This window comes from Haloimpatiens lingqiaonensis (assembly GCF_901447495.1).
In the GTDB taxonomy this organism is placed as follows: Bacteria; Bacillota; Clostridia; order Clostridiales; family Clostridiaceae; genus Haloimpatiens; species Haloimpatiens lingqiaonensis.
The window spans coordinates 1-49,895 of sequence record NZ_CABDWS010000015.1; the positions used below are offsets into that span (position 1 = coordinate 1).

The window sequence follows — 49,895 nt, forward strand, 5'->3', positions numbered from 1 at the left end:
ACTTTGATATAATTATCTTGCATTTGCTTTCTCCTTTATTGGGGATATTATTGTTGTTTGCATTACAATAATAGCAAATGCATTTTTTATTTGTAAAGTTTTTCTACACAAGAAATATTAAATAGCCAAAAATAATTTAAAATCCAATATATAAAAACTGCTTTTAATTTTTCAAGTAGTAAATATTAAAAACTATCCACACTTATAATTTTGTATTAGTTTTTTTATTTACTTACCTTACTAAAAGCAGTTTTTTGTTTAAACTTTTAACTTTTCTGTTACTATTTAGCAACTCATTCTTAACCACTAATTTTGTTTTATTGAATATACTATTAGTATACCGTGAATAACACAGTAATCCTTATAAGAATATATATAAAATTATAAATTTTAACTACTATGATGATTAAATAATTTGTTAAAGTTAATAATCTAAATAGGCTTTTATTTTTACATAGTTATAAATTATTTTTAGCTATTATAATAATTATTTAAATTATAGGGAGGCTCTTCAAATGATTTCAAAATTCAATAAAAAGTCTTTATCTTATTTCATTTTAATAATTTGTTTTACATCATTAATAGCAGTTGTTTCATTATCAAATGCTAAAGCTGCATCTTCTCCTAATTTTAAAAAAACTAATGCAGCCTTAAGAAACACCAATTCACCAAAAGACAACAGTGTTACTTCTAAAGCTAATATACTAACTAAAGACTCTAATAAAACATTAAATGCTGTATCAGTAGAAAACATTAAATCTTATAACACTAAAAAATGTACTTTAAAACCTGAAAGCCAAAACTTAAATAATGAGCAAAAAAAGCTAAATATTTCAAGTGGTAATATTAATACTAATAACAAAAATACTGATAAAAAAATCAGCAAAAATACTAATACTATTTCTGATAAAGAAATTATAAATTTATTATTTAATTCATACAACAGCATGAGGAATTTAGAAAGTTTTTATATACATCACACACCCTTCGAAGAATTTAATAATCGTACTTATATGAAAATGCCTAAAAGCATAACATCTCATGAATCACTAGTTGCTTATTTAAATAAAACCCTTGGCTTAAATAAATACTTCACTAGCGATTATACAGAAAGACTTATAAAATATGTATTTTCAAAACAAGTTAACGACCAATATTACATGTTAGTGGGACAATTTGGACAAATTTTCGATATGAAAAATGCCAAAATAACATCAACAAAATATGAGGGTAATAAGCTATATGTAACTTACCAAGGATACTATGAACCTAATGATTTAAAAACTGAAAAAGCTACTTTAATTTTTAATGGTACAAATTGGTTAGTAGATACTGCCACCTTTTCACCTTGGTAAAATTTATTGCAATTAAAAGGGGATATTGCATTAAGGAATTTACTTACAATATATTGCATAGAAAATTTAAATCTATCACAATATATTCTAGTATTCATTCTTAGGGCAATATCCCCTTTTTCTGTGTCTATTTTAAAAACATAATTTTTTCATTTAATTTTTTATAATAATTTAAAACCAAGCGCTTCTTCTACTTTTGATTTTCCAATTCTATCAATCATATCTCCAAATCTCTCTTTTTTATTTCCGTTTTCCTTATAGAAAAGTATGCTTTTTTCTAGTATAGACATTACTTCATCCTTAGAAAAAATTCCTTGTATAGCCTGTCCTGGTCTAGTTTTTTTACCCCACTTACCACCTAGATATATTTTAAATCCTTCTTTCTCAACTTCTGCAGCACCAAAATAGCATGCATCTGAACACTTTCCGCAATTAACACATTTGTCTCTATCTATTACTGCCTTTTGTCCCTCTTCCTTGTTAATGGCTCCATGAACACACACTTTCTCCATGCCGCAATTATTACAAGCTTTGCATTTATCTTCTTCTATTTTAACTTTTCTCTGTCCTACAATACCAAAGTCATTTAAGTCTGGCTTAATACAGTTATTTGGACAGCCCCCAATACCTATTTTAAATTTATGAGGAAGTGACACATCTCTCCATCCTTCATAAAAAGTATTGTGTATCTCCTCTGCCAAAGCTTGAGTATCCACTAATCCATATACACAAACAGTTCCTTTACAAGCCGTTACTGGTCTTATTTTATCTCCAGTACCCCCACTATACAATCCTAATTCTTTTAATTCATCCTTTACCTTTTCTATATTCTCATACTCTATCCATGGGATTTCCACTGTAAGTCTTGTGGTATAACTTACATATCCTCTTCCGTATTTTTCAGCAATTTCACTAATCCTTTTCATCTCTTTAGCTGTATTACATCCATTCTTTGTTATAACTCTACAAGCAAAATATCCATCCTGTCTTTGAGGTAAAAATCCTTGTCCCTTTAATTTTTTCTTCTCTTCAGCTGTTATATTTCCCATATTCACAATCCCCCTATATTTAATAGTTAGTTTTTAACTTAATAATTTTATACTTGAGGTATTTGCATAATTAATAAATTTAAAATATAACCTCAATATATCGTATTTCGGCAATTGATTTTATACCATATATTCATAAGATTTTATTTTAAAAGGAATTATGCAATTTCCTCACTTAATAATTGAACTTTCGCATATAAACAGAGCTCTTAGCTTCAGATGGAGTTTTTACTCCAACTGAAGGTTAGAGATCGTTATCCAGGGACGTAGCTGCCGTTACCTCCCACTTTGTTAGAAGTGGGAGTGTTACGGCAGGTAAGTCTCTGGATAAATTTCAATATTTATATTAGATTAATAACCACATTGCAAATAAACTTACCTCCACTTATTTACGCTAAAGTGGACACTTATGGGTTAGGTAAAATTCTAACCACAGTTATAGGATACTACTATAGGTGTAATAAATCCAATAAGGATTTATTATGGGGATATAAGCAGCTTTTATAATAGATATAGTGAACTCTTTCACTTACTTACGGTGAAATGAGCATTCTTTTTTAAAACTAATTTAATCATTACAAATTTGTTCTTTGCAAAAATTCATAAAGTCTTTTGAAAACTTAGGTTCTCTATTTCCCTTATATATAAAATTAAATTCCCTTTTCATGCTAAAACCTTTTATGGGTACTCTTATTAATGTGCCCTCTTTTAATTGCTCCTTAACAGCTTCCTTAGATATAACCGTACACCCTAGATTTTCACACACTAAAGACACTGTGGCACTTATATTATGAATTTCCATATGAATATGTTCATCTGTAAGCATGTGCCCAGATTTTATCAAATACTTTTCAAATACTTCTCTAGTTCCAGATCCCTTTTCTCTTAAAATAAGTTTATCCCTTAAAACTTCCTCCACTGTAACTTCCTCTCTATTAGCAAAGACATGCTTTGGCGACACTACTAATATAAGCTCATCATTTTTAAAAGTAGTATATTTAACCTTAGTTTTATCGAAAGGCCCCTCCACAGCTCCCAAGTCTATATCTCCATTTAAAAGCTTATTTACTATGTTTTCCGTATTATCTATGGTCAATATTATATCTATATTGGGGTTTATATCCATGTATGATCTTATTAAATTCGGTATAGTAAATCCCCCTATAGTAAGACTAGCCCCTAGTCTATATTTTTTAATAAAAGATGTACTATTTTCCAAAGAATATTCTATAAATTTACTTAGCCTATCTAATTCTAAAGCATTTTCATAAAGAAATTCCCCTTGAGACGTGAGTTCCAATGTACTCTTTCTCTTCCTAAATAGTTTAACATTATAATATTCTTCCAAAAACTTTATATGCTGTGAAATAGCCGGCTGAGTCATATTTAAAAGAGCCGCAGCCTTGGTAAAATTTTTAGTTTGCGACACTGTTATAAATGTCCTTAACTTAGTATCTATCATGTTATACTACCACCCTTGTTTACAATATTATATATTGATTGCTGAATAAATGTAGACTTGTAATTACAAATTTAAAAATTACTGCTTATGTTTTTAAATCACTATATTTTCTTAACAAAACTACTGCACTTGAAAATAAATGCAGTAGTTTTGTTAAAATATTTATAAGTCAAATTTTATTCCATTATCTCTCAACCAAATTCTTCTCGTTTCGTAGTCTGGCATAACTCCACTTACCATATTCCAAAACTCTTTAGAATGATCCTTATAATACATATGGCACATCTCATGAACAACTATATAGTCTAATATATAGGCTGGTGCCATAGTACATCTCCAGTTAAATAGTAGTTCATCTTTTGATGTGCAACTTGCCCACCTCTTTTTTTGCTCTTTAACTTTAATGCTTTTGGGCTTTTTATTAAAAAAATAGCTATAATATTTTACTCTTTCATTTATCTTTTGTAGAGCCTTTTCTCTATACCAATCCTCTAGTGCTGCTTTAATTTTTTCTTCATCTTTGGTGTATGTTGTTACAATAAATTTTCCTCTAAATAATTTTACATCTATACCTTTACTTCTTTCATTTAAAATCAATTGAAGGGTATAGTTTCTGCCCAAATATAGATAAGACTCTCCATTTACAGCCTCTCTACTTATTTTATTTACATTTATATTTCTCACTTCATATTGCTTTTGAACTATCCATTTAGCTTTGGATTTAACCTTTTTTATTATATCCTCTTCTAAAACTTCCATGGGTGCAACTACATTTACTTCTCCATTAGTTTCTACTTCTATTGCTAATGTTTTTCTGTTGCTAAATTTCACATTAAATTCTATATCTCTTGTCCCAAAGGTAAACTTTAATTTCATTACTTGTCCCTTCTAACTTCTAACTTATTACCTCTTACTTTTTTACTCCTTACTTCTTACTTCAACTTATACCTTATGATTCCAAATCCTTATAATGTATTTTAGCAAGTTTCATCATACTTTCTTTTAATTGTTTTATTTTATTTATTACATCTGCTCCAAACCATTGCCTCAATTTCACCATCTTTGATACTAAAAACATATAAACCTTTTGCTCAATTTGTGAGTATTTAGTTGGGTTTTCTGTCCACCCCATTATATACCATTCTTCTCTCATGTTTTTATCAAATTCCTTTGATATTTCCTTTGCTAATTCTATTGTTTCATTTCCTATATATTCTACCCTATCTTCCTTAACAACATCTGATGTATCTTCATTTCCACCTTCTAAAACTTCTCTCACTGTCTCAAAAAAAGCAAATTCTTTTTTACTTAATTTTAATTCATCTGCTTTACTTTGTTCCCCTTTTTCCATTTCCCTATCTATAAATTCTTTAAGTCTAGCCTTTTTCTCTATCCAATCATTTTTAGTTTCTTCTAGTATCTGCTGAAGTTTTTCAAATAAACTTGTATAAAAAACGGGATTTTCATCTATCTTTAAATTTATAACATTCTTTATAGCATGCTCCATAGAAGATGCTACAGCTTCATCAGAGGCTTGACTCTCTATCTTAGATTCAAAGTCATCCTCAAATAATGTTATTGGTTCTATCCACCCTATTACTCCATTAGAAGTTAAATGCTCTGAAATCAGTGCCTTAACCTTTTCTCCACAGTCTGCAATATCTAACTTCTTCTCAGGGGTGAACCTTACCTTTGCCGCTGCTCTAATATAAGACACCCATTTAACATCATTTTGTATATCGCAAGACACATGCCCTGGCATTAAAGCCTCCACTGCTCCTACAAACTTTTTATAGGCAACTTCAAATTCTACTCTTTTATCCTCTGGTTCAATTACTTTTACTAACGCATCTATATCATTATGATCAACACCTGTGAACATCCTCATAACATTTTCCCTATAGGACAGCATTTCATCATATAGTGAACCCATGGAATCCATCGGCTTACCTAATTCATCTTTATCAAATATGGCTAATGCTTCTTCTAAAAAGTCTAAAACTCCATAGTAATCAACTACATAACCACACTTTTTACCATCTCCACAAGTTCTATTTACTCTAGCAATAGCCTGTAATAAAGAATGTTCCTTTAGTGGTCTATCTAAATACATTACCTGCTCTATAGGTGCATCAAAACCCGTTAAAAGCATATCCTTAACTATTAGAAAACATAGTTTACTTTCAGTAGTTTTCTTTTTAAAACTCTTTAATATATCCTTTTGTTCCTCTTTAGTTGTATGATGCTCCCTTAAATATGGTTCATCATTATTACTTCCAGAGAATATTATTTTACACTCTAATTCTTCTCCTATAATATCCTTCATATGCTTATTTAAAGCATTATAGTATTTAACGCATGCTTCCCTAGACACACATACTATTTGTGCTTTAAAACCATTGGGATATATGTATTCTTTATAATGTTTTAGTATATCCTTAGCAACTTCTTCTATTCTTTCCTCCGCTTCTACAACAGTTCTCTTATTGGCATACTTCTGTTTAATAGCTTCTTTCTCTTCATCAGTTTTATCTTTAAAGGCTTGATCAAATAATTCTTCTAAAGAATCACCTTTAATGTGCAAATCTGGTCTTCTTCACTCATATACTATTTTAACTGTAGCCCCATCCTCAACTGCTTGTTTTATAGAATATTGATCTATATATGAACCGAAAGTTCTTGGGGTAGACTTGTCCTCCTTATCAATTGGAGTCCCTGTAAATCCTATAAATGCAGCATTAGGAAGTGCCGTTCTTAAATTTGCAGCAGTTCCTTTATATTGACTTCTATGCGCTTCGTCTGTCATTACAATAATATTAGCCTTAGTAGATAAAACTTCATATTCCTTTTCAAAATATAATTTTTCATTTTGCACTTTATCCTGAAGCTTACTTTCTTCTTTTTCACTTTGGAACTTCTGAATAGTTGTTGTAACTATTTGAGCATTGGAATTTTTAAGAAGCCTTTTCATTTCTTCAATACTTTCTGCTCTAACTGGTGTTCCATTCGTTATAGTATTAGTAAAAGTTTCAAAAATTTGCTCGTCTAAATCTGTTCTATCCGTAACAATCACTATAGTGGCATCAAAAAGTTTATTATGATTTCTTATTTTTCTGGCTAAAAACACCATGGTAAGAGATTTCCCTGAGCCTTGAGTATGCCAAATAACTCCCCCTTTACTTAAAGGAGTTTTTCCCTCTTCTAATCTCTTTAAAGACTTTTGAACTGCTCTAAACTGTTGGTATCTACATACCTTCTTAACTTTCCTGGAATTTTCCTTGTCCACATCATAAACAATGAAGTTTTGCATTATATCAAGAAGATTTTCCTTCTTAAAAACCCCTTGCAATAATATATTTTGTGGAGTATTTTCAAAATCAAATACATCCTTATTTTCCATAGGATAAGCATCTTTCCACTGTACGTAATGCTTGTACCCTGAACTTATAGTTCCCATGAATGCAGTATATTTATTTAAAATACATGTAATAAAATTAGTATAGAAAAGCCTTTCTGCTCCTTCTACAAAGTTAGCCTCTCTGCCGTTCATATACCTTCTAAGTTGCTGAAATCCATCAAACTTTCCTACATTCTCATTAACCTTAGTTTCTTTAAATGGTGATTTGCACTCTAATACTGCTATAGGCATACCATTTATAAAAATTACAATATCCGGTCTTATAGTCTCTTGCTGTCCTTTAATAACAAACTGCCTTGTTACTAAAAAATCATTATTATCTATTTCTTCAAAATCTATTAACTTAACTGTTTGAGTTTCCTTCTTACCATCAATAACTTGATCCACAGTTAACTGTAAATGAACTATATAATCATAAATCTTTTCATTAATCTCTAAAAGACCTGTACCTAAAGACTCTGCTCTGCTAAATTTACGAACAACCTTTTCAGCATTTTCATCAGAAATCCAAGGATTTAGTTTCTTTAGAGATGTTTTTATTCTTTTACTTAGTATAACTTCGCTTAAAGTATCACGTTCTCCATAATCAGGAGTCAACTTATCCCCTTCTATAAAACCATAACCAAGAACTTCCATTAAGTATTCTATGGCTGGAAGTTCTACTAAGGTTTCTTCGTTGCCTAAACACCCCATATTTTTCACATCCTAAAATTACTATATATAATTTATTTTTTTTCATTATCATAATATTGTTTAAAATATACATTTAAATTACAATATCTATTTAAAGAATTTTTGCCTTGTTTTATAAAACTCCAAGTTTCATCATAATTTCCTTTTACGGAAAACTCACTATTATTTATAAAATCAAGAAATTTTTCTTCTTTCCCATAATAATATTCTACAAAATCATCTGAATATTTATCCTTAAGATTATCATTTAAATTCTGTTCATCATGTAAAACATGCTCTAAGTTGCATGAAAAATAATACATTCTATACTCAGTCTTACTTATACTTGAAGTACTCCATAGTTTGTTTAATATCTTCGATTTTTTATTATTTCTATCAATAGCTTTTGCAGTGTTGCGAGTTAAAATATTATCTGTAGTATATATAAAATTATCCGTGGTATGTTGTTTAATTAATTTATCATCAATATATGCACCATCTGTATCTACTAAATGAACTATTCTTAAAATATCACTTCTTTTAAATCTATTAATATTTAAAAATTTTATAATCTCTGTATTAACTTTCTTTATGCAATTTTGAATGGTCGTATCTGTTCTGGTTGTAATGTCCCCGTGTATAACATGAAACTCTATTCTTTCATTCTTTAATAAACGGGAAAGAATCAATGCAAGAGAATTTTTATCAGATATGCCCTCAACAATAAATAAAACTACCTTTTTACTCTTCATTTACTATTTTCCCCGCTCTCTTAAAAGCGTAGTTTATTTCAAAAGTATTTGTTGACTCATAAATCTGCTCTTTCTGACCACCTAATGAAATTCCTCTTAAATAAAAATCTCTTAAATTATTGTTACTCTTTACATTTTCCAACCTTATATATCTATTTTTAGGATTAGTTGTAGTAAATACAATAGATTCTTTATTTAATTTTTCTAATGCTCTTAGATTATGTGATGTAAAAATAAATTGACCTTTTGCATTTTCTTGTAGTACATTCAATATTTCTCCTAGTAAGTATTCAAAAACACCTGCATCTAATTCATCCACTGCTAAGCAAATTGTTCTATTATTATACATTGCTATTATGGCACTTAAAATTGATATTATCTTCTTGATACCTTCTGATTCATATCTTAAAGGAATTCTTTTTTCTTCTCTAATAGAAACTAGTTCTATACTCATTTTCATGTTTCCATTTTCATCTAATTCGTTTCCATAGTTAACAATATCTATATTTAATCCTGGAACAATTACATTAATAACAATATTTATTTGATTTTTAATCTTAGTAAGTAAGCTATATGTTTTTTCTGATACATTTGATTTTTTAAATAAAGCAAAACAATCTCCTGCAATTACATTTTCTTCATTCTCAAATCTGAAAGTAAATGGAATTAATTGATTCATATTTATTATACCTAGTTGTTCATTATCAATAACAAACAAATTTATTCTTGCAAAGTTATTCAAACTTACTATTATATTACTGTAATTGACATTATTCTTAAAACCACCATCAAATATATTTATGCTCTCATCACTAAATATAAATGATTTCTTTTCTTTTTTAGCTAATGTCTTTGCTACACTTAAATTAACTAAATTATCTTTATTCGAATTTATTAGTTCGTTATATTTATTCATAGGTCTAAATATTGTTTTCATATCATCATTATCTGAATCAATTATTTTAGTTTTTTTAGTTCCTTCATTTAAAGAAGCATAACTTAAAGTTTCCCTACATATTTCAGCAATGCTGTCATCTATATTTTTTCTTATTTCTAAATCATAATATGCTAAAAATCTTTCATCATTATGCTCAATTAAAAATACAAATTTTAATACACATTTATTACTAGTTGCTGATATAAGATTTATTGTATTTTTAGGTAACTTGTCACCTGACATTACAACTTTTAATATGCTTAATGCATTAATCAATGCTGTTTTACCTGAACCATTTTGCCCATATATACCTAGTATATCAGCTGCGTAATTATTATTTTGTATATCTTTTTTTATATTATTATAACTCTTTAACGATATTTTTCCATTTTCAACATTCTTAAAACATACTAATTGTATTTCTTGTAATCTCACAATAGTATTCTTCATATACATCCCTCCTTCATATAAATATATCATTTAAGGTTATATTTTTCAATAATTCGATACATTTTGTACCGATTTTCTTTTATATTTTCCTCATTCATATTATTATTCTTTTTATTGTTTTTTATTCATTAAACTAAATATATTTTCTAAATTACTCTCCCATAACTTATGAAGTTCAACTTCCTTTGAAAAAGACCTTTCTTTTATCTCTTCTAAGCTATTTCCATCTATTTTATATAAAAACATATTACAATCTTCCTTTTCTAAACCTTAACTCTAATTTTTCCTGTTAGAAGTTGCTGCATTAAGGCTTTTTTAAGTTGTTCTAATTTTGCCTTTTTATTTTTGTATTCCTCTATTTGAGTGTCTACTGATGATATGATATTAGCTATCTTATTTTGTTCATCAAGAAATGGTAGTTGTATTTTTAACTCCCCATACTCATTGCTATTGATTCCTGGTTGACCACTTCTAGTAGACATAACTTTAACCCAATCCCAATACCTTTTAGTTTGTAATACATATTTTATATAATTTTCATTTGCTGATTCCTTATTAATTCTAAATCTAATTAAGAAACCTGCATAAACTAACTCACCATCATTAACATTATATACATATGATTTGCCAGTTGTATTTCCTGTTCTTGCAAAAACAATGTCTCCTTGTTTTAAGATAAAGTTTTCATATTCACTTTCTTCAAATCCTCTAATCTCATTATTAAGTAACCTACTGTCTTCTCCTATATCTGTTATTCTTAAATATCTCGGCTTTCCTTGAACATATTCTGTAGCAGAAGCACCTATGCCATATTCTCCTTTGGTTAAACTTAAATTAAGTAAATTTTTTACTTCCCACTCCACAGGAATTTCCCCAATTTCCGTCTTCTTAAACTCTGTATGTCCTATTCCCTTAGTTAAAAGCCTCTGCATTAATCCCTTCTTTAATTCCTTAGTCTTTTCTATAAGTTTATCTGTATCATCTATTTGAGAATCTACAGTAGAAAGAATTTCTGCTATTTTTTGTTGTTCTTTTAGCGATGGAAATGGTACTTTAAAATTATTCAAATTATCAGTTGTTATTTGATTTATAGTTGCTCCAAGATTATTATATATTTGCCTTTTTAACATATATGAATTAAATACTTGGAATAAAAACTTATTATGCTGCCCTCTATATATTGTCATAAATGCCCCAAACGAATTTCCTACAGCACTTTTATCTATTAATGCACATTTACCTATTAAATCCTTACTTCCATTTCTTGAACAAATTAATATATCATTTTCTTTTGTTATAAGTTTTTCTGGAATTTTTTTATTAACATACTTATTATTATTGAATACTAGTCTATTTTCTTTAATATTAGATGATCTTAAAACTAGTACCCCATCTTCATCAACTAAATCATCTGGCGAATAAGTAAGGCCAATTATACTTTCCCCTAACTCTTTTAGTTTTCTAACTTCCCATTCTTCAGGTATCCATCCCAATTCTGTTTTCTTATATCCTTCCTTACAATTGTGCATTGTCAATTGTGCATTGTGAATTGTTTTACCTTCTTTCACATTCTCCACCCTCACTTCTAACTATTTTCATATTCTTTAAATCTATAACTGCTCCTATTTCTTTTAAAAAATCCATTCCTACAATTCCATTAATATCAAATCCATAATCCATACTTCAATTCAAGATTAACCATTTTTTCTTACTCCAATCCATGCTCTTTCTTCTATTGTTAATTCTTCATTACTTGTGTTGTAAACATACAGTTCTCTACTTTTTTCCTTCTTATGTCTTTCTGCATATTCTTTTAAAGCATCATTTCGATTTTCATAAACATTTATTACAGCCATGTCTTCAACTATTCTCATACCATCTTTTGAATATGCCTCTATAGCCTCAAATAATATCCACTTATCTTTATATAACTTTCTTACATCATTCCACTTCACCAAAACCCCTCCTAACTTCTAATTTCTCACTTGTCACTCCTAACTTGTAAACTTGCCAATATCTAAATTCCGTCAAATCCAAGGTCCTCAAGATATCCATTCAATTTCTCTTCATTATCAATAATCTTAAACTTTAATTCTCTTATATCTTGCAGAACTAAATCTATATCAATTTCTTCTTCTTCCTCTGATGTATCTACATATCTGCTTATATTTAAATTATAATCATTTTCCTCTATAGTCTTTAACTCAACCACCTCTGCATATTTTTCTACTACTTCAAAATTATCAAAGGTTTTAATTATCTTTTCTACATCCTCATCTCTTAATTTATTTTTATTTCCGTCCTTAACAAATCCTGCTGATGCATCTATAAACAGAACTTTACCTTTTCTATTTTCAGCCTTATCCTTATTTATTATAAGTAATGCTGCTGGTATTCCAGTGCCGTAGAATATATTTTGTGGTAGTCCTATTACTGCTTCTATTAAATCGTCCTTTAATATAGACGTTCTTATCTTGCCTTCTGCTCCACCTCTGAATAATACTCCATGTGGTACTACTGTACCCATTCTTCCCTTCGAGTTTAAACTTGCTATCATATGCTCAACAAAGGCTAAATCTCCATAGGATTTTGGTGGTATACCATATACAAATCTTCCATAGACGTCTGTTTTTGCTTCATCTATTCCCCAGTTCTTTAAGGAAAATGGAGGGTTTGCAAGTACCACGTCAAAGGTCTTTAATACTCCACCATTAGTGTGCTTTGGTTCTCTTATAGTATCTCCTTTTTTTATATCCGCTCCTGTGGCATCATGAAATAGCATATTCATCTTACATATAGCCCAAGTAGAAAGGTTTATTTCCTGGCCATTTAAAGATACATTCTTAGGATTTCCCTGATGCTGTTCTATGTAATGGGTTGAGTGTATAAGCATACCGCCTGAACCTGTAGTTGGATCATATACCGACTCTCCTTCTTTTGGTTTAACAATCCCAACCAATGTCTTAACTACTTGCTCTGGAGTATAAAATTCTCCACCTTTAGCCCCACCTTGGTCTGCAAACTGCTTAATCAAATACTCATAAGCATTACCTAATATATCTTTATTTTCTAGGTTATCATTTGCTAATGACACTTCATTAAAAAGGAATAAAAGTTGTGATAACTTTTTGTCTGGTACTCTTTCCTTATCATTATAATTAGCCGTAGTAAGAACCCCTACTAATTCTGCATTTTTAGGTTCATCTTCTATTGATTTAAATGCCTTATCAAGCTCTGGCCCTATATTTAATGTTAAATCTTTTAATTTTGACCATCGTGCTCTTTCCGGTACATAAAAGTTTTCATAGATTGATGGATCTTCTATTAATAGATTTACCTCTTCCTCTGGTAGCCCCATTGTGGCAAATTCTTCTCTCTTCTTCTTTTGCTCTATTTCAAATTGGTCATTCATTCTCTTTAAAAATAATAATCCAAATATATAATCCATATATTGTGCAGCATTAAGTTCTCCTCTAAGAATATCAGCTGCATCCCATAGTGTTTTCTCTAATTTTTGCTGTGTAAGTTTCTCCATTTCGTCACCTCTTAACAATATTTTGTAATTTAATTTTAACACTTTATTCTTTTATACTCTAGGTATTTTAGTTACATTAAATTTTTCCACTTTAATTAATCCTGAAAATTTAAAAGGCTCAAACTAAAATTAGCTTGAACCTTTGATATTAAATATTCCATAAACTTCTGGTGCTCCCGACAGGATTTGAACCTGCGGCCTACTGATTACGAATCAGTTGCGCTACCAGCTGCGCTACAGGAGCATTACCAGAATATTTTATCATATTATGATAATTTTTTCAAATTCACCAAGAACTTAATGTAAAAATAAAACTACCTTATTTAAAGAAATTATTTATATATGAACTGAAAAATCACACTTTAAGGGAATAAAAAAATTGTAATTGAGGACTATTGAACTAGCTTTAGAACTTCTTATGTTTGAGGATTTCCCCCCCACAATTTTTTTTACTTTATCAATACGGTTGCCACAATAACCAATACAATCCCTATGGCCTGAGTAACAGAAACCGTTTCTCCTAAAAATAAAAATGCCATAAGAACAGCACTAGGTACTTCTAGGTTTGCTATGATAGAAACCTTAAGGGCACCTATGTATGATATAGCTGCGTATAAAAGTGTAAGAGGTATTACTTCACAAAACACTGCAAGAATTATTATAGAACTTATGCCCTTTACACTTAGAGAACTTAAAATTGAATAGGTCAAAGGCTTATATATCAAAAGTGCCATTAGAGAAAATAAAGTAGAATATGCATTTATGGTAAGTGGCGGTACATTTTCTAGTTTATTTTCGGTAAATATATTCATAAAAGCGTAAAAAACAGCACATAAAATTCCGTACATTATTCCTTTTATGGAGTACTGTATTTCACCACCTAAAAGTTCTAAGGTAAGAATGCATCCAAAGAAAGCTAATGCCACTGCTAAAGACTTCTTTAGTGTAACTTTTTCTTTTTTAAATATTGTTGAATAAAAAAACACCATTACAGGATAAGTGTAAAGTAGTATAGTAACTAGTGGAACTGGAAGATATTCAAAAGCCTTGTAGTAAAATACGGTCATAAATGTATTACCTACTACCCCCATTATGGCTAGATTTATAAGGGTTTTCTTATTAACCTTCACCTGGTTCTTATTTTTAATCATTATTAAAGTAAACATTATTATAATGGCAAATATGTATTGTATGGTTAAAAGACTTACAGATTCCAAACCAGTGCTATAAGCATATTTAATAAATAAGCCAGCACTTCCAAATAGTACTGCAGATATTACTGAGTATATGTACCCTTTTTTTATAAAAATTTTATGATTCTCCCTTCATCCTATTGATTGTAGTAAATAATTATATATTCAGCTTTCGCAGTTATAAACAGAGCTCTAACCTTCAGATGGAGTTTTTACTCCAACTGAAGGTTAGAGCTCGTTATCCAGGGACGTAGCTTCCGTTATCTCCCACTTTGTTAGAAGTGGGAGTGTTACGGCAGGTAGTCATCGGATAAATTTAATTATTGCTCTTGATGTATTATATCTAGCCTTGCAAATTTACTGTATTGTCCAAGCCATCCTAATTTAACAGTACCTGTTGGACCGTTTCTTTGCTTTGCTATTATACATTCTGCCACATTTTTGTCCTCTGTTTCCTTATTGTAGTATTCATCTCTATAAAGAAACATAACTACGTCTGCGTCCTGCTCTATAGACCCAGATTCTCTAAGGTCTGAAAGCATTGGCCTGTGGTCAGCTCTTTGCTCCGGAGCACGTGATAACTGTGATAGTGCTATAACTGGGCACTTCATCTCTTTTGCCAGGGCTTTTATAGATCTAGAAATCTCTGAAACCTCCTGCTGTCTGCTTTCACTTCCACTACTTCCACTCATAAGCTGCAAGTAGTCTATTACAATAAGATCTATTCCATGTTCCAGTTTAAGTCTTCTGCATTTAGATCTCATTTCCATAACTGAAACCCCAGCTGTATCATCTATATATATATTTGCAGCTGCCAAAGGGCCTGATGCCTTAGCTATGTTTTCCCAATCCTTGTCCTCTAAATCTCCCGTTCTAAGTTTCAGCATATCCACATTGGCTTCTGCACATAAAAGCTTATATGCCAGCTGTTCCTTAGACATTTCTAGAGAGAATATAGCTACACTTTTGCCCCCTCTTAATGCTGCGTATTGAGCTATGTTAAGAGCAAAAGTAGTTTTTCCCATGGAAGGTCTTGCAGCTATTAGGATCATATCTCCCCTTTGAAATCCTGAAGTTTTGCCATCTAATTCAGGAAATCCTGTAGGAACCCCTGTTATCTCTCCCTTATTATTAAAAAGTCTTTCTATTTCTAAAAATCCTCTTTCTAATACTGTGTTCATAGGTTCAAAATCACTGGTAGTTCTATTTTCTGCAATGTTAAATATTCTTCTTTCTGCTAAATCTATTACATTTTCTACAGCTCCACTGTTCTTATAGCTCTCTTCTATTATTTCAGTAGAAGACTGTATAAGCTTTCTTAAAATTGATTTATCCTTGACTATTTTTACATGTGAAGTCAAGTTAGCTGTAGTAGGTACGGAGTTACTTATTTCACTTATATAAGATATACCCCCACACTCCTCTAAGTTTCCACTAGCTCTCAGATGTTCTATCAAGGTTATCATATCTACAGGTGTATCCTGTTGAAATAAGTGATATATTGCTCCAAAAAGCACCTTGTGATGGTCCTTATAGAAATCCTCTGCATTTAATGTTTCAGTGGCCTCAGCTATGGCAGCCTTATCTATAAACATGGAACCTATAACTGCCTGTTCCGCTTCTATATTATGAGGTAAACTCCTAAGAGGCATCTCCATATATCATTTCTCCTTAAAACACAATTTTTAATAGTTCTTCTATATTTTCTACAGTTCTAACGTCAATATCAGTAAGTCCTGTTGGCACTTCATTTTCATTATCCTTAGGCACTATAACCTGTTTTATACCTTTTCTTCTTGCACCAAATATCTTTTCAAATATACCACCTACAGGCTTCACATTACCCCTAAGAGATATTTCTCCTGTGATTGCTATATCTTGTCTTATAGGCTTGTTTAAAAGAGCACTTATTATACATACAGTTATAGCTGCTCCTGCTGAAGGTCCGTCAATTTTTCCCCCACCTATGGCATTTACATGTATGTCATAATCTCTTATATCTTTGTCTGTTATTTTTCTTATAACAGAAGCTGCATTAAATACTGAATCCTTAGCCATGGAACCTGCTGTATCATTAAATCTTATAGTTCCTTTTCCCTTTTCTCTAGCTTCAAATACAGCTGCTTCTATTTCTATAACAGAACCAATATATCCAGCTACTCCAAGTCCATTTACATGACCAACCTCGGATCTATTTAAATCCGCAGTTTTTTCATATGGTATAAGCCTTCCTATAGATATTACATCCTCTATATCTTTTATAGTTATAATAACCTTGCCATCTTTATTTTTATTTTCTTTCTTATTGTAAAGCACATATCCATAGGCATCAGAAAGTATATTTACAGCCTTTCTTCCCTCTATAGTGTATCTGCTTATTAAGCTTGCCACTCCGTCTTCTAATTGCACATCTAACTTATTAGCTGCATTGCAAACTATGTCCTCTATATCCTTTGAGTTTAATGGCTCAAAATATACCTCTACACATCTAGATCTTAACGCTGGATTAATTTCTCCAGGTTCCCTAGTGGTAGCCCCTATAAGAACAAAATCCGCTGGAGCTCCGTTTTCAAATAAATACTTTATGTACTTTGGAGTACTTTCATCATCTGGATCATAATAAGCAGATGAAAATTCAACTCTTTTGTCCTCTAAAACCTTTAAAAGTTTATTTTGAAGTATATTATCAAGTTCTCCTATTTCATCTATAAAAAGAACTCCACCATGTGCCTCTGTAACAAGGCCTGGTTTTGGCTCTGGAATTCCTGTTTCAGCTAAATCTCTCTTACTGCCCTGATATATAGGATCATGAACTGAGCCTAAAAGTGGATTAGTTATCTCTCTAGGATCCCATCTTAAAGTAGTTCCGTCCACTTCAATAAACTTAGCTTCTTTGCTAAATGGTGTGTATCTAAGTTTTTTAGCCTCTTCAAGAGCTAATCTTGCAGCAGTAGTTTTACCTACCCCTGGAGGTCCATATAAAATAACATGTTGAGGATAAGGTGATGCTATTTTTGACATTAAAGACTTTATAGCTCTCTCTTGTCCAACTATCTCTGAAAAGCTCTCTGGTCTTAACAAAGTTTGAACACTTTTAGATATATTCTTCTCATCTAATTTCTTTAAATGTTCGTATTTGCTTATGGTTTTTGAGTTTTCTGGGCCTTTTTTCTTCTTGATTATGCTCATTCTCATTTCATCCATAAACTTATCTTGCTTTTCAACTAGAAGTCTCTCTATTTCTTTCTCTATTTGATTTTGCACATATCTCTTGGCTAAAACTTCTGAAATATTATCTTCTGTCTTATCCAAAATCTCTCTAATATTATTGTCATCAGGCACTACATCTATACCTTTTCCATCAGTAACTATTTTGTTTATTGCATATAATCTTTCATATTGATTTTTGCTCTTTATGAACTTATCTAATTTATGCTTTACTATTCTAGCTCTTATAGTACCTTTTTCAAAGGAATTTCTCATGATTTCCTCTAGTACATCTATATGTTCCTTTAGAGATATGCCAAATTTAAATTCCATTACTTCGCTTTTATCAATTTCTTTGTTCAATTCACGTTCCACCTTCATAAAAAGAAGATGTTCCTCCCTTCGGTGTTTACTAGTTTGAAGTCACAACTACCTTTATTTTTGTTGATACCTCAGGGTATACTTTAACTTCTACTTCATATACCCCTTCTTGTTTTATTGTATCTGAAACTATCTTTTTCTTGTCTATGTCTGTATGGTATTGTTTATTCATAACATCAGCTATATCCTTACTTGTAATAGCTCCAAATAATCTTCCGCCTTCACCAGCTTTAGCTACAATCTTAACTTCTTTTCCTTTTAATTCTGCAGCTAATTTTTGAGCCTTTTGAATTTCTTCAGTTTTTTTCTTTCTTTCGGCTTCTTGTCTTAAATTTAATTCCTTAACATTACCGTCAGTAGCTTCCTTTGCTAAATTCTTTGGAAATAAGTAATTTCTTGCATATCCATCAGAAGTATTTACCACATTGCCGCTTTTTCCCAATCCCTTTACATCTTTTAATAAAATAACTTTCATTATTTGTCACTCTCCTTTAAGTATTCACCTATTTCTTCTTTTAATAATTCACAAACCCTATCTATAGTACTATCTTTAATTCTAGCTCCTGCCATAGTGATATGACCACCACCGCCAAGCTTTTCTAGTATTACTTGAACATTTATATCACCTAAGGACCTTCCACTTATAAGTATATCATTATTAATTTCTATGAGCACAAAAGAAGCCTCTATATTAGTTATATTTAATAATTCATCAGCAGCCTGTGCTGCTACTATAGGATCTTTTATATCCTTTGGACATGTAGCTACCGCCACATTGTTTTCAACTTCAGCAGACTTTATAATTTCTGCTCTTTTTAAATACCTATCTAAATCATTAGAAAACACCTTTTTAATATCTATTGTATCTGCTCCAAGCCTTCTTAAGAAAGCCGCTGCCTCAAAGGTCCTAACCCCCGTCTTAAAATAAAAGTTTTTGGTATCAACACAAATACCTGCCAGTAAAGCCTCTGCTTCTTCTACTTTGAGCTTTGGATTATCCACCATGTACTGAAGCATTTCTGTTACCAGTTCCGATGTGGATGAAGCATATACCTCAATGTAACTTAAAATAGTTTTTTCTATATAATTAGGGCCTTTCCTATGATGGTCTACTATAACTCTTTTTTTGCACTTATTAACGATATCCTTGTTCTGTACGTAGTCTATACCATGTACATCTACTAATACTAAAAGAGTATTATCTTCTATTAATTTTTTAGCACTTTCAGAACTTATAAATGTATCTTCATAATCCTTAAGCTCCTTAACCCTATTGTATATTATTTTGATGCCATTGTTAACATCATCAATAACAATATTGCATTTCTTTTTAAGCATTCTACAAGCGGCATTTATTCCTATGCCAGCACCTAGTACATCCATATCTGGGTTCACATGTCCCATTATAATAATATTGCTACTTTCATTTATAAGCTCTACTAAAGCATGGGCTATAACTCTTGCACGTACCTTGGTTCTCTTTTCAAACTCTTGGGTTTTTCCACCGTAAAAATTAAGCCTATCTCTATTTTTAACTACTACCTGATCGCCACCTCTTCCTAGAGCTAATTCCTTAGCAGCAGCGGCATATTTATGATTTTCAAGGGGAGTATCTCCATTAATGCCAACCCCTATGCTTAAAGTTGCTGATAATTTGTTTCCTATATCCAAATCCCTCACATGATCTAGTATATCAAATTTCTTATCCATTTCCATATGGATATATTTATCCTCTACAGCTAAAACATATTTGTTTTGGGATTTCTTTTCTATCATGGCATTTAAGTTTTGTGCATAGCTATTTATACTTCTCTCTATTTCTGCCACCAAAAGAGGTCTTTTATCTTCCTCTGTAGTCTTAACTACTTCATCTAAATTATCCACCTCTATTAACATTATAGAAACTTTATTTTCTTCTATATCTTTTAATAATTCATATTTTTCTGTTGTATCTATAAAATATAGCAGAACAACTTTATCCGGATTTTCACTTTCTTCATTTATAGCCACTATATTAGCACTAATATCATAAAACTTTTCCTGTATAGGTACAAATGTAATTTTCTCTGTTCCATTTAAAAATTTCAAAATATCTATTTCTTTAGATATATTTTTAATATCCTCTCCTAATATTTTTCTCTCTTTTAATATGTCATGAAATTTTTGATTATACCACAGTATACTTCCCTTTCCACTAGCTATTATAAGGGGATAGGGCATTTTCACTAAATTATTTTGACTTGCTATATCTAATTTAGAAGAAAACTTTTCAATTTCACTCCACTCATCTTTTTTAACCTTGCTGCTTCTTTGATTTAAAATAGTTATAAGAGAGTAACCAACAAAAATTACTACACCCAATATTTTATTATAAAAAAATATTACACAGGATAAAAATAATATTATACCTATCTGTAATCTAAAATTGCCAATAGAATTTTTACCTTTATCTTTCATATTTACCCCTCAATTTTTTATTATTAAAACTTACTTATTTCCTTGGAAATTTCCCATTAACTTTCTCAAGTTAGTTATGCTATCTATAATACCCATTATAAAATAAATGCTACTAACATTAAAAATAAAAGTAAGTATTATTATTAAAATCAACATGGATTTGGATATTTTATACCTTTCTTTTAATAGATAAACCATTAAGGATAGTCCTGCCACAAAGAATATAAAACCACCTACAATATACACAGTGTATATTATATATTGGCCCCCTGGTATTTGCTTTGATTTCATTATTACTCCAATGGCCATAAGTCCTATAGTTATAGCAGCTATTTTATTATCTATATGCCATGTGGTAAATTTTTCTATCTTTCTAACTTGAATGTTTAATTTATCCAATATATTAGTTGCTACTATATAGTTTAAAAAGGAAAATATCATAGTTGTAACCATCATATATCCTGGAAGAGTGTAAAGTATTAATTCTTTTGTTAATTTAGGCATTCTATTTTGCAACTCTAAAATCTTATCCTCCCTTAGTCCAAGTTGCTTATATTGCTCAAAAACTGTTTTCATCTTACTATTATATGTTTTTACAGCCTCTTCCACTAATGCATTGAAATCCACAGTAAAAATAAATTTGTTTGCTAAAATAAATGCCAATGTTATTCCAATTATATAGGCAATTGCTGTAATTAATAAAGTATATATTCCTGTTTTTTTATTTTTTATACAGTATCCTAAGGCTACCCCTGGAAGAAAATCTAAAAATATAAATACAAAGGCTGCCCATACATTACCTATTAATATTATACATATAAAGCTGCAAATTACAGCCATTATGGTTACTTTTAAATCATGTCTTATAAATAATATACTGACTATTAGAGGTACCACTACAACTCCCACAAATTCGAAAAATGGCAAATATAAATTGGCTGCTGTAGCTATAACTATTAACACACTAAGTAAAGCTGCTTCAACTAAGGATTTTGTACTTAAATTTTTATTTTTCATATTACCTCCACTATTCTCTCTTTTTTAAATGACTGTATAGTCTACTTAAATCCTTTCCGTCTTTTTCTACTTCATCTTCTTCTATTATACCCAATTTTAATTTATCTTTTATCTCTTCGTCTATAGTTATAAAAGAATATCCAAGTCTATCGCCAATTACGTATAATAATATTATAGCCCCTGAAATGCAGTTTAAAATAGCATTTTGTGCCACGTTGCTTCCCTTGGTTAGAAGCTTAAAAAACTGTCCTATAACACATAATAAATCAGCCTTTAAACTTTCTATGATTTTAATATTTGACATTATATTAAAATCTCCCTTTTTCATAGCATACCATCCCCTTTCCCACCTATATATTATATTTTAGTTATTTCCTCATATTTATGCAACTTTAAAATAAAAAGCAACACCAAAAAGGTGTTGCTTTATTTCTTTACTATTCAGTAGTAAATGGTAGTAATGCTATATTTCTTGATCTCTTTATAGCAATTGTCAATTCTCTTTGATGTTTAGCACAGTTTCCAGAAATTCTTCTTGGAAGTATCTTTCCTCTTTCTGTTATGTACTTTTTAAGAGTATTGATATCTTTGTAGTCTATAACTTTTGCTTTATCAGCACAGAAAGTACAAACTTTTTTTCTTCTTCTTTTCATTTTTTTACGTTCGTTTGCCATCTCCAATACCTCCTTACCTTTTAAATTAGAACGGGATATCCTCATCATCCATAGGAGTTATATCCTCATCAAAACTTTGTTCTTTTGACTCTTCCATCGGAAAATTATCAAAAGATCCATTATACTCAGAATTGTTGCCTGACATTGATGACTTATTTCCATTTCCCCATTCAAGGAATTGGACTTCTTCAGCTACAACCTCAGTGATATATCTTCTAGTACCATCTTTAGCTTCGTAGCTTCTTGTTTGAATTCTTCCGCTAATTCCTATAAGCTTTCCTTTGCTCATATAGTTAGCAGTTGATTCTGCTTGTTTACCCCATACCACAATTGGAATAAAATCCGCTTCTGGTTGCCCAGGACTTTTAATTCTTCTATCTACAGCAATTGAAAAATTAGCAACTGCTGTGCCTGAACCCTGGATAAATTTAAGCTCTGGGTCTTTTGTGAGTCTTCCGATTAATACAACCTTATTCATCAAAACACCACCTAGTTTTCTTGATTAGTTATTAAGTGTCTTATAACACTGTCAGCAATTCTGAAGTTTCTGTCTAATTCTTTTGGTAGATCAGTATCTGCAGAGAAGTTGATTAGGACATATGTTCCTTCGTTAACTTTTGCGATTTCGTAAGCAAGCTTTCTCTTACCCCAAACGTCAACGTTATCGATTTGTCCTCCACCATTTTCTATAACACCTTTGAATTTCTCAATGTTAGCATTAAGAGCCTCTTCATCTAATGATGGGTGTAATATAAATAGAGTTTCATATTTTCTCATTACGTTCACCTCCTCCCTCCGGACTAACGGCTGTAATATCTTAATGTATTACAGCAGGGATTACATCAATATATTTTAACACTGGCATAACTAAAAAGCAAGTGTTTATTTTAGGAATTTTTACACTCCTCTAATACCCTCTTCATATTCTTTTCAAATTTACTTCGAGGTATCATGACTATTCTGCCGCATTTCACGCACTTTATTTTTATATCTGCTCCCATTCTGACTATTTCCCACTGATTAGCTCCACAAGGATGACCTTTTTTCATTTCTACTATGTACCCAATATCAAAATCCTTCATTTTTTCCACCCCTTATTATAAGTTTTATCAGCTGTAAATCTATTAATGAAAATGTTATTACTAACTTTATTACCTACCAGTAACCAGCAGTCTACCTTTCTTAAAAACACCGAAGATTTTTTATAATACCTTATTGACCATATTACCTATAATCATATCATACCAAATATGTATTTATATTAAAATCCCTTAATAATATTAAACACCTTAGTGAAACCCTTTATTGGTGAATTTAGAATATCCCTATTATAAACCTTCTCTAGTTAGATTTAAACCGAAATACTCTTCATATCACCCACTAGATACCATTTACATGGAAATTAATTTTAATTCCCTTATTCCTTAGGAACGCAAAAAGACTTACTCATTATACTACATATAAATGATTAAGTCTTCTTTTTAAAGTTTTTTATAAATATAACTACATTATAATTTCCACTTTTCCACCATCTTTTAAGTATATATTCTTAATATTGATTTTCTTTTCCTCTGCTAATGTCTTTATACTTCCTATATAACCTTCTGTTACTTTTAAACTTATACCGCAACTTTTAGTTATATATGTTGGTGTTGGAATTACTTGAACCTTTACTTCATTTTCTTTTGCAACCTTTTCTCCATTCATAGCTTCATGAGTATTTTGAAAAGTTACAACATAATATTTATCCATATTTTATCACCCTATATCATATATAATGTAACCAAATATAATTATAATTTAGTTATGCCCTTTTGTATATGCTTTTATATATAGGTATTTTATAATTTTACAATTTTATCTGATGTATTCATAGTTTCAACAATTGAATACATATTGCTTATTTCACCTATCTTTAGTTCTTCTTTGATTTTATAGAAGTCAAGACATGTTCCACAAACTTGAATTTTAACTCCTCTTTCTTTTAATTTATCTAAGCTCTCTAAAACTTCTGATCCTTCTACTGTTAACTTTACTCCCGCATTGACAAATATTAAATCTGTAGGAATAACATCTGCTTCTGAAAGAGCAAATAAATAACTTTTTATTAATATTTTTCCTAAATCCTCATGTCCATTACCTAACTTGTCATCCATTATAGCTATAGTAAATTTAGTATTTTTATTTCCTTCACTCTCACCTTTACATTCGGAGCATCCTTCACCCTTTTTTATATTTACATAGTAAAGTCCTTCTTTTTCTTCCACGTTAGCTTCAAATCCGTTATTTTGTGCAAATTTCATCACATTATTTTTAGCCACTTCATTATCAACTATAGTAGTAGCTTCTCCACTTTCTATTGAATCAAAATATTTCTTTGTACTTACAACTGGTATTGGACAATTCAAGCCTTTACAATCTATTACCTTTGCCATATGAATCCCTCCTAAAATATAAACATATTTATTTTAAATAGTGTTAATGCTGTTGTATTTACTTCCTAATTTAAACTATAATTATGGTATACTTATCATTAATCGTTCAGTTTTTATTATATCAAAGATTTATAACTTATTTTTAATTTTTACATACATTCAAATATCTATTATGAATTGCAATAGATATTGTATTTATTATTGATAATTTAAATATATAAAAATCATGGAGGTTTATCAAATGAAAGTTTACTTAGATAATGCGGCTACAACCTTTCCAAAACCAGATACTGTAGTATCTTCTATAATGACGTATATGACACAAGTTGGCTCTAACCCTGGCAGAGGTGCATCTTCCTCTTCTTTAGCTGGAAACAGGGTGGTTTTCCAATGTAGAGAAGCTATTGCTAATCTTTTTAACTTCCCAAATGTGGAAAATGTAATTTTTACTTCAAATATAACCCACTCCCTAAATACCTTAATAAAGGGAGTAGTAAAAAAGGGTTGGCATGTAATAACCTCTTCAATGGATCATAACGCTACTTTAAGACCTCTTTCTGCTCTTAAAGAAAAAGGTGATATTAACCTTACCATATTGGATTGTTCTGAAGAAGGTTTAATAAATATAGACGATTTTAAAAGGGCTATAGAAGATAATACTAAATTAGTTGTTTTATCCCACGCTTCTAACATAATAGGAACTATTCAACCACTAGAAGAAATTGGGCGTATATGTAAAGAAAAAGAAATTTACTTAATAATAGACTCAGCTCAAACTGCTGGAGTTTTAGATTTAGATTTTAAAAAATTAAATTGCAGTGCCTTAGCATTTACAGGGCATAAGAGCCTATTAGGACCTCAAGGCATCGGCGGATTTATAATTGATGATGAATTGAACAATATTACTAAACCATTTATAGAGGGCGGCACTGGCAGCGTATCTTCCAATGTTATTCAGCCAGATTTTTTACCTGATAAATTTGAAAGCGGCACTATGAATACTCCAGGTATTGCGGGACTTCTTGCGGGTATTAATTTCATAAATGAAAAGGGACTTAAATATATAAGAGAATATGAAGAAGAATTATGCCAAAAATTTATAAATGGAGCCCTAAACATAGATAGTATAAAAGTTTATGGTACAATGGATTCTTCTGCAAGAACCTCCACCATATCAATAAATTCATCAAAAATAGATAATGCAGAATTAGGATTTATTTTAGACAGTGAATTCGGCATAATTACAAGAACTGGATTACACTGTGCACCTTTAGCCCATAAGACTATAGGAACTTATCCAAGTGGTACTATTAGATTTAGTTTTGGCATATTTAATGATGAAAAAGATGTAGACTATGCTTTAAGCTGTATAAACAAAGTTATAAAAAGAATATAATACGTACTTACAGAGGCTCTACAGTGGAAAGGAAGTTAATAAGCAAAATTATAAAAAGGATGTGATAAATTGAATAGCTTACTAGAGAAACTTGATAGAACTATTGTTTTCATAGTGGCATATACCCTTATTTTTATACTATTTTTCTCAACCCTAGGCTATACTCTTCCTTTTGTTTTAGGTATACTATTCGCTATTTTATTACAAAAACCCGTAAAATTTTTAACTAGAAAATTCAAAATAAAATCTTGGATCTCTTCATTAATAGTAACTATAATATTTTTTGCCATAATTATAACCTTGCTTTCTTTAGGAATTACTTCCTTAACCTCAGAGAGTATTGAATTAGGAAAAAATATTCAAAGTTATATTAATAAAAACTCAAATAAGATAATGGGCTTTTTTAATAATTTACAAACCAACTATCATCATTTAGATCCTTCTATAGCATCTACTATAGAAAAAAATCTTTCGAGTTTTACATCAAAAAGCCTGAATCTTACAATGGCATTTACAAAAAAGGCTCTTTCTTTATTTTTAATATTTTTAGCTAAAATACCTTATACTATTATGGTAATACTATTTACCTTGCTTTCAACATACTTTTTCACCAAAGATCTTTCCGCAGCAAAAAATAAAATATTTGACCTTTTGCCAAAAAGCAAATCCGATAGATTATACAGCATAATATTAGAATCTAAAAAAATGTTATCAAATTATATAGCTTCTTATTTATTTATTATATTTATAACATTTTTAGAAACGCTTATAGGTTTTTTAATATTTAAAGTTAAATATGCTGTACTTTTAAGTGTTCTTTGTGGAATCTTTGATTTATTGCCGGTATTAGGCATAGGAGCTATTTATATTCCTTTGGCCATAATATATTTTCTTTCTAAAAACTATATTGGAGCAGTTGGCATACTTATTTTATATGCAATAGTTTCTGTAATAAGACAAGTAATAGAACCTAAGATAGTTTCTTCTTCACTGGGTTTACATCCAGTAGCTGTATTAGCAGCCATATTCATAGGTCTTAAGGCTAACGGCATTGGCGGAATGTTCTTCTGCATATTTTTAGTGGTATTTTATAATATATTAAAAAAAGTTGAAGTTTTATAGTATAATACACCGTCCTTTTGTTAATAATTAGAAAAGGAGGTGTATTTTTTATGAATAATAAAATTATTTTAGATACATCTAAAAATAACTGTATTTTTAAGCTGAGAGATATTATAAGTGAACAAATAACTTATGCCTTAAATTCAAAAATGCAAATTGCAATTTTATGTATAGGAACTGATAGATCTACCGGTGATTCTTTAGGCCCATTAGTAGGCGATAAACTAAAATTTTTAGTACGAGATAAAGTTGTACTATATGGGAATTTAGAAAACCCTGTTCATGCTAAAAACCTAAGTGAAAATCTTAGAATTATTAAAGATACCCTAGAAGATCCCTTTATTATAGCTATTGATGCTTCTCTCGGAAGCATTTCCAACGTTGGAAAAATCATTGTTGAAAAGGGGCCATTGATTCCAGGTGCTGCTTTAAATAAAAACTTACCTCCTGTTGGCAATGTAAGTATAAAAGGCATAGTAAATATATCTGGAAGCTTAGAGTTTTTGGTACTGCAAAACACTCGTTTGTATACAGTTATGAATTTAGCAGATATTATTTCAAAAGGCTTGTACCACTCTATTTTAAAAACCATAGGGGGTCCAAAACCACATAAGGAGGCTTTAGAAAATTTTGCAAAATAACACTTCAAAAATCCCTCCATTATATCAATGTAGGGATTTAATTAATTTTTTTAATCAATGATATTTAATCGAACCACTCACCCTCTAAGCGGTAAGATACTACCAATTTCAAGGATTGGTTTTTGCTCCTTAGAGCTTTAACCTCATATCAATATATATTTTACTAAAATGTTTCACGTGAAACATTTTTAATAATCAATATAATATTTTACCTATTAATATGCAGAAATAATTCGAAGAAGTAAAAATTCCTGAAAAAATTCAGCAAAGCTGAATTTTCACCACAACTATTACTCCTTACTTATTCATAAATTAATTATAAAAACCCAACTTAAGTTTTATTCTTCACTCTTACTTCTTAATCTTTACCTCTTCCTTTTTACTTCTTACTTCTTACTTCTTACTTCTTACTTCTTACTTCTTACTTTTTACTTCTTACTTCTTTTTACTTCTTACTTGGTATAACTTACAAATTCCTATTTTACATTCTAAATTTTAAATTAAGAACATTTATTCATCTAATGTAGTGCTTAAAATTTATATTTGAAAGTTGAGTAACTAATATATAGAACTATATACTCTATTGAATATTATTCTATCAATTTCATCTACAGTTTTTTTGCCAGAATCAATTATTAAAGTCCCTTCGGCTTTTAAGTTGTTTTCCAAATTAGCATCTAAAAGTCCATGATTTTTTAAATCACATATTATAATATCACAGGGCATATCCTTATTATTTGTTACTTCATATCCTCTGTTTTTTAATTCATTACTTATATATTTCATATCCTCAGGTACAAATACAATCATAATAAAAAACCTCCCTAAGAATATTATTCCCTTAATGGAGGTTTTTATACTTTAATGCTTTTATGCCTTAATGTATTTCTTCTATTTTGTTTTATCCGATGACTATCTGCCGTAACACTCCCACTTCTAACAAAGTGGCAGTTAACGGCAGCTACGTCCCTGGATAACGATCTCTAACCTTCAGTTGGAGTAAAAACTCCATCTTAAGCTAAGAGCTCTGTTTATTTCCAATGGCTGAATTTAAAACTTCATCCTCTTCTTCAGATAGGTCATATCTAGATATACCTCTATCTATGGGCTTTGCATATACTACACTATCTTCTCTTCCATATATACCTGTTATGATCATACCACTGTTATATTCATTAAGCAGTGCTATAGAAAAACTTAAATCACTTCCTACATTTTCAAAAGCTTTATATCTTTTTATAGCTGTCTTTTGCACACAATTTTTTAGCTGCTCATTTAAAACCTTGTAGTTCTCTTCTAGCGTGTCAACTTTTTCTTTACTCACATCAATCTTATCAAAATAAGTTTCTATAACCTGTTCTATATTTTTATTATCTACACCTCTTGTTAGCTTTCTAATTTTTTTCTCCATTTTACTTATAGATTTAAATGCCACAAAAATCATTATGAACAATATCAATATTATAATTCCCATGGCAGCTATAATATATGGTTGAAAAGCTGATAAATTCTCTAGTATTACGTTCAAATGAATCCTTCCTTTCTGCTGATGTTTCACGTGAAACATTTTTAAAATTTATGTAATATACATTAAAATTATATTTTAGTATGTTTTACGCTTCTTTTAATTATATGTGAATTGTCCTGCAACATCAATGTTTTTACATTGATATTTGTTGCCTTTTATAGATTTTTTATTTTTTTAATGTATATTTAAAATATCTATTATTCTTTGAAGATCCTCCTCAGAATAATATTCAATTTCTATTTTACCTTTTTTATTTTTATTATTTTTTATAAATACCTTGGTTCCAAAGTATCCTTCTAGTGTATTTTTAATATCTTCATAATATGGATTGCTTTCTAACTCTTCTTTTTCTTTTTCTGCTTCATTTTTTATTTTAGAAGCATTTCTTATTAATTTTTCTACTTCCCTAACACTCAAGTTTTCATCTATAATCTTTTGAGCTAAAGAATATTGAATATCCTTATCCTCTATAGGTAATAATGCTCTTCCGTGGCCCTCTGATATAACTTCATCTATAAGATATTGTTGTACTCTCTCATCTAGATTTAAAAGTCTCATGCAGTTAGCTATAGCCGTTCTAGATTTTCCTATTCTGCTAGATATATCATTTTGAGTTAACTTAAATTCCTCAATTAATCTTTTATATGCCTTTGCTTCCTCTATAGGATTTAAGTCTTCTCTTTGTATATTTTCTATTAAAGATACTTCTAACACTTCATTTTCTGGCATATTCATAACAACTGCTGGAACTTCCTTAATTCCCACAACTTTTGCAGCTCTCCAACGTCTTTCACCTGCTATTATTGTATAACTTTCACCTTCTTTTTTTAAAACCAAAGGCTGAATTATACCATACTGCTTTATAGACTGAGCCAACTCCATTATTTTATCCCCGTCAAAACTTTTTCTTGGCTGCTTTTTATTAGCTTTTATTAAATTTAAAGGAATTCTTAAAACATCATCTTTTTTTTGTTCTTCTGGAGAATCTTGTTCTGGAATTAAAGCTCCTAACCCTTTTCCTAATCCATACTTCTTACTCAAGCTTCTTCCCCCTTTTGTTCTTACTTAATCATCTCTAGATTTCTATAATTTCTATTTTATTCTACTGAATACTTCTTAAACAAGCAAATTTTAGATTTTTATGATTTTACTTTTTATTAGATTTTAGCTTTTTACTTTTATAGTTTCGTAAATTGTAAATTTTCCTCCTAAGCTTTTACTACGCTTTAGATTTTTGCCTTTTTAAAAATTCTTTGGTTAGTTTTTGGTAAGCCTCTGCTCCCCTGCATTTATCATCAAATAATAATATAGGAAGTCCAAAACTAGGTGCTTCTGCTAATCTTATATTTCGTGGTATTGTAGTATTATATACTTTATCCTTAAAATATTTTTTTACCTCTTCCACTACTTCGTTACTAAGTTTTGTTCTACTATCATACATGCTCATTAAAATACCCTCTATTTCTAGAGATTTGTTTAGAGATTTCTTCACCAATTGAACTGTATTTATAAGTTGTCCAACTCCTTCTAATGCATAAAATTCACACTGAATAGGAATCAAAACGCTATCTGCTGCACATAGAGCATTTATTGTTAAGAATCCCAAAGATGGTGGACAATCTATGAATATATAATCAAATTTTTCATCTAATTCCTGTAGTGCATTTTTTAATATATTTTCTCTATTGTCCTTATTTATTAATTCTACTTCTGCTCCAGCTAACTCCATAGTAGAAGGGACAATATAAAAATTATCAACAAGTTCTATTTTTTTTATAACCTCTTTTATGCTCTTTTCTCCAGCTAGCACATCATAAATTGAACTTTCAACGTTTCTCTTATCTATACCTAAACCACTAGTAGTATTTCCTTGAGGGTCTATATCTATAGTAAGTATTTTTTTTCCTTTATTAGCTAAGTATGAGCATAAATTTATATTGGTAGTGGTTTTTCCAACCCCACCCTTTTGATTAAAAACGCAAATAATCTTCATTAAACTCATCACCTTTAATTATATTTTAAAAATAAGTGTACATTATTAAATTACCACCGGTAACTAACGGTGGCTAAAATTTTAACACTTTCTCTTCAACTTCTATTATAATATTAATACCCCCGTTGTGCTAGTAAATTTTGTTCATGAAACAGTGTAAAAATAAAAAAAGATAAAATTAGTATATAAATTTTTCTATACCAATTTTATCTTTAAGTTTTTTATTACTTTTTAGGAATGCGTATAGTTACTTCAATTGAATCCTCTAATTCTTTAGATTTGTAATTAGCTGTTATACCATATTTATCGAAAACTTGTTTTATAGTATTTACATAAATTCTAGGACTAAAAATTCCCTTTATTCTCTTTTTACCATCTGCAGCTACTTCTTCACTGCATAACTTAAGAAGTTCTCTTTCTATTATTTCCTCTGTCTTTTTTACATTTAAAGACTTTTGAATAACCTCTTTTAATACTTTATTTCTAAGCTCTTCAGAAGGCAACTTTAAAAGTGCTCTAGCATGCCTTTCTGTTAAATTATTTTCTAAAAGAATTTGTCTAATTTGAGGTTCTAATTTAAGAAGTCTTATTTTATTTGCTATGGTAGATTGCTTTTTTCCTATAACTTCTGCTAACTGCTCTTGAGTATAGGAGTGATCCTTTATTAAATTATAATAAGCTTCTGCTTCTTCTAAAAAGTTTAAATCTTGTCTTTGTAAATTTTCTAAAAGTGCTATAGCTGCTGAATCTTTATCAGTTATATCAACTATTATAGCTGGTATTTCTTCTAATCCAGCTAATTTAGCAGCTCTAAGTCTTCTTTCCCCAGCTATAAGTTCATATTTTCCTTCTGACAATATTCTTATAGAAATTGGTTGAATAACCCCATATGCTTTCATTGATTGTGCCAGTTCTTCTAGAGCTTCCTGATCAAAATGTTTTCTTGGCTGATAAGCATTTGGAACTATGGAATTCACAGGTATATAATTTATATCTTTTTGCATAGCTACCATCCCTCTTATTGTTTTCCTAATATTAACATTTCTATAGAAATATTAATATTCCTTCTTTTTTTATAAATTTTTTTATATTTTTTATTTCATTCTCTTTATTTTCCAATTTATGCCATTATATTGCTTTTTTAAATGTCTATAGACTACTATGACATTTACGTTTTTATATACTAAATTTCAACTAAACACTATTTTAGAGGTTTTTTAGAAACAACTCCTGCTTTTCTTGGATAAGCTTTTGGTGTTTCCTTTATTTTTTTCACCACAACTAAATTATGTCTTAAATCACTTCCGTCTATATCTACCTCTATTATTTGTTGAATTTTGCCCCCTAGAATTTTGATAGCCTTTTGAGCCTCCTCCAATTCTTCTGTTATGGCAGGTCCCTTTAATGCTACAAAATATCCACCTTTTTTAACAAAGGGTATACAAAATTCACTCAATACAGTCATATTAGCTACAGCTCTAGAAACCACTGCATCATACTGCTCTCTGTATTTTTTATCTTTAGCAAAATCCTCGGCTCTTCCATGTATAGTTTCAACATTTTCTAATTTTAGATTATTTATAACTTCATCTAAAAAAGTTATTCTCTTCTTTAAAGAATCCAGTAAAGTTATCTCTAAGTTTTCCTTGACTATCTTCATAGGTATACCAGGAAATCCAGCACCGGTACCAATATCTATTATTTTCTTACATTCCTTCAATTTTTCAAATTTAAATATTTTGAAAGAATCTATAAAATGTTTTTTTACTATTTCTTCATCCTCTGTTATGGCAGTTAAATTTATCTTTTTATTCCATTCCTTTATCATATCCTTATAAAGAATGAATTTATTGTATTTATCCTCGTTAAAATCCACTCTCTCTTTTAAGGCTGCATTATTTAACATATCATAATATTCCATTTAACTTCCTCACTTTTCATTTATCTATTGCTTCTCTTTAATTGTTCTAAGTATATCATTAAAACAGATATATCTGCTGGAGAAACTCCTGAGATTCTTGAAGCCTGACCTAAATTAGTAGGTCTTATTTTATTAAGTTTTTGTATAGCCTCTATTCTAAGGCCTTTTACTTCACTATAATCTATATTTTCAGGTATAATTTTATTTTCCATTTTCTTAAAGCTATTTACCTGTTCTATTTGTTTTTGAATATATCCTTCATATTTAGCAATTATATTCACCTGTTCCTTAACACTTTCAGGTAATTTAGGTCTATCTATATCTAAAGGCGCTACTACGTAATAATTAAGCTCAGGCCTCTTTATTAATTCGTATAAACTAATAGGTTTCTTTAACTCTACAGAATTTAATTTTTCTAAAAATTCATTTACTTCTTTTTTATTAGTTATCTTTAAACTTTTAATTCTTTCTATTTCTTTCTCTATTGCTTCTTTTCTATCTAAATATTTTTTATATCTATCCTCTTTTACAAGGCCAACTTTATATCCTGCCTCAGTTAATCTTAAATCTGCATTATCTTGTCTTAAAATAAGTCTATATTCAGATCTAGATGTCATCATCCTATAGGGCTCGTTAGTTCCCTTAGTAATTAAGTCATCTATCAATACCCCTATATATGCATCTGAACGATTTAATATAAAAGGTTCTTTACCATTAATTTTAAGAGCAGCATTTATTCCTGCCACTAATCCCTGACCTGCAGCTTCTTCATATCCTGAACTTCCATTTACTTGTCCTGCAGAAAAGAATCCATCAATATTTTTTAATTCCAAGGAAAGCTTCAACTGTGTTGGATCTATACAATCATACTCTATAGCATATCCTATTCTTGTAACCTCAGCATTTTCAAGTCCTGGAAGGGTTTTAAGCATTTTAACCTGTACATCTTCTGGAAGAGAACTAGACATGCCACCTACATACATCTCCTCTGTGAATTCTCCCTCAGGTTCTATAAATACTTGGTGCTGCTCCTTATCTCTAAACCTCATAACCTTATCCTCTATAGAAGGACAATATCTAGGACCAACCCCCTCAATACTTCCGTTATATAAAGGCGATCTGTCTATGTTATCTGTAATAACCTTATGAGTATTTTCATTAGTATAGGTTAGATAACAAGAAACTTGATCCTTTTCAATATAATCATTCATAAAAGAAAAAGGAACTATATTTTCATCTCCTGGCTGCTCTATCATTTTTGAAAAATCCAATGACTTTCTATTAACTCTGCATGGGGTTCCAGTTTTAAATCTTCTTAAAGAAATACCTAAATCTAAAAGATTTTTAGATAACTCATTGGACGGCATAAGCCCACTTGGGCCCTCGTTTCTGCTTACGTCTCCCACAATAATTTTAGATTTTAAATATGTACCTGAAGCTAAAATAACAGCTTTACAGCTAAAATAAGCTCCATTAGAAGTTAATACTCCCTGTACCTTTCCTTCCTTCACATCTACTCCTGTTATCTCTAATTGCTTTAAAACAATATTAGGTTCTTTTTCTAAAACCCACTTCATTCTCTCTGAATATTTTCTTTTATCAGCTTGAGCTCTTAAGGAGTGCACTGCCGGTCCCTTAGACGTATTAAGCATTCTTGATTGTATAAATGTTTCATCTATATTTAATCCCATTTCTCCGCCTAAGGCATCTATTTCTTTTACCAAATGTCCCTTAGCTGTTCCACCTATATTGGGATTGCAAGGCATAAGAGCGATACTATCTAAATTTATTGCACTTATTAATGTTCTACATCCAAGCCTTGCTGAAGCAAGAGCAGCCTCACACCCTGCGTGTCCAGCACCTATAACAATTACATCAAAATCTCCTGCATGGTAACTCATGTTCATCCCTACTTTCCTAAACAGAATTCTGCAAAAATCTTATCTATTATATCTTCTTCTACCGTATCACCTGTTATTTCCCCTAAGGCCGTCCATGCATTTCTTATATCTATAGAAGCTAAATCTATAGCCTCTACATTTTCTAAAACTCCTATAGCCGCCCTTAAACTTTCTTTAGATCTTATTAATGCTTCTTTATGTCTATTGTTAGTTACATATATATCTTCAGTTTTTATTTCTCCTTTGAAGAACAACTGCTTTATACAATTTTTTATATTATCCAATCCTTCTCCAGTTTTTACTGAAATATCTATGATGTATTTAGAATCTAATTTTGAAAGTTCTTTAGATTCCATCTGTCTATTTAAATCTTTTTTATTTAAAAGAACTATATATTTTTTATCCCTTATATACTCTATAATTTCTTCATCTTCTCTGTCTAATTTTCTGCTTAAATCCAACATTAGTATTATTAAATCTGCCTCTTCTATTTTTTCCTTGGATTTTTCCACACCTATCTTTTCTACAATGTTTTCTGTTTCTCTTATACCAGCCGTATCAATTAACTTTATAGGAATTCCATCTATATTTATGTATTCTTCTATTACATCCCTTGTAGTTCCAGGTACATCTGTAACTATAGCTCTCTTCTCCTGTAGTAATGCATTTAAAAGAGAAGATTTCCCTACATTTGGTTTCCCAACTATTACCACCTTAATACCTTCTTTTAACATCTTTCCTTCTTCAGCAGTGCTTAATAATCTATCTATTTCATCTATAAATGTTGAAAGTTGAATGTTAGCTTTTTTAGATGTAACTTCTTCTAAATCGTCCTCAGGATAGTCAACAGTAGCCTCTATATGCGCAATTAATCCTAAAAGTTCTGCCCTTATAGCCGATATTTCCTTGGAAATTATACCTTCTGACTGTTTAATTGCTGATTTCATGCTGAGTTCTGTTTTAGCATTTATTATATCAATTACAGCCTCTGCCTGACTCAAATCTATTCTGCCATTCAAAAATGCTCTCTTTGTAAACTCTCCTCGCTCTGCAAGTCTTGCACCAGCTTTTATTGTTTCCTCTAAAACTCTATTGGTAGCTACCACTCCACCGTGGCAATTTATTTCCACAGTATCCTCTGCAGTAAAACTTCTAGGGCCTCTCATGTAACTTACAATTACCTCATCAATTACTTCCCTGCTATCCTTATCCACAATAAAGCCATACCTCATAGTATAAGTCTTCATTCCCTCTAAGGATTTACCATTCTTAGCCTTAAAAATACTATCTACTATAGGCAAAGCATTATCCCCAGATACTCTTATTATGGAAACTCCCCCTTCACCCAAACTAGTTGATACAGCTGCAATGGTATCAAATTCTTTCATCTTCTTAAATTCCTCCCGATTTTATATGTTTACTTAACATTATTATTTTAGCCCAATATACTTTTTTTACACTGTATTAATTTTATCAAATAACAATATAAATTTAAACAGTAATATAGGTTATATTCCCTAATTTATCACTAATCCCTAATCTCCATTCACTAATTAATAATTAAAATTGTTGCTGGTAATTGGGGACTGGGGATTAGTGATTAATATTTACCTTCCCTAATAAAAAGAAAGCCCTTAGGCTTTCTTTAAATCAATAACTACTCTTCTATATGGTTCCTGACCTTCACTATAGGTTTTTATTTCTGAATCACCTTGAAGTGCAGAGTGAATAACTCTTCTTTCATATGGATTCATAGGTTCTAATTTAACACTTCTGCCCTTTTGCTTAACCTTTTGAGCCATCTTATCTGCTAATCTTTTTAATGTCTGCTCTCTTTTATATCTATAATTTTCAGTATCTAAAATTACTCTCTTATATTGCTCATCATTATCTTTATTGATAGCAAGGCTAACTAAATATTGAAGTGAATCTAAAGTTTCTCCCCTATGACCTATTATAAGTCCCATATTAGGCCCTGAAAGGGTTATTTTTAAAGCAGAGCCTTCATCTTTTATTCTTATCTCTGATTTTATATCCATGGCATTTAAAACTTTTCTTAAAAAGCTTCTAGCCTCTTCTGTATAATTCTTCTTTTCTGTAAGTTTAACCTTAGCATCCTTAGTTCCAATAAAACCAAATAATCCTTTGCTACCCTCTTCTATTATTTCAACTTCAACTTCATCCTTAGTTAATTTAAGTTCATTTAATCCCTTTTGTATAGCTTCTTCAACATTTTTCCCCATAACTTCAATGCTTTTCATTACCGTAAGACACCGCCTTCCTATAGCAAATAATTATTAGGCATTTTGCTTACTTTTATTCTCATTCCTCTTCATTACTAACGTTTGAGCTATTTGGAATAAGTTATTTGTTACCCAATAAAGTACTAATGCCCCTTTAAATTTTAAACTCATATATGTGATAAACACAGACATAAATATATTCATAATAGATGTTTGCTTTGCTTGCATTTCGTCACCTTTCATTCCCATCATAGCTGATGAAAGGTAAGTAGTAATACCTGACGCTATTGGCAATATTAATGAAAGTGGATCTTTAAGTGATGGTATTCCACCTAAATCCTTAATCCATAAGAAACTTACTCCGCTTATATTAGGTAGATTTGCGAACAAATAATACATAGCAAATAAAATTGGCATTTGTATTATTAAAGGTAAGCATCCACTTAAAGGGCTTACTCCGTTTTCCTTATAAAGCTTCATAACCTCTTCTTGCATTTTTTGAGGATTATTTTTATATTTTTCTTGTAACTTCTTCATTTCTGGTTGTATTTCACTCATTTTAACAGTAGATCTTATCTGCTTATAGTTTATAGGAAGCAATATTATTCTTATTATTGCCGTAAATAATATTATGGCTAAACCATATGTAATATTATTATTAGGTATAAAACTATTTAATCCACTGTGCAACATTTCAAAAAATTTAGATAACCATTGTGATAAAAACTGCACTTTTAAACCTCCCAAAATTAAATATTATTTAACAGGATCATATCCCCCCTCATGAAAAGGATGACATTTTAAGATCCTCTTTATAGCCATAATACCTCCCTTAAATGCCCCATACTTTTCAATAGCCTCTAATGCGTATTGGGAGCATGTAGGATAAAATCTACAGCATGGTCTTTTTAATGGAGATATGTATTTTCTATAAAATTTAATCATGCAAATTAGAACTTTCTTCATTATTATATAAACCAGCTTTCTTAATTATATTAATTAAAGCCTTTTCTACCTCTTTATATGTCCTATCTTTACAACTAGTTCTAGCTATTATAACTAAATCAAAGTTTTCTACATTGAAATTCTGTTGGTTTAATCTATAACATTCCTTTATAAGTCTCTTAACTCTACTTCTGACTACACTATTTCCTACCTTTTTACTTACTGAAATCCCTAATCTATTAGTATTATCATTTTTTTTATTTTTATACTTATATAAAACTAATAAGTTATTAGAAAAAGATTTGCCTCTTTTATATACAGTTTTAAACTCAACATTTTTCCTTAAACTTTCAAGTTTCATTTAAACTTACTCCTTTTATCTGCAGTTGCAGAAAAAGGCCACTTATGCGGCCCTTATGCTGTCAATCTCTTTCTACCTTTAAGTCTTCTTCTTTGAAGAACATTTCTTCCAGACTTAGTGCTCATTCTTTTTCTGAAACCATGCTCTCTTTTTCTTTGTAACTTCTTTGGTTGGTAAGTTCTTTTCATCCTACTGCACCTCCTTCATTTGAAGTTAGTATATAGCAAAGTATTACTTACTAACTATATTTATGGTTTTACTATTAAATTATATAGTTATAGATACCCAATGTCAAGAAGAACAAAATGTATATTAATAGTAAAAAATCCTACGTACATATAATGAAGTATTTTTACCCTTTTAATTTTTAAATTTATTGTTTTTAAAAAATTTTATCCTTTCACTGTGAATATTTTTTCATATTTTTAATCTTTTTGTGGATAACTTCTTGAATACCTTTATTCCTTTTGATATTATTAATTGTGAACTGTTAATATTTTTTTCATTTTTATTATTTATACACAGGTTGTTGATAAGTTTGTGGATAACCTGTTTCATTTTGTATATATCTTTTTCACTATCTTTATAAAATTGGCTTGTTTTAATGTTTTTATATTTTTTTTAGTGTAAATAACTTTTTTTATGTATCTGTTGATAATTTATGATATAATAAAATTCTCTAAATTTATAAACATAATTATCAACATGTGAATATTTTTATATACATTTGTCTAGTATTTATAAATGGGTTACTAATTGTAGATAACTCTGTTTATATTTTGTTTATTATTTTTTGAACTGGAGGATACGAAATGGATGTTCATCTTACTCACATTTGGGAAAAAACCTTAAATATAATAAAAGGTGAACTTACAGAAGTAAGCTTTAATACTTGGATTAAAAGTATAATACCTATATCCATAGACAGGGATAGCTTAAAATTGGGGGTACCAAACAATTTTACAAAAGAAATCTTAGAAAATAGATATAAAAATCTAATTTCTAATGCTGTTAAAGTAATAACTTCTAAATCTTACAATATTGATTTTATAATTGCCAGCGAAGAAGCCGTAGATGCTCAACCAAAGGAACAAATAAAACCAGAACAGAGTAATATAATCGTTAATCCTGAATTTACGTCTACTCTAAATCCGAAATATACCTTTGATTCCTTTGTTATTGGCAATAGTAATCGCTTTGCTCATGCAGCTTCTTTAGCCGTAGCAGAATCCCCTGCTAAAGCATATAACCCTCTTTTTATTTATGGAGGCGTGGGTCTTGGTAAAACTCACCTTATGCACGCCATAGGACATTATGTACTGGAAAATAATCCTAATTCAAAGGTTGTATATGTTACTTCTGAAAAATTCACTAACGAGCTTATAAATTCTATAAAAGATGATAAGAACGTGGATTTTAGAAATAAGTATAGAAATGTAGATATTCTTCTAATTGACGATATTCAATTCATAGCTGGTAAAGAAAGAACCCAGGAAGAATTTTTCCATACTTTCAATGCTCTTCATGAGGCTAACAAACAAATTATATTATCTAGTGATAGGCCACCTAAGGAAATACCTACATTAGAAGATAGATTGCGCTCTCGATTCGAGTGGGGGTTAATAGCTGATATTCAGCCTCCTGACTTTGAAACTAGAATAGCTATTCTAAAAAAGAAAGCTGATGTAGAAAATTTAAATATTCCTAATGAAGTGATGGTATACATAGCTAATAAAATAAAATCTAACATTAGAGAACTAGAAGGGGCTCTCATTAGAATAGTTGCTTTTTCTTCTTTAACTAATAAAGAAATTAGTGTAGATTTAGCATCTGAAGCACTAAAAGACATAATCTCTAATAACCTAAATAAGCAAATAACCATTGGTTCTATACAAGATATAGTTTCTAGTTATTTTAATCTTAGCGTAGACGATTTTAAATCATCTAGAAGAACTAGAAACATAGCCTACCCAAGACAAATAGCTATGTATTTATGTAGAAAATTAACAGATATGTCTCTTCCTAAAATAGGAGAAGAATTTGGTGGAAGGGATCACACTACAGTTATACATGCTTACGAAAAAATCTCAAATAACTTAAAGAAAGACACTGGACTTAAGAGCACAATAGAAGAATTAAGTAATAAAATATCTCAAAATTAACATGTGTTTATAATATATAACTAATTACCTGTGGATAAAAGAAAATATGTTTTTCACCTTTGGATACTGTGGATAAAATATTAAATTTATTATTAATTTATCCACAATTATTTTTGCTCCTATTTTCTTAGTTTTTAAGGGGTTACACTACTTATCCACATACTCACAGCCCCTACTACTATTACTACTAATATTTATATATATTATCTTCTCTATCTATATAAAATTTACTGTGAATAAATAAGGAGGTTTTATTGTGATATTTACATGTGAAAAAAGTAAATTACAAGAGGCTATTAATATATCCCAAAAGGCTATTACAGGAAAGTCCACTATGGCTATACTACAAGGAATATTACTAATAGCTGAAAACAACACTATTACATTAATAGGTTCTGATATAGACTTAAGCATAGAAACAAAGGTGGAAGCTAATGTTATTGAAAATGGAAGAATCGTTTTAGACTCAAGACTTTTTGGAGAAATAATTAAAAAATTACCAAATAGTACTGTAGAAATACGTACTACAGAAAAAAACAGCATAGATATTAAATGTGAAAAATCTAATGCTACTCTTTTCCACATGAATGCTGAAGAGTACCCAGAAATACCAATGGTAGATGAAAATAAAATGTGCTTTTTATCTCAGAAACTGCTTAAAAATATGATAAAAGGTACCATATTTGCAGTGGCACAAGATGAAACAAGACCTATTCTTACTGGTGTTTTGTTCCAAATATTAAAAAATAAGCTTAATTTAGTTGCTTTAGATGGCTATAGACTTGCACTTAGAAGTGAAGACATAGATGTAGAGCAAGATATAAACTGTGTAATTCCAGGAAAAACTTTAAATGAAGTCTCTAAAATACTAGAAGATGATGAAAAAAAGGTTGCTCTATCCTTTACAGATAATCATATATTGTTTAATTTAGGAAAAACTAAGATTATATCAAGACTTTTAGAAGGTGATTTTATAAAATATGATTCTATAATCCCAGAAGAATATAATCTTAGAGCCACTGTTAAAAAAGATGAAATACTAGGTTGTATTGAAAGAGCATCTCTTATGGCAAAAGACGGAAATACTAATTTGGTAAAATTTGATATAAAAGATGACAATATGATAATCACATCTAATTCTCAATTGGGAAAAGTAAGAGAAGAATTGAATATAATTTTGCAAGGAGAGTCTTTAAAAACTGCATTTAATTCAAGATATTTAATAGATGTATTTAAAATCATGGAAGAAGAAGAAATATACATGGAATTTTCTAGTAGCGTCAGCCCTTGTATAATAAAAAATAAGGAAAATAACAACTGCACATATTTATTACTTCCGGTTAGAGTTGCTACTAGATAAACCTGAAAAGGAGCTTATGCATTATGGAAAAAATAGGTATAAATACAGAACAAATAAAGTTAGATGCTTTTTTGAAATGGAGCGGTGCAGCTTCACTTGGATCAGAAGCTAAAATATATATACAAGAGGGCGAAGTAAAGGTTAATGGAGAAATAGAAACCAGACGAGGTAGAAAATTAGTAAAGGGTGATATAATAGAACTTCACGGAACAAAATACGAAATAGTTTAAAAAATACTATTTGATTAATTATTTTTGTGAATAATCATATTGTGATATAATAAAAAGGTGTATGAATTATGTATGTTAAGGGACTACAGCTTATAAATTTTAGAAATTACAATAATTTATTAATGGAATTCAAACAGGGGGTAAATGTTCTTGTAGGAGATAATGCTCAAGGGAAAACAAATATACTTGAAAGTATATATTATTGCAGCTTAGCTAAATCTCACAGAACAAATAGAGACAGGGAGCTTATAAATTGGGATTATAAAAACGCCTATATATCTCTTTCTGTAGGAAGAGAAAGGCTGGATAAGAAGATAGACATAAAAATATTTAAAGAGGGAAAAAAGGGCATTAATGTAAATTCTATAAAGGTAAATAAAATAGCAGATCTTATTGGAATTTTTAATGTGGTTATGTTTTCTCCTGAAGATTTAGATATTGTTAAAGGCTCTCCAGCTGCTAGAAGAAGACTTTTAGATATAGAGCTTTGTAAATTAAGTAAAAAATATTATTATAATTTATCCGTATACAAAAAAGCTTTGGGAGAAAGAAACTCTTTATTAAAAGGAATGAGATGTGATGAGGGAATTTTAGAGGTATATGATACTCAATTAAGTTCTTTTGGAGCATACTTAATAAAAGAGAGACTAAAATACATAGAGAAGCTCAATGAATATGGAAAAATAATACATTCAAATATAACCAGTGGTAATGAAGAAATAAGTTTTAATTATGTATCTCAAATTAAAAATCTTCAAAACACTGAAAATATAGAAGAAGCTCTTTTTTATTTATTAAAAAGCCATAGAAAAAGTGATATGGAAAAAAGAAATACATCAGTAGGCCCCCACAGAGATGATTTTGATATAAAAATAAATGATATAGATGCTAGAGAATATGGTTCTCAAGGTCAACAAAGAACTTCTGTATTAACAATAAAGTTTGCTTCTTTGGATATAATTAAAAGTATTACAGGAGAATATCCTGTTCTTTTACTGGATGATGTTTTATCAGAACTAGACATTAGGAGACAAAAATATATATTGAGTTCTATAAAAGACATTCAAACAATTATAACCTGTACGGGCATGCATAATATTCAGGAATATCTAGGAGAAGACTCTTTAGTTTATGAAGTTAAAAGTGGAAGTATAGAGAGAATAAGGTGATTCTAAGGAGGATATTTTATGTTTTTACATTTAGGTGAAAATGTAGTAGTGCCAATAGAAGATGTTATAGGCATTTTTGATATGGAAACCACTATGTATAGTTCAGATACCAGTCAATTTTTAAGATTGGCAGAAGAGGATGGTTTTGTAGAAAGAGTTACTAAGGAAAAGCCTAAATCCTTTGTTATTGCAGAAGTTGATAAGAAGAGCAAAATTTATTTGTCTCCAATATCGTCCTCTACTCTTCAAAAAAGAACCAAATCCATATATTTTGGGATATAGCGTGAGTTAGGAGGTAAAATCTTAATGGTAAATAACGAAGTTTATGATGAAAGTCAAATACAGGTGCTAGAAGGCCTGGAGGCAGTAAGAAAAAGGCCAGGAATGTATATAGGAAGTACTAGCTTAAGAGGACTTCATCACTTAGTTTATGAAATAGTAGATAATAGTATAGACGAAGCATTGGCAGGGTATTGTGATGAAATACATGTAAATATACACAAGGATAACTCAGTTACTATAGAGGATAATGGTAGAGGTATGCCTGTAGGTATGCACCCTAAGATGAATATGCCTACAGTTGAGGTTATAATGACAGTGCTTCATGCTGGCGGAAAGTTTGGTGGAGGAGGATACAAGGTATCTGGAGGACTTCATGGTGTTGGAGCCTCTGTAGTTAATGCCTTATCTGAATTCTGCAGTGTTACAGTATTTAGGGATGGTAAAGAATGGAAACAGGAATATTCAAGAGGTAAAGCTATTACGGGTTTGGAAAACGTAGGAAGTTCAGATAAACATGGAACAAGGGTTTATTTTCTTGCAGACTCAGAGATTTTTGAGGAGTTAGATTTTGATTATGAAACACTAGCTCAAAGATTAAGAGAGTTAGCCTTTTTAAACAAAGGAATTAAGATAGTGTTTACGGATGAAAGAGAAGAAAAAGAAGAAGTTTTCCACTATGAGGGTGGAATAAAATCATTTGTAAGCTATTTAAACAGAAATAAAGAAGTTTTATATAAAGAGCCTATATATGTTGAGGGAGGTAAGGACGATTATATTGTGGAGATAGCTCTTCAACATAATGACACATATACAGAAAATATATTTTCTTTTGCAAACAATATAGATACTGTGGAGGGTGGAACACACCTAGCTGGATTTAAAGCAGCTCTTACAAGAATAATAAATGACTACTCTAAGAAGTTTGGTTTTTTAAAGGAAAGCGATAAAAACCTATCAGGAGAAGATATAAGAGAAGGACTTACAGCAGTAATATCTGTAAAACTTACAGATCCTCAATTTGAAGGTCAAACAAAAACTAAGCTTGGAAATAGTGAGGCACGTGGAATAGTAGATAGTATACTTACAGAAACAGTAGAAGCTTATCTTGAAGAAAATCCACAAATAGCAAAGGTTATAATGGATAAGGCGCTTACTGCGTCACGTGCAAGGGAAGCGGCTAAAAAGGCAAGAGAACTTACAAGAAGAAAATCTGTCCTTGAAAGCACAGCCTTGCCAGGAAAACTTGCGGATTGTTCATCAAAGGATCCAAGCAAGTGTGAAATATATATAGTAGAGGGAGACTCTGCGGGTGGTAGTGCAAAACAAGGAAGAAATAGAGAGTTTCAAGCTATATTACCTTTAAGAGGTAAAATAATGAATGTAGAGAAACAAAGATTGGATAAAATATTGGGTTACCAAGAAATAAGATCCATGATAACGGCTTTTGGAGCTGGTATAGGAAAAGAATTTGATATAAGCAAAATAAGATATGATAGAATTATAATAATGACAGACGCGGACGTAGATGGTGCGCACATAAGAACTTTGCTTTTAACATTCTTCTATAGATACATGAAGGAGTTATTAGAACAAGGTCACGTGTATATTGCACAACCTCCTCTTTATAAAATATCTAAAGGCAAGAAAGAATACTATTCTTATAGTGACAATGAATTAGATATTATATTACAACAATTAGGAGGAAAGGACACAAATACAGAAATACAAAGATATAAAGGTCTAGGAGAAATGGATGCAGAGCAGCTTTGGGAAACTACTATGGATCCAGATAGAAGAACCTTACTAAAGGTAACGGTAGAAGATGCTATGGCGGCAGATGAAATATTCACTATACTTATGGGTGATAAAGTAGAACCTCGTAGGCAGTTCATTGAGGAAAATGCCAAAAAAGTTGTTAACCTAGATATATAAAGATAAAAGAGAAGGTGAACTACATGTTTGAAGGTAAAGTACTACCAGTAGATATAAAGAATGAAATGAAAAAATCCTATATAGATTACGCTATGAGTGTAATAGTAGGTCGTGCACTGCCTGATGTAAGAGATGGTTTAAAGCCAGTGCATAGAAGAATAATTTATTCCATGCATGAGTTAGGTTTAACACCAGAAAAGGGATATAGAAAATGTGCTAGAATAGTCGGAGACGTTTTAGGTAAATACCATCCACATGGGGATACAGCAGTTTATGATGCTCTTGTTAGAATGGCTCAAGATTTTAACATGAGATATACTCTTGTAGACGGACATGGAAACTTTGGTTCTATAGATGGTGACAGTGCTGCGGCTATGAGGTATACTGAGGCAAAAATGAGCAAAATAAATCTACAGATGATAAGAGATATAAATAAGAATACTGTAGATTTTACACCTAACTTTGATGGAGAAGAAAAGGAACCTTGTGTTTTACCATCTAGATTTCCTAATTTATTAGTAAATGGTTCCGCAGGTATAGCAGTAGGTATGGCCACCAATATACCACCTCATAACTTAAGAGAAGTAATAGATGGTATAATAATGCTTATAGATAACCCTGAGGTTACAATACCTGAACTAATGACAAAGATAAAAGGACCAGATTTCCCTACAGCAGGTATAATAGAGGGTACTGCAGGAATTAGGCAGGCTTATGAAACTGGCAGAGGAAAAGTAGTCATAAGAGCTAAAACAGAGATAGAGGAGCATAAGGGAAGAACTAGAATAATAGTTAATGAGATACCTTATCAAGTAAATAAGGCAAGACTTATAGAAAACATCGCTGATTTAGTTAAAAATAAAAAGGTAGAGGGTATATCTGATTTAAGAGATGAGTCCGATAGAGATGGTATGAGAATCGTCATTGAATTAAAAAGAGATGCCAACCCTAACGTAGTTTTAAATAGATTATATAAGCACACTAGACTTCAAGACACCTTTGGAGTAATAATGCTAGCCCTAGTAAACAATGAGCCTAAGGTTTTAAATTTAAAACAAATATTAGTAGAATATGTGAAATTCCAAGAAGAAGTAATAACGAGAAGAACTCAATTTGAATTAGATAAAGCTTTATCTAGAGCGCATATTTTAGAAGGATTAAAGATAGCATTAGATCATATTGATGAAGTAATAAGCTTAATAAGAGCTTCTAAAACTACTCAGGAAGCAAAAGAAGGTCTTATGAGTAAATTTAATCTTTCTGAAAAACAATCTCAAGCTATATTGGATATGAAGCTTCAAAGATTGACAGGATTAGAAAGAGAAAAAATAGACGATGAGCTTAATGCATTACAGGAAACCATAAAAAGATTGAAGGAAATACTAGAAAATAAAGAAATACTTCTAAAGTTGATTAAAGATGAACTAATAGAGATAAAAGACAAATATGGTGATGAAAGAAGAACTGCCATAGAGAAAAGTCTTAGAGATATAGACATTGAGGACTTAATAGAAGAGGAAAATGTTGTTATAACATTAACTCATGAAGGATACATTAAAAGATTACCTGAAGACACTTATAGTGCACAAAAAAGAGGGGGAAGAGGCATACAGGCTATGGCAACTAAAGAAGATGACTTTGTTGAGCACTTATTTATAACCTCAACCCATCATGAATTAATGTTCTTTACTAATGCCGGTAAGACATATAAGGTAAAGGCATATGAAATACCAGAAGCAGGAAGAACCGCTAAAGGAACTAATGTAATAAATATAATTCCTTTAAATCAAGATGAAAAAATACAAGCGGTTATAGCCTTAAAGGAATTTGATGAAGATAAATATCTAATAATGGCTACTAAAAATGGTATAGTAAAGAAAACATCCTTAAGCAAATATGCAAATATAAGAAAATCAGGATTAAATGCTGTAACATTAAAAGACGGAGATGAGCTTATAGACGCAAAACTAACCAATGGAAATGATGAAATTATAATGGCTACAAGAAATGGATACAGCATAAGATTTAAAGAAACTGATGTTAGACCTATGGGAAGAAATGCAGCTGGTGTTAAAGCTATAACATTAAGAGGTAATGATATAGCAGTAGCTATGAATGTAGTAAATGAAGAAGAACAGTTATTGGTTGTAAGTCAAAATGGATTTGGTAAGAGAACGCCTATTTCAGAATATAAAGTAATTAAAAGAGGCGGAAAAGGAATTATAACCTACAAGGTTACAGATAAGACTGGAAGCATAGTTGGTGCTAAAATGGTCAAGGATTCTGATGAAATAATGCTTATAAACAGTAAGGATATAGCTATAAGAATAAATGTTTCTGATATATCAGTAACAAGCAGAAATACCATGGGAGTAACCCTTATGAAAACAGGGGAAGAAATAGAAGTAGTTGCTATGGCTAAAATAATCTCTGAAGATGAAAAAACAGAAGATAACAATGATGAAAATGTAAATGATCAAAATGTAAGTGAAGTGCATGAAGATAATGCAAGCGATCAAAATATAAGTGAAGTACATGAAGAAAATAACGATGCGGTAGATGCAGAGGTTCAAGAATAAAAAAGTTATTTTCAGAATCAGTAATAAATTTATAAATTAAAAAACTAGAGTTATTTTGTTTAACATTTTTGGCCCAAATTCTCCCGTATTCTATATGGGAGTGGTTCAAATAATAATATCTTACTTCTATGTTAGCAAGGGTAAGGTGAGGTTAAATGAATACTCTAGTTTTTTTTACGTATAAAAAATTGAAACCATGCAAAAATACTTTGCAATAATTTTACATGAATACTTTAGTCATTTAGTGAAATATCTGCACTTACTTTATTAAATAATAAGGATATGTAGCTGCTACTTGTAGAAGAGGGGTGAATTCAGCCCTTTCAGTTAAACTGTAATATTTATAAAATGAAATTTTAAAGGTAAAAACTTTCTTTGTATTTACTACACTAATTCAATCTAGAGCTTGAAATTTATATGCGAAAGTTGAGTTATATACATATTCAATAATATAATTTGAGTATTATTGTCAAAAAATAGAGATAAACTTAACCTTGTGTATCTATATAAGAAAAATAGAGTAAAATAAGGGTATATAGAGAAAAAACCATTTATTTTATTAAATTTAATAAAATATTAAAAATATAGTTTGGTTTATATGATATTATATATTTCGTCGCAAGTCGACAGAGAAAAATAAACAAACTGGTCTTTGAAAATTAAACAGAGATGATGATGATAAATCATAAAGTCAGTGAATTTGAGTTTAAGAGCAAGCTCTTAAAATGAGGTTAAACACTAACGTGTTTAACTAAGTGACTATGCCAAATCGAAGATTTGGAATATCTACTTATTTTAAATTGAGAGTTTGATCCTGGCTCAGGACGAACGCTGGCGGCGTGCCTAACACATGCAAGTCGAGCGATGAAGTTCCCTTCGGGGAACGGATTAGCGGCGGACGGGTGAGTAACACGTGGGCAACCTGCCTCAAAGAGGGGAATAGCCTCCCGAAAGGGAGATTAATACCGCATAACGTTGCGGAATCGCATGATTCTGCAACCAAAGGAGCAATCCGCTTTGAGATGGGCCCGCGGCGCATTAGCTAGTTGGTAAGGTAATGGCTTACCAAGGCGACGATGCGTAGCCGACCTGAGAGGGTGATCGGCCACATTGGAACTGAGATACGGTCCAGACTC

General features: G+C 30.4%; 49 protein-coding genes, 1 tRNA gene and 1 rRNA gene. 12 read left to right on the forward strand and 39 right to left on the reverse strand.

Features of this window, described 5'->3' with window-relative positions:
* The first annotated feature begins 515 nt into the window (after positions 1-515).
* Positions 516-1,355 carry a DL-endopeptidase inhibitor IseA family protein gene (locus FGK85_RS04505; protein ID WP_138204137.1) on the forward strand — a complete coding sequence of 280 codons (840 nt, stop codon included), beginning with the start codon at positions 516-518 and terminating at the stop codon, positions 1,353-1,355.
* Positions 1,356-1,516: 161 nt separating this feature from the next.
* Here FGK85_RS04505 and FGK85_RS04510 read toward each other — a convergent pair whose 3' ends face one another.
* From FGK85_RS04510 to yedF, 26 genes are all read right to left on the reverse strand, one after another.
* Positions 1,517-2,404 carry a 4Fe-4S binding protein gene (locus tag FGK85_RS04510; protein ID WP_138204139.1) on the reverse strand — a complete coding sequence of 296 codons (888 nt, stop codon included), beginning with the start codon at positions 2,402-2,404 and terminating at the stop codon, positions 1,517-1,519.
* A 568-nt stretch (positions 2,405-2,972) separates the two neighbouring features.
* Positions 2,973-3,866, reverse strand: a complete 894-nt coding sequence (locus tag FGK85_RS04515) for a LysR family transcriptional regulator (RefSeq protein WP_138204141.1) — start codon at positions 3,864-3,866, stop codon at positions 2,973-2,975.
* 162 nt (positions 3,867-4,028) lie between these two features.
* Positions 4,029-4,742, reverse strand: a complete 714-nt coding sequence (locus FGK85_RS04520) for a M48 family metallopeptidase (protein ID WP_138204143.1) — start codon at positions 4,740-4,742, stop codon at positions 4,029-4,031.
* Positions 4,743-4,815: 73 nt separating this feature from the next.
* Positions 4,816-6,450 carry a type I restriction enzyme subunit R domain-containing protein gene (locus FGK85_RS15560; protein WP_243122801.1) on the reverse strand — a complete coding sequence of 545 codons (1,635 nt, stop codon included), beginning with the start codon at positions 6,448-6,450 and terminating at the stop codon, positions 4,816-4,818.
* Positions 6,451-6,462: 12 nt separating this feature from the next.
* Entirely contained in the window at positions 6,463-7,977 is a 1,515-nt protein-coding gene (locus tag FGK85_RS15565) for a type I restriction endonuclease subunit R (RefSeq protein ID WP_243122802.1), read from the reverse strand.
* Positions 7,978-8,009: 32 nt separating this feature from the next.
* Positions 8,010-8,708 (reverse strand): hypothetical protein, encoded by a 699-nt coding sequence (locus FGK85_RS04530; protein ID WP_138204145.1) that lies wholly within the window; start codon positions 8,706-8,708, stop codon positions 8,010-8,012.
* Positions 8,698-10,095: an AAA family ATPase gene (locus tag FGK85_RS04535; RefSeq protein WP_171011329.1), complete on the reverse strand. Its 1,398-nt coding sequence runs from the start codon at positions 10,093-10,095 to the stop codon at positions 8,698-8,700. Before FGK85_RS04535 ends, FGK85_RS04530 begins: the two co-directional genes overlap by 11 nt.
* A 111-nt stretch (positions 10,096-10,206) precedes the next feature.
* A complete protein-coding gene (locus FGK85_RS15710) occupies positions 10,207-10,341 on the reverse strand; it encodes a hypothetical protein (protein WP_279232901.1) in 135 nt (44 codons plus the stop codon).
* Positions 10,342-10,358: 17 nt separating this feature from the next.
* On the reverse strand, positions 10,359-11,663 hold the full coding sequence (locus FGK85_RS04540) for a restriction endonuclease subunit S (RefSeq protein WP_138204149.1): 1,305 nt from the start codon (positions 11,661-11,663) through the stop codon (positions 10,359-10,361).
* On the reverse strand, positions 11,650-11,775 hold the full coding sequence (locus FGK85_RS15715) for a hypothetical protein (protein WP_279232902.1): 126 nt from the start codon (positions 11,773-11,775) through the stop codon (positions 11,650-11,652). Before FGK85_RS15715 ends, FGK85_RS04540 begins: the two co-directional genes overlap by 14 nt.
* Positions 11,776-11,789: 14 nt before the next feature.
* Positions 11,790-12,050: a hypothetical protein gene (locus FGK85_RS04545; protein WP_138204151.1), complete on the reverse strand. Its 261-nt coding sequence runs from the start codon at positions 12,048-12,050 to the stop codon at positions 11,790-11,792.
* A 62-nt stretch (positions 12,051-12,112) separates the two neighbouring features.
* Positions 12,113-13,630, reverse strand: a complete 1,518-nt coding sequence (locus tag FGK85_RS04550) for a type I restriction-modification system subunit M (RefSeq protein ID WP_138204153.1) — start codon at positions 13,628-13,630, stop codon at positions 12,113-12,115.
* Between the two features lie 168 nt (positions 13,631-13,798).
* A tRNA-Thr gene (locus FGK85_RS04555) sits at positions 13,799-13,874 on the reverse strand.
* 205 nt (positions 13,875-14,079) lie between these two features.
* Positions 14,080-14,940 carry a DMT family transporter gene (locus FGK85_RS04560; protein ID WP_341472467.1) on the reverse strand — a complete coding sequence of 287 codons (861 nt, stop codon included), beginning with the start codon at positions 14,938-14,940 and terminating at the stop codon, positions 14,080-14,082.
* Between the two features lie 203 nt (positions 14,941-15,143).
* A complete protein-coding gene (locus FGK85_RS04565; RefSeq protein WP_138204157.1) occupies positions 15,144-16,481 on the reverse strand; it encodes a replicative DNA helicase in 1,338 nt (445 codons plus the stop codon).
* A gap of 13 nt (positions 16,482-16,494) precedes the next feature.
* Positions 16,495-18,411 (reverse strand): Lon family ATP-dependent protease, encoded by a 1,917-nt coding sequence (gene lonC / locus FGK85_RS04570; protein ID WP_138204159.1) that lies wholly within the window; start codon positions 18,409-18,411, stop codon positions 16,495-16,497.
* A gap of 31 nt (positions 18,412-18,442) precedes the next feature.
* Complete coding sequence (rplI, locus tag FGK85_RS04575) at positions 18,443-18,886, reverse strand: 50S ribosomal protein L9 (RefSeq protein ID WP_138204161.1); 444 nt, start codon at positions 18,884-18,886, stop codon at positions 18,443-18,445.
* Positions 18,886-20,868, reverse strand: coding sequence for a DHH family phosphoesterase (locus tag FGK85_RS04580; protein WP_138204163.1), 1,983 nt, complete (start codon positions 20,866-20,868; stop codon positions 18,886-18,888). The genes rplI and FGK85_RS04580 overlap by 1 nt, the downstream gene beginning before the upstream one ends.
* A gap of 30 nt (positions 20,869-20,898) precedes the next feature.
* Positions 20,899-21,885: a DUF2232 domain-containing protein gene (locus FGK85_RS04585; protein ID WP_138204165.1), complete on the reverse strand. Its 987-nt coding sequence runs from the start codon at positions 21,883-21,885 to the stop codon at positions 20,899-20,901.
* Between the two features lie 10 nt (positions 21,886-21,895).
* The gene (locus FGK85_RS04590; protein WP_138204167.1) at positions 21,896-22,213 is read right to left on the reverse strand and encodes a MazG-like family protein; all 318 of its coding nucleotides are present in this window, start codon (positions 22,211-22,213) and stop codon (positions 21,896-21,898) included.
* A 109-nt stretch (positions 22,214-22,322) separates the two neighbouring features.
* A complete protein-coding gene (rpsR, locus tag FGK85_RS04595) occupies positions 22,323-22,559 on the reverse strand; it encodes a 30S ribosomal protein S18 (RefSeq protein ID WP_138204173.1) in 237 nt (78 codons plus the stop codon).
* A 25-nt stretch (positions 22,560-22,584) separates the two neighbouring features.
* The gene (locus FGK85_RS04600; RefSeq protein WP_138204175.1) at positions 22,585-23,037 is read right to left on the reverse strand and encodes a single-stranded DNA-binding protein; all 453 of its coding nucleotides are present in this window, start codon (positions 23,035-23,037) and stop codon (positions 22,585-22,587) included.
* Between the two features lie 11 nt (positions 23,038-23,048).
* Positions 23,049-23,336, reverse strand: coding sequence for a 30S ribosomal protein S6 (gene rpsF, locus FGK85_RS04605; protein ID WP_138204177.1), 288 nt, complete (start codon positions 23,334-23,336; stop codon positions 23,049-23,051).
* 110 nt (positions 23,337-23,446) lie between these two features.
* A complete protein-coding gene (locus tag FGK85_RS04610) occupies positions 23,447-23,641 on the reverse strand; it encodes a DUF951 domain-containing protein (protein ID WP_138204179.1) in 195 nt (64 codons plus the stop codon).
* 421 nt (positions 23,642-24,062) lie between these two features.
* On the reverse strand, positions 24,063-24,311 hold the full coding sequence (locus FGK85_RS04615) for a putative Se/S carrier protein (RefSeq protein ID WP_138204181.1): 249 nt from the start codon (positions 24,309-24,311) through the stop codon (positions 24,063-24,065).
* Positions 24,312-24,400: 89 nt separating this feature from the next.
* The gene (yedF, locus tag FGK85_RS04620; protein ID WP_138204183.1) at positions 24,401-24,994 is read right to left on the reverse strand and encodes a sulfurtransferase-like selenium metabolism protein YedF; all 594 of its coding nucleotides are present in this window, start codon (positions 24,992-24,994) and stop codon (positions 24,401-24,403) included.
* Positions 24,995-25,235: 241 nt separating this feature from the next.
* On the opposite strand from yedF, the gene FGK85_RS04625 reads away from it, so the two are divergent.
* The 3 genes from FGK85_RS04625 (at position 25,236) to yyaC (ending at position 28,153) form a co-directional block, all read left to right on the forward strand.
* The gene (locus FGK85_RS04625; RefSeq protein ID WP_138204185.1) at positions 25,236-26,390 is read left to right on the forward strand and encodes an aminotransferase class V-fold PLP-dependent enzyme; all 1,155 of its coding nucleotides are present in this window, start codon (positions 25,236-25,238) and stop codon (positions 26,388-26,390) included.
* 69 nt (positions 26,391-26,459) lie between these two features.
* Positions 26,460-27,512: a sporulation integral membrane protein YtvI gene (ytvI, locus tag FGK85_RS04630; protein ID WP_138204187.1), complete on the forward strand. Its 1,053-nt coding sequence runs from the start codon at positions 26,460-26,462 to the stop codon at positions 27,510-27,512.
* A 50-nt stretch (positions 27,513-27,562) separates the two neighbouring features.
* Positions 27,563-28,153, forward strand: a complete 591-nt coding sequence (yyaC, locus tag FGK85_RS04635) for a spore protease YyaC (RefSeq protein ID WP_138204189.1) — start codon at positions 27,563-27,565, stop codon at positions 28,151-28,153.
* 558 nt (positions 28,154-28,711) lie between these two features.
* Here yyaC and FGK85_RS04640 read toward each other — a convergent pair.
* The 13 genes from FGK85_RS04640 to rpmH all read right to left on the reverse strand — a co-directional run bounded on the left by FGK85_RS04640 (position 28,712) and on the right by rpmH (position 39,233).
* Positions 28,712-28,963, reverse strand: a complete 252-nt coding sequence (locus FGK85_RS04640; RefSeq protein ID WP_138204191.1) for a YkuS family protein — start codon at positions 28,961-28,963, stop codon at positions 28,712-28,714.
* Positions 28,964-29,171: 208 nt separating this feature from the next.
* Entirely contained in the window at positions 29,172-29,681 is a 510-nt protein-coding gene (locus FGK85_RS04645) for a DUF4446 family protein (RefSeq protein ID WP_138204193.1), read from the reverse strand.
* Positions 29,682-29,855: 174 nt separating this feature from the next.
* Positions 29,856-30,722: a ParB/RepB/Spo0J family partition protein gene (locus FGK85_RS04650; protein WP_138204195.1), complete on the reverse strand. Its 867-nt coding sequence runs from the start codon at positions 30,720-30,722 to the stop codon at positions 29,856-29,858.
* 178 nt (positions 30,723-30,900) lie between these two features.
* Positions 30,901-31,674: a ParA family protein gene (locus FGK85_RS04655; RefSeq protein WP_138204197.1), complete on the reverse strand. Its 774-nt coding sequence runs from the start codon at positions 31,672-31,674 to the stop codon at positions 30,901-30,903.
* A gap of 224 nt (positions 31,675-31,898) precedes the next feature.
* The gene (gene noc, locus FGK85_RS04660) at positions 31,899-32,678 is read right to left on the reverse strand and encodes a nucleoid occlusion protein (RefSeq protein WP_138204199.1); all 780 of its coding nucleotides are present in this window, start codon (positions 32,676-32,678) and stop codon (positions 31,899-31,901) included.
* Between the two features lie 197 nt (positions 32,679-32,875).
* Positions 32,876-33,595 (reverse strand): 16S rRNA (guanine(527)-N(7))-methyltransferase RsmG, encoded by a 720-nt coding sequence (gene rsmG / locus FGK85_RS04665; RefSeq protein ID WP_138204201.1) that lies wholly within the window; start codon positions 33,593-33,595, stop codon positions 32,876-32,878.
* Between the two features lie 20 nt (positions 33,596-33,615).
* Positions 33,616-35,496 (reverse strand): tRNA uridine-5-carboxymethylaminomethyl(34) synthesis enzyme MnmG, encoded by a 1,881-nt coding sequence (gene mnmG, locus FGK85_RS04670; RefSeq protein WP_138204230.1) that lies wholly within the window; start codon positions 35,494-35,496, stop codon positions 33,616-33,618.
* Positions 35,497-35,504: 8 nt separating this feature from the next.
* Positions 35,505-36,884: a tRNA uridine-5-carboxymethylaminomethyl(34) synthesis GTPase MnmE gene (gene mnmE / locus FGK85_RS04675; RefSeq protein ID WP_138204203.1), complete on the reverse strand. Its 1,380-nt coding sequence runs from the start codon at positions 36,882-36,884 to the stop codon at positions 35,505-35,507.
* A 246-nt stretch (positions 36,885-37,130) separates the two neighbouring features.
* Positions 37,131-37,757: an RNA-binding cell elongation regulator Jag/EloR gene (jag, locus tag FGK85_RS04680; RefSeq protein ID WP_138204205.1), complete on the reverse strand. Its 627-nt coding sequence runs from the start codon at positions 37,755-37,757 to the stop codon at positions 37,131-37,133.
* A gap of 36 nt (positions 37,758-37,793) precedes the next feature.
* On the reverse strand, positions 37,794-38,471 hold the full coding sequence (yidC, locus tag FGK85_RS04685) for a membrane protein insertase YidC (protein WP_138204207.1): 678 nt from the start codon (positions 38,469-38,471) through the stop codon (positions 37,794-37,796).
* 24 nt (positions 38,472-38,495) lie between these two features.
* Positions 38,496-38,705, reverse strand: coding sequence for a membrane protein insertion efficiency factor YidD (gene yidD, locus FGK85_RS04690; protein ID WP_138204209.1), 210 nt, complete (start codon positions 38,703-38,705; stop codon positions 38,496-38,498).
* Entirely contained in the window at positions 38,677-39,045 is a 369-nt protein-coding gene (gene rnpA / locus FGK85_RS04695; RefSeq protein ID WP_138204212.1) for a ribonuclease P protein component, read from the reverse strand. The genes yidD and rnpA overlap by 29 nt, the downstream gene beginning before the upstream one ends.
* Positions 39,046-39,098: 53 nt before the next feature.
* A complete protein-coding gene (gene rpmH / locus FGK85_RS04700) occupies positions 39,099-39,233 on the reverse strand; it encodes a 50S ribosomal protein L34 (protein ID WP_138204214.1) in 135 nt (44 codons plus the stop codon).
* 624 nt (positions 39,234-39,857) lie between these two features.
* Between rpmH and dnaA the strand changes: the two genes are divergently transcribed.
* From dnaA to FGK85_RS04740, 8 genes are all read left to right on the forward strand, one after another.
* On the forward strand, positions 39,858-41,207 hold the full coding sequence (gene dnaA, locus FGK85_RS04705; RefSeq protein WP_138204216.1) for a chromosomal replication initiator protein DnaA: 1,350 nt from the start codon (positions 39,858-39,860) through the stop codon (positions 41,205-41,207).
* 256 nt (positions 41,208-41,463) lie between these two features.
* Positions 41,464-42,567 (forward strand): DNA polymerase III subunit beta, encoded by a 1,104-nt coding sequence (gene dnaN, locus FGK85_RS04710; protein WP_138204218.1) that lies wholly within the window; start codon positions 41,464-41,466, stop codon positions 42,565-42,567.
* A 23-nt stretch (positions 42,568-42,590) separates the two neighbouring features.
* A complete protein-coding gene (gene yaaA, locus FGK85_RS04715; protein WP_138204220.1) occupies positions 42,591-42,797 on the forward strand; it encodes a S4 domain-containing protein YaaA in 207 nt (68 codons plus the stop codon).
* A gap of 68 nt (positions 42,798-42,865) precedes the next feature.
* Complete coding sequence (gene recF / locus FGK85_RS04720; RefSeq protein ID WP_138204222.1) at positions 42,866-43,966, forward strand: DNA replication/repair protein RecF; 1,101 nt, start codon at positions 42,866-42,868, stop codon at positions 43,964-43,966.
* Positions 43,967-43,984: 18 nt separating this feature from the next.
* Complete coding sequence (remB, locus tag FGK85_RS04725) at positions 43,985-44,248, forward strand: extracellular matrix regulator RemB (protein ID WP_138204224.1); 264 nt, start codon at positions 43,985-43,987, stop codon at positions 44,246-44,248.
* 24 nt (positions 44,249-44,272) lie between these two features.
* Complete coding sequence (gene gyrB / locus FGK85_RS04730; protein ID WP_138204226.1) at positions 44,273-46,180, forward strand: DNA topoisomerase (ATP-hydrolyzing) subunit B; 1,908 nt, start codon at positions 44,273-44,275, stop codon at positions 46,178-46,180.
* A 23-nt stretch (positions 46,181-46,203) separates the two neighbouring features.
* On the forward strand, positions 46,204-48,759 hold the full coding sequence (gene gyrA / locus FGK85_RS04735) for a DNA gyrase subunit A (RefSeq protein WP_138204228.1): 2,556 nt from the start codon (positions 46,204-46,206) through the stop codon (positions 48,757-48,759).
* 796 nt (positions 48,760-49,555) lie between these two features.
* A 16S ribosomal RNA gene (locus tag FGK85_RS04740) occupies positions 49,556-49,895 on the forward strand; the annotation flags it as partial.

Bases quoted from the DNA above. Each gene is read 5' to 3' on its own strand.
- FGK85_RS04505 (WP_138204137.1), top strand. From the start codon at position 516: ATGATTTCAAAATTCAATAAAAAGTCTTTATCTTATTTCATTTTAATA.
- FGK85_RS04510 (WP_138204139.1), bottom strand. From the start codon at position 2,404: ATGGGAAATATAACAGCTGAAGAGAAGAAAAAATTAAAGGGACAAGGA.
- FGK85_RS04515 (WP_138204141.1), bottom strand. From the start codon at position 3,866: ATGATAGATACTAAGTTAAGGACATTTATAACAGTGTCGCAAACTAAA.
- FGK85_RS04520 (WP_138204143.1), bottom strand. From the start codon at position 4,742: ATGAAATTAAAGTTTACCTTTGGGACAAGAGATATAGAATTTAATGTG.
- FGK85_RS15565 (WP_243122802.1), bottom strand. From the start codon at position 7,977: ATGGGGTGTTTAGGCAACGAAGAAACCTTAGTAGAACTTCCAGCCATA.
- FGK85_RS04530 (WP_138204145.1), bottom strand. From the start codon at position 8,708: ATGAAGAGTAAAAAGGTAGTTTTATTTATTGTTGAGGGCATATCTGAT.
- FGK85_RS04535 (WP_171011329.1), bottom strand. From the start codon at position 10,095: ATGAAGAATACTATTGTGAGATTACAAGAAATACAATTAGTATGTTTT.
- FGK85_RS15710 (WP_279232901.1), bottom strand. From the start codon at position 10,341: ATGTTTTTATATAAAATAGATGGAAATAGCTTAGAAGAGATAAAAGAA.
- FGK85_RS15715 (WP_279232902.1), bottom strand. From the start codon at position 11,775: ATGGATTATGGATTTGATATTAATGGAATTGTAGGAATGGATTTTTTA.
- FGK85_RS04550 (WP_138204153.1), bottom strand. From the start codon at position 13,630: ATGGAGAAACTTACACAGCAAAAATTAGAGAAAACACTATGGGATGCA.
- FGK85_RS04565 (WP_138204157.1), bottom strand. From the start codon at position 16,481: ATGGAGATGCCTCTTAGGAGTTTACCTCATAATATAGAAGCGGAACAG.
- lonC (WP_138204159.1), bottom strand. From the start codon at position 18,411: ATGAAGGTGGAACGTGAATTGAACAAAGAAATTGATAAAAGCGAAGTA.
- rplI (WP_138204161.1), bottom strand. From the start codon at position 18,886: ATGAAAGTTATTTTATTAAAAGATGTAAAGGGATTGGGAAAAAGCGGC.
- FGK85_RS04580 (WP_138204163.1), bottom strand. From the start codon at position 20,868: ATGAAAGATAAAGGTAAAAATTCTATTGGCAATTTTAGATTACAGATA.
- FGK85_RS04585 (WP_138204165.1), bottom strand. From the start codon at position 21,885: ATGAAAAATAAAAATTTAAGTACAAAATCCTTAGTTGAAGCAGCTTTA.
- FGK85_RS04590 (WP_138204167.1), bottom strand. From the start codon at position 22,213: ATGAAAAAGGGAGATTTTAATATAATGTCAAATATTAAAATCATAGAA.
- rpsR (WP_138204173.1), bottom strand. From the start codon at position 22,559: ATGGCAAACGAACGTAAAAAAATGAAAAGAAGAAGAAAAAAAGTTTGT.
- FGK85_RS04600 (WP_138204175.1), bottom strand. From the start codon at position 23,037: ATGAATAAGGTTGTATTAATCGGAAGACTCACAAAAGACCCAGAGCTT.
- rpsF (WP_138204177.1), bottom strand. From the start codon at position 23,336: ATGAGAAAATATGAAACTCTATTTATATTACACCCATCATTAGATGAA.
- FGK85_RS04610 (WP_138204179.1), bottom strand. From the start codon at position 23,641: ATGAAGGATTTTGATATTGGGTACATAGTAGAAATGAAAAAAGGTCAT.
- FGK85_RS04615 (WP_138204181.1), bottom strand. From the start codon at position 24,311: ATGGATAAATATTATGTTGTAACTTTTCAAAATACTCATGAAGCTATG.
- yedF (WP_138204183.1), bottom strand. From the start codon at position 24,994: ATGGCAAAGGTAATAGATTGTAAAGGCTTGAATTGTCCAATACCAGTT.
- FGK85_RS04625 (WP_138204185.1), top strand. From the start codon at position 25,236: ATGAAAGTTTACTTAGATAATGCGGCTACAACCTTTCCAAAACCAGAT.
- yyaC (WP_138204189.1), top strand. From the start codon at position 27,563: ATGAATAATAAAATTATTTTAGATACATCTAAAAATAACTGTATTTTT.
- FGK85_RS04640 (WP_138204191.1), bottom strand. From the start codon at position 28,963: ATGATTGTATTTGTACCTGAGGATATGAAATATATAAGTAATGAATTA.
- FGK85_RS04655 (WP_138204197.1), bottom strand. From the start codon at position 31,674: ATGAAGATTATTTGCGTTTTTAATCAAAAGGGTGGGGTTGGAAAAACC.
- noc (WP_138204199.1), bottom strand. From the start codon at position 32,678: ATGCAAAAAGATATAAATTATATACCTGTGAATTCCATAGTTCCAAAT.
- rsmG (WP_138204201.1), bottom strand. From the start codon at position 33,595: ATGGAATATTATGATATGTTAAATAATGCAGCCTTAAAAGAGAGAGTG.
- mnmG (WP_138204230.1), bottom strand. From the start codon at position 35,496: ATGAGTTACCATGCAGGAGATTTTGATGTAATTGTTATAGGTGCTGGA.
- mnmE (WP_138204203.1), bottom strand. From the start codon at position 36,884: ATGAAAGAATTTGATACCATTGCAGCTGTATCAACTAGTTTGGGTGAA.
- jag (WP_138204205.1), bottom strand. From the start codon at position 37,757: ATGAAAAGCATTGAAGTTATGGGGAAAAATGTTGAAGAAGCTATACAA.
- yidD (WP_138204209.1), bottom strand. From the start codon at position 38,705: ATGAAGAAAGTTCTAATTTGCATGATTAAATTTTATAGAAAATACATA.
- rnpA (WP_138204212.1), bottom strand. From the start codon at position 39,045: ATGAAACTTGAAAGTTTAAGGAAAAATGTTGAGTTTAAAACTGTATAT.
- rpmH (WP_138204214.1), bottom strand. From the start codon at position 39,233: ATGAAAAGAACTTACCAACCAAAGAAGTTACAAAGAAAAAGAGAGCAT.
- dnaA (WP_138204216.1), top strand. From the start codon at position 39,858: ATGGATGTTCATCTTACTCACATTTGGGAAAAAACCTTAAATATAATA.
- yaaA (WP_138204220.1), top strand. From the start codon at position 42,591: ATGGAAAAAATAGGTATAAATACAGAACAAATAAAGTTAGATGCTTTT.
- recF (WP_138204222.1), top strand. From the start codon at position 42,866: ATGTATGTTAAGGGACTACAGCTTATAAATTTTAGAAATTACAATAAT.
- remB (WP_138204224.1), top strand. From the start codon at position 43,985: ATGTTTTTACATTTAGGTGAAAATGTAGTAGTGCCAATAGAAGATGTT.
- gyrB (WP_138204226.1), top strand. From the start codon at position 44,273: ATGGTAAATAACGAAGTTTATGATGAAAGTCAAATACAGGTGCTAGAA.
- gyrA (WP_138204228.1), top strand. From the start codon at position 46,204: ATGTTTGAAGGTAAAGTACTACCAGTAGATATAAAGAATGAAATGAAA.